The organism is Pseudomonas sp. NBRC 111127 (assembly GCF_001320345.1).
GTDB lineage: Bacteria > Pseudomonadota > Gammaproteobacteria > Pseudomonadales > Pseudomonadaceae > Aquipseudomonas > Aquipseudomonas juntendi.
Genome location: NZ_BCBD01000018.1, coordinates 1 through 51003 on the forward strand (window position 1 = coordinate 1; position 51003 = coordinate 51003).

At 64.5% G+C, this 51003-nt stretch carries 44 protein-coding genes, 2 tRNA genes and 2 riboswitches; of the genes, 25 read left to right on the forward strand and 21 right to left on the reverse strand.

Annotated elements, in window-relative coordinates; all coding sequences use genetic code 11:
* Positions 1–336 precede the first annotated feature (336 nt).
* Complete coding sequence (locus APH30_RS05525) at positions 337–990, reverse strand: oxygen-insensitive NAD(P)H-dependent nitroreductase NfsB (protein WP_054911903.1); 654 nt, start codon at positions 988–990, stop codon at positions 337–339.
* A gap of 104 nt (positions 991–1094) precedes the next feature.
* On the opposite strand from APH30_RS05525, the gene APH30_RS05530 reads away from it, so the two are divergent.
* Genes APH30_RS05530 through APH30_RS05540 form a run of 3 tightly spaced genes read left to right on the forward strand, consistent with a single transcriptional unit; the run spans position 1095 to position 3531 of the window.
* Positions 1095–2018: a LysR family transcriptional regulator gene (locus tag APH30_RS05530; protein WP_009683964.1), complete on the forward strand. Its 924-nt coding sequence runs from the start codon at positions 1095–1097 to the stop codon at positions 2016–2018.
* A gap of 48 nt (positions 2019–2066) precedes the next feature.
* On the forward strand, positions 2067–2897 hold the full coding sequence (locus APH30_RS05535) for an AraC family transcriptional regulator (protein WP_009683965.1): 831 nt from the start codon (positions 2067–2069) through the stop codon (positions 2895–2897).
* Positions 2898–2946: 49 nt separating this feature from the next.
* Positions 2947–3531 (forward strand): LysE family translocator, encoded by a 585-nt coding sequence (locus APH30_RS05540; protein WP_009683966.1) that lies wholly within the window; start codon positions 2947–2949, stop codon positions 3529–3531.
* A gap of 52 nt (positions 3532–3583) precedes the next feature.
* On the opposite strand, the gene APH30_RS05545 is transcribed toward APH30_RS05540, so the two are convergent.
* The gene (locus tag APH30_RS05545; protein ID WP_054911904.1) at positions 3584–4783 is read right to left on the reverse strand and encodes a sugar transporter; all 1200 of its coding nucleotides are present in this window, start codon (positions 4781–4783) and stop codon (positions 3584–3586) included.
* Between the two features lie 202 nt (positions 4784–4985).
* On the opposite strand from APH30_RS05545, the gene APH30_RS05550 reads away from it, so the two are divergent.
* Complete coding sequence (locus APH30_RS05550; protein WP_054911905.1) at positions 4986–6302, forward strand: hypothetical protein; 1317 nt, start codon at positions 4986–4988, stop codon at positions 6300–6302.
* Positions 6303–6369: 67 nt separating this feature from the next.
* Here the strand turns inward: APH30_RS05550 and calA are convergent, their stop codons facing one another.
* A complete protein-coding gene (gene calA / locus APH30_RS05555) occupies positions 6370–7422 on the reverse strand; it encodes a vanillin reductase (protein WP_054911906.1) in 1053 nt (350 codons plus the stop codon).
* 180 nt (positions 7423–7602) lie between these two features.
* On the opposite strand from calA, the gene APH30_RS05560 reads away from it, so the two are divergent.
* On the forward strand, positions 7603–8508 hold the full coding sequence (locus APH30_RS05560; protein WP_029884985.1) for an AraC family transcriptional regulator: 906 nt from the start codon (positions 7603–7605) through the stop codon (positions 8506–8508).
* On the opposite strand, the gene thpR is transcribed toward APH30_RS05560, so the two are convergent.
* Positions 8487–9089: an RNA 2',3'-cyclic phosphodiesterase gene (thpR, locus tag APH30_RS05565; protein WP_054911907.1), complete on the reverse strand. Its 603-nt coding sequence runs from the start codon at positions 9087–9089 to the stop codon at positions 8487–8489. The genes APH30_RS05560 and thpR overlap by 22 nt on opposite strands.
* A 159-nt stretch (positions 9090–9248) precedes the next feature.
* On the opposite strand from thpR, the gene lpxO reads away from it, so the two are divergent.
* The 8 genes from lpxO (at position 9249) to APH30_RS05605 (ending at position 18223) form a co-directional block, all read left to right on the forward strand.
* Complete coding sequence (gene lpxO / locus APH30_RS05570; RefSeq protein WP_029884983.1) at positions 9249–10148, forward strand: lipid A hydroxylase LpxO; 900 nt, start codon at positions 9249–9251, stop codon at positions 10146–10148.
* A gap of 137 nt (positions 10149–10285) precedes the next feature.
* The gene (locus tag APH30_RS05575; protein ID WP_029884982.1) at positions 10286–10630 is read left to right on the forward strand and encodes a carboxymuconolactone decarboxylase family protein; all 345 of its coding nucleotides are present in this window, start codon (positions 10286–10288) and stop codon (positions 10628–10630) included.
* A gap of 75 nt (positions 10631–10705) precedes the next feature.
* Entirely contained in the window at positions 10706–11275 is a 570-nt protein-coding gene (locus APH30_RS05580) for a GNAT family N-acetyltransferase (protein ID WP_054911908.1), read from the forward strand.
* Between the two features lie 44 nt (positions 11276–11319).
* A riboswitch (cobalamin riboswitch) is annotated at positions 11320–11528 on the forward strand.
* 110 nt (positions 11529–11638) lie between these two features.
* The gene (locus APH30_RS05585) at positions 11639–13765 is read left to right on the forward strand and encodes a TonB-dependent siderophore receptor (RefSeq protein ID WP_054911923.1); all 2127 of its coding nucleotides are present in this window, start codon (positions 11639–11641) and stop codon (positions 13763–13765) included.
* 137 nt (positions 13766–13902) lie between these two features.
* Complete coding sequence (locus tag APH30_RS05590) at positions 13903–15075, forward strand: DUF1624 domain-containing protein (RefSeq protein WP_054911909.1); 1173 nt, start codon at positions 13903–13905, stop codon at positions 15073–15075.
* Between the two features lie 28 nt (positions 15076–15103).
* Positions 15104–15302, forward strand: a riboswitch (cobalamin riboswitch).
* A 109-nt stretch (positions 15303–15411) separates the two neighbouring features.
* Entirely contained in the window at positions 15412–16422 is a 1011-nt protein-coding gene (locus APH30_RS05595; RefSeq protein WP_054911910.1) for an ABC transporter substrate-binding protein, read from the forward strand.
* A complete protein-coding gene (locus APH30_RS05600; protein ID WP_029884977.1) occupies positions 16422–17438 on the forward strand; it encodes an iron ABC transporter permease in 1017 nt (338 codons plus the stop codon). Before APH30_RS05595 ends, APH30_RS05600 begins: the two co-directional genes overlap by 1 nt.
* Entirely contained in the window at positions 17435–18223 is a 789-nt protein-coding gene (locus tag APH30_RS05605; RefSeq protein ID WP_054905220.1) for an ABC transporter ATP-binding protein, read from the forward strand. The genes APH30_RS05600 and APH30_RS05605 overlap by 4 nt, the downstream gene beginning before the upstream one ends.
* Before the next feature lie 41 nt (positions 18224–18264).
* Here APH30_RS05605 and APH30_RS05610 read toward each other — a convergent pair whose 3' ends face one another.
* Positions 18265–18762: a GNAT family N-acetyltransferase gene (locus tag APH30_RS05610; RefSeq protein ID WP_009683983.1), complete on the reverse strand. Its 498-nt coding sequence runs from the start codon at positions 18760–18762 to the stop codon at positions 18265–18267.
* A gap of 130 nt (positions 18763–18892) precedes the next feature.
* Here APH30_RS05610 and APH30_RS05615 point away from each other — a divergent pair, with 130 nt between their 5' ends.
* The 3 genes from APH30_RS05615 (at position 18893) to APH30_RS05625 (ending at position 22526) form a co-directional block, all read left to right on the forward strand.
* Entirely contained in the window at positions 18893–19372 is a 480-nt protein-coding gene (locus tag APH30_RS05615) for a hypothetical protein (protein WP_054911911.1), read from the forward strand.
* 58 nt (positions 19373–19430) lie between these two features.
* Positions 19431–21002, forward strand: coding sequence for a sensor domain-containing diguanylate cyclase (locus APH30_RS05620; RefSeq protein ID WP_054911912.1), 1572 nt, complete (start codon positions 19431–19433; stop codon positions 21000–21002).
* Positions 21003–21188: 186 nt separating this feature from the next.
* Complete coding sequence (locus APH30_RS05625) at positions 21189–22526, forward strand: MFS transporter (RefSeq protein WP_054911913.1); 1338 nt, start codon at positions 21189–21191, stop codon at positions 22524–22526.
* Positions 22527–23402: 876 nt separating this feature from the next.
* On the opposite strand, the gene APH30_RS05630 is transcribed toward APH30_RS05625, so the two are convergent.
* The 3 genes from APH30_RS05630 to APH30_RS05640 are packed head-to-tail and all read right to left on the reverse strand — an operon-like array spanning position 23403 to position 29011.
* Complete coding sequence (locus APH30_RS05630) at positions 23403–26549, reverse strand: efflux RND transporter permease subunit (protein WP_054911914.1); 3147 nt, start codon at positions 26547–26549, stop codon at positions 23403–23405.
* Between the two features lie 16 nt (positions 26550–26565).
* On the reverse strand, positions 26566–27765 hold the full coding sequence (locus APH30_RS05635; RefSeq protein ID WP_054911915.1) for an efflux RND transporter periplasmic adaptor subunit: 1200 nt from the start codon (positions 27763–27765) through the stop codon (positions 26566–26568).
* Positions 27758–29011, reverse strand: coding sequence for a TolC family protein (locus APH30_RS05640; RefSeq protein WP_054911916.1), 1254 nt, complete (start codon positions 29009–29011; stop codon positions 27758–27760). The genes APH30_RS05635 and APH30_RS05640 overlap by 8 nt, the downstream gene beginning before the upstream one ends.
* Positions 29012–29248: 237 nt before the next feature.
* Here APH30_RS05640 and aroQ point away from each other — a divergent pair, with 237 nt between their 5' ends.
* Together aroQ and APH30_RS05650 are read left to right on the forward strand one after the other, a co-directional pair.
* Positions 29249–29698, forward strand: coding sequence for a type II 3-dehydroquinate dehydratase (aroQ, locus tag APH30_RS05645; protein WP_054911917.1), 450 nt, complete (start codon positions 29249–29251; stop codon positions 29696–29698).
* A complete protein-coding gene (locus tag APH30_RS05650; protein ID WP_054911918.1) occupies positions 29695–30543 on the forward strand; it encodes a shikimate dehydrogenase in 849 nt (282 codons plus the stop codon). The genes aroQ and APH30_RS05650 overlap by 4 nt, the downstream gene beginning before the upstream one ends.
* 54 nt (positions 30544–30597) lie before the next feature.
* On the opposite strand, the gene APH30_RS05655 is transcribed toward APH30_RS05650, so the two are convergent.
* The 4 genes from APH30_RS05655 to APH30_RS05670 all read right to left on the reverse strand — a co-directional run bounded on the left by APH30_RS05655 (position 30598) and on the right by APH30_RS05670 (position 40437).
* Positions 30598–31149, reverse strand: a complete 552-nt coding sequence (locus APH30_RS05655) for a DUF4174 domain-containing protein (RefSeq protein ID WP_009682785.1) — start codon at positions 31147–31149, stop codon at positions 30598–30600.
* 206 nt (positions 31150–31355) lie between these two features.
* Positions 31356–35783 carry an NEL-type E3 ubiquitin ligase domain-containing protein gene (locus APH30_RS05660; RefSeq protein ID WP_054911919.1) on the reverse strand — a complete coding sequence of 1476 codons (4428 nt, stop codon included), beginning with the start codon at positions 35781–35783 and terminating at the stop codon, positions 31356–31358.
* Positions 35784–35861: 78 nt separating this feature from the next.
* On the reverse strand, positions 35862–38222 hold the full coding sequence (locus tag APH30_RS05665; protein ID WP_054911920.1) for a DNA polymerase II: 2361 nt from the start codon (positions 38220–38222) through the stop codon (positions 35862–35864).
* Between the two features lie 106 nt (positions 38223–38328).
* Positions 38329–40437: a TonB-dependent receptor gene (locus APH30_RS05670; RefSeq protein WP_082416113.1), complete on the reverse strand. Its 2109-nt coding sequence runs from the start codon at positions 40435–40437 to the stop codon at positions 38329–38331.
* A gap of 152 nt (positions 40438–40589) precedes the next feature.
* Between APH30_RS05670 and APH30_RS05675 the strand changes: the two genes are divergently transcribed.
* A complete protein-coding gene (locus tag APH30_RS05675) occupies positions 40590–40832 on the forward strand; it encodes a DUF1654 domain-containing protein (RefSeq protein ID WP_009682781.1) in 243 nt (80 codons plus the stop codon).
* A 6-nt stretch (positions 40833–40838) separates the two neighbouring features.
* A complete protein-coding gene (locus APH30_RS05680; RefSeq protein ID WP_054911921.1) occupies positions 40839–41537 on the forward strand; it encodes an endonuclease in 699 nt (232 codons plus the stop codon).
* Position 41538: 1 nt separating this feature from the next.
* On the opposite strand, the gene APH30_RS05685 is transcribed toward APH30_RS05680, so the two are convergent.
* The 4 genes from APH30_RS05685 to APH30_RS05700 all read right to left on the reverse strand — a co-directional run bounded on the left by APH30_RS05685 (position 41539) and on the right by APH30_RS05700 (position 43072).
* Positions 41539–41964, reverse strand: coding sequence for a hypothetical protein (locus tag APH30_RS05685; protein ID WP_009682779.1), 426 nt, complete (start codon positions 41962–41964; stop codon positions 41539–41541).
* Between the two features lie 97 nt (positions 41965–42061).
* Positions 42062–42631, reverse strand: a complete 570-nt coding sequence (locus APH30_RS05690; RefSeq protein ID WP_029884966.1) for an SPOR domain-containing protein — start codon at positions 42629–42631, stop codon at positions 42062–42064.
* 132 nt (positions 42632–42763) lie between these two features.
* Positions 42764–42840: transfer RNA gene (locus tag APH30_RS05695), tRNA-Val, on the reverse strand.
* A 155-nt stretch (positions 42841–42995) separates the two neighbouring features.
* A tRNA-Val gene (locus APH30_RS05700) sits at positions 42996–43072 on the reverse strand.
* Between the two features lie 201 nt (positions 43073–43273).
* On the opposite strand from APH30_RS05700, the gene APH30_RS05705 reads away from it, so the two are divergent.
* Positions 43274–44557 (forward strand): FAD-binding oxidoreductase, encoded by a 1284-nt coding sequence (locus APH30_RS05705; RefSeq protein ID WP_003250557.1) that lies wholly within the window; start codon positions 43274–43276, stop codon positions 44555–44557.
* A gap of 108 nt (positions 44558–44665) precedes the next feature.
* Here the strand turns inward: APH30_RS05705 and APH30_RS05710 are convergent, their stop codons facing one another.
* Positions 44666–45397: a peptidase C39 family protein gene (locus tag APH30_RS05710; protein ID WP_054911922.1), complete on the reverse strand. Its 732-nt coding sequence runs from the start codon at positions 45395–45397 to the stop codon at positions 44666–44668.
* Positions 45398–45563: 166 nt separating this feature from the next.
* Here APH30_RS05710 and APH30_RS05715 point away from each other — a divergent pair, with 166 nt between their 5' ends.
* Positions 45564–45743: a hypothetical protein gene (locus tag APH30_RS05715; RefSeq protein WP_009682774.1), complete on the forward strand. Its 180-nt coding sequence runs from the start codon at positions 45564–45566 to the stop codon at positions 45741–45743.
* Between the two features lie 52 nt (positions 45744–45795).
* On the opposite strand, the gene APH30_RS05720 is transcribed toward APH30_RS05715, so the two are convergent.
* Together APH30_RS05720 and APH30_RS05725 are read right to left on the reverse strand one after the other, a co-directional pair.
* A complete protein-coding gene (locus tag APH30_RS05720) occupies positions 45796–46548 on the reverse strand; it encodes a TerC family protein (RefSeq protein WP_009682773.1) in 753 nt (250 codons plus the stop codon).
* A 28-nt stretch (positions 46549–46576) separates the two neighbouring features.
* Positions 46577–46816, reverse strand: a complete 240-nt coding sequence (locus tag APH30_RS05725; protein ID WP_054905235.1) for a hypothetical protein — start codon at positions 46814–46816, stop codon at positions 46577–46579.
* 133 nt (positions 46817–46949) lie between these two features.
* Between APH30_RS05725 and nhaR the strand changes: the two genes are divergently transcribed.
* The 3 genes from nhaR to APH30_RS05740 all read left to right on the forward strand — a co-directional run bounded on the left by nhaR (position 46950) and on the right by APH30_RS05740 (position 49947).
* The gene (nhaR, locus tag APH30_RS05730) at positions 46950–47843 is read left to right on the forward strand and encodes a transcriptional activator NhaR (protein ID WP_009682771.1); all 894 of its coding nucleotides are present in this window, start codon (positions 46950–46952) and stop codon (positions 47841–47843) included.
* 129 nt (positions 47844–47972) lie between these two features.
* Positions 47973–49184, forward strand: coding sequence for a serine/threonine transporter SstT (gene sstT, locus APH30_RS05735; protein ID WP_009682770.1), 1212 nt, complete (start codon positions 47973–47975; stop codon positions 49182–49184).
* 115 nt (positions 49185–49299) lie between these two features.
* Positions 49300–49947 (forward strand): YceH family protein, encoded by a 648-nt coding sequence (locus APH30_RS05740; protein WP_029886311.1) that lies wholly within the window; start codon positions 49300–49302, stop codon positions 49945–49947.
* A 4-nt stretch (positions 49948–49951) separates the two neighbouring features.
* On the opposite strand, the gene APH30_RS05745 is transcribed toward APH30_RS05740, so the two are convergent.
* Positions 49952–50140, reverse strand: a complete 189-nt coding sequence (locus APH30_RS05745) for a hypothetical protein (protein ID WP_029886312.1) — start codon at positions 50138–50140, stop codon at positions 49952–49954.
* Positions 50141–50429: 289 nt separating this feature from the next.
* Positions 50430–51003, reverse strand: a 574-nt coding sequence (locus APH30_RS05750) for an FAD-dependent oxidoreductase (RefSeq protein ID WP_177333709.1), incomplete at its 5' end; no start/stop codon positions are given.

Below are 51003 nucleotides of genomic sequence, written 5' to 3' on the forward strand. Positions count from 1 at the left end.
GTACTGGCTGCGGCATCGGCAGCCTTGTGGTAACCCGTCTGTTGCGCGGTCCCTGTGGGAGATCACACAGCCCTACGGGCTGCGCTGTCGCACAGAGAACTCGATTCGTAACCGCGACGCGGCCTGTGTGGGAGCGGGCGTGCCCGCGAAGCAGGCGACGCGGTGGCAGGCACCGGCTACGCCGGTGTTCGCGGGCACGCCCGCTCCCACAAAGCCCCCGCTAAATCAATAAGTTATGTACTGTTCTATGAGAGCTGGCTTGCCGGCGATGGGCTGCAAAGCAGCCCAATGGCTGCCACCAGGGCTTGACTGACGGGCATTACCCGGCTGCCGCGCTTACAGGAAGGTGAATACCTGCGCTGCCGGCAAGCGCGACTTGCCCAGGCCGGCATTGAAGTCGGCCTCACTGCGATAGCCCAGGCAGAGCATCACCACGCTGGTGAACCCCCGCTCGCGCAAGCCCAGTTCGGCATCCAGCAGCTTGCTGTCGAAACCTTCAATGGGCGTGGCATCCAGCCCCAGCGCCGCAGCACCCAGCAACGCCGTGCCCAGGGCCAGGTAGGTCTGTTTCTCCATCCAGTGCTGCACGTCCTTCAGATCGAAGCGGTGCAGGTCAACGTAGTGACGGCGGCTCTGGTTTTGCGCCGCGCGCGCCTGGTCGTCCCGGAAGCGCCCGTCGGCGGCCTCCTGGTCCAGCACGCTGTCCAGGTGCGCTTCCGTCATTTCGGTACGGGTGCAGAACACGATCACGTGCGAAGCATCGAGCAGCTTCGGTGTGTTGTAGGCGAAGCCCTGTGAGGTGCTCTTGGCCAGGCGGGCCTTGCCTTCGGCGCCGTCGGCGACGATGAAGTGCCAGGGCTGGGAATTGACCGAGGACGGGCTGTGGCGCAGTTGCTCGAGCAAGGCATCGACCGTGGCCTGGGGAATACGGCGTGAGGCATCGTAGGCTTTGGTGGTGTAACGGCGCTTGGCCAACGAGACGGTATCCATGCAACGACTCCAGGTATGAGCAGTGAATTTGCCGCTCATCTTATCTTTCCTGCAGAAAAGAAAAACCGGCACAATGCAGCAACACTTTCGGCCCTGGAGTGAAAATGCTGCGCATCGCAGACCTTGAGCTGTTCGCCCGTAGCAGCGTGCTGGGCAGCTTCACCGCCGCTGCCCACGAAGCGGGCTTGCTGCCTGGCCAGGTGGCTGCGGCCATCAAGCGCCTGGAGCGCGACCTGGACGTGCGTCTGTTCGCCCGCACTACCCGCAGCCTGCGCCTGACCGCAGAGGGCGAGCGCTACCTGCCGACCGCACTGAATGTGCTGGAGAGCCTGCGCCAGGGCCACGAAGACCTGCATGGCAACCCTGACACCCTGCGCGGTACGCTGCAGGTGTCGGCGCCCTCCGACATGGGCCGCAACATGCTGTTGCCATGGCTCAGCGCCTTCCGCCGCGAGCACCCGGCGTTGCAGGTGCGCTTCTTTCTCTCTGACCAGATCGCCGACCTCAACCGTGACCCGGTAGACGTGGCCATCCGCTATGGCCACAACCAGGACGCCAACTACATCGCCCTGCCGCTGGCTGCCTGGAACCGCCGGGTGCTGGTCGCCTCGCCCGACTACCTGGCCCGGCACGGCCGCCCACTCACCCCCGATGCGCTGCAGCAGCATGCATGCCTGTTGTACATGCAGCACAACCGGGTGTACGACAAATGGCAACTGGGCAACCGCACCGTGCAGGTGCGCGGACCGCTGGTCAGCGACGACGCCGACGTCATCCGCCGTTTGGCCGTACAGGGTGAAGGTATCGTGTACAAGTCGTGGCTGGACGTCAGCGCCAACATTGCCACCGGCGAACTGGAGGTCGTTCTCCCCGGACTGCTCGGCGAATCGACCCCGGTCACGCTGGTTTGCCCGCATCGCAAACAGCTCACCCCGGCGGTAACCCAACTGCACCTGTGGCTACGCGAGCGCTTCGAGGCGCTGCGTGAACCGGCACTGGCCAGCGGCTGCACAATTGTTCCAGACTGAACTCAACCGTTACGCTAGGTTGGCGTTTTGAATCGGCGGCATGCCCCCATGAGCAACTGGATAGACTTCAAGCAGGACGCCGACACCGGCATCGAGTCGGTGCGGGCGCATTTTGTCGGGCATGCCTACGACCCGCACTGGCACGACAGCTTTCTGGTGGGCGTCACCGAACAGGGGGTGCAGCAGTTCAATTGCCGTCGGGTGCGCCACCGCAGCACACCCGGGCAGGTGTTCTTGCTCGAGCCTGGCGATATCCACGATGGCCTGGCCCCCACCGAGGAAGGCTTCACCTACTCCACGTTGTACCTGGACCCGCTCTGGCTCGACCAGCAATTGCGGTCGCTGTTCGAGCACGCGCCGGGCGGCAGCCTGCCGAGCTTTGCCGACACCCTTTGCCATGACCAACGTTTGGCAAGCGCTACCGCCCTCGCCTTCCGCGCGGTTCACGACCAGGACTTGCGCATCGTCCGGCAAACCGCCACCGACGAACTGCTTGCCCGCCTGACCTGCCACCTGCACTGGCGCCGGCGCATCAACCCCGACCCGCGCCTGCCGCTGAGCGCGCAGCGCGCGCGGGACTACCTGCATGCCAACCTGGAACGTGACATCGGCCTCGACGACCTGGCCCAGGCCTGCGGCATCGACCGTTTTCGCCTCACCCGGGCGTTCAAGGCCGCCTTCGGCATTGCCCCGCATGCCTACCTCATCCAGCTGCGCCTGACCCGGGCGCGGCGGCTGCTCGCCCAAGGCCAGAGCTCGGCGCAAGTGGCCGTGGCCTTGGGCTTTGCCGACCAGAGCCATTTGGGCCGCTGGTTTCGCCGTGCCTACCAGCTGACGCCGGCCGACTACCGCAGGCGCTGCTCAAACCTTCCAGACTGAACCGCTTGGCAACAGCGAGCATGGGGCTTTGATGCTCTGGAGCGTTCCCATGTCTCAGTCGATGCTGCCCTTCATCCTGTTTGCTTTGGTCGCCAGCCTCAGCCCGGGGCCAACCAACCTGTTGATCCTGGCGCACGGCGCCCGCCTGGGCGTACGGGCCAGCCTGTTGCCGATCCTGGCGGCCTGCTGCACGGCAGCGACGATTGTGCTGCTGGTGGGCCTGGGGCTGGGCGAGCTGTTGCTGCGCCACCCACTGGCACAGCAACTGATGAGCTGGGCCGGAGCGCTGTGGTTGAGCGGGCTGGCGTGGAAAATGCTGCGCAGTGCCGGAGCACCGCTGCACGCGGGTACGGCGCAAGGCTTCAGCGCCCTCAGCGCCGCCTTGCTGCAGGCGGTCAACCCTAAAGTGTGGTTGATGGCCGTGGCGGTGGTGGGGGTGTTTGCCGCCCCCAGGTTACCGGTATGGCAGCTGGCGTTGGTGTTCTGCCTGGTTGCCCTGCCGTGCATGGGGGCATGGGCGGTACTGGGGGCAGGCAGCGCCCGCTGGTTGCAGGCGCCGCAGCGGTTACGGGTGTTCAACCAACTGTTGGCGGGGCTTTTGCTGATTTCAGCATGGGCGGCTGTGCTGGCCTGACGCCCTCCCACCGGTTTGGGCTGCCGCGCAGCCCATCGCAGGGCCTGACCGGTCAGTGCGGTAATGCCTCTCGCAAGCGCCGGGCGCTGGCCACGGCCAGCAACAACCCGACCACCGCCACACTGCCACCCACCAGGCCGATGTACGCCACATCCAGCCGGCTGCTGACAATGCTGCCCAGCAGGGCCCCACCCCCGATGCCGATGTTGTAGATACCCGAGAACAGCGCCATGGCCACGTCGGTCGCATCAGACGCCAGCTTCAAGGTCCTGGACTGCAACGCCAGGCTGAAGCTGAGGATCGCTACCCCCCACAACATGCTCAGCACCGCGAACACGTAAAAGTTGCCTGACAGTGGTAATAGCAACAGCAGGCACGCCGCCAACACCCCCATCGAGCCCAACAGGAAACCCTGCGGGAAGCGGTCGCTGTAGCGGCTGAACAACACTGAACCCAGTACCCCTGCCCCCCCGAACAGCAACAGCAACAGCGTGGTGCGCTCGCCGCCGATCTGCGCCACGTGCAGAGCGAATGGCTCGATATAGCTGTACGCGGTGAATTGCGCAGTAATCACCAGGGTCACCAGCAGGTAGGTGATGACCAGCGCCGGGCGCCTGAACAGGACCGGCAGGCTGCGTAACGACCCGGAGTTCTGACTGGGCAGCAGCGGCAATGACTTCATCAGGCACACCATGGTCGCCAGCGCTACCACGGCAATGCTGAGGAAGGTGATGCGCCAGCCCAGTGCCTCGCCCACCACACGCCCGAGCGGGATGCCAAGCACCATGGCCAGGGTGGTGCCGGTGGCCAGCAGGCCCAACGCCTTGGCCTGCTGCCCGGGCGGCGCCACGCGCACCGCCAGCGAAGCGGTAATGGCCCAGAACACTGCATGCGCCAGGGCAATGCCGATGCGACTGACCAGCAGCATGGCGAAGCTTTGCGACAGCCAGGACAACAAGTGGCTGACGATGAACACCATGAACACCAACAACAGCAAGCGCCGCCGTTCGATGTTGCGGGTCAGCAGCATCATCGGCAGAGACGCCAGCGCAACCACCCAGGCATAGATGGTCAGCATCAGGCCGACCTGGGCAGTGCTCATGTCGAAGCTGCCGCCAATGTCACTGAGCAGCGCCACCGGAACGAATTCGGTGGTATTGAAAATGAAGGCCGCCAGGGCCAAGGCGATGACGCTAAGCCAACTGCCGCTGCCCGTGCCGGGTGGCAGGTGGCTGGGTACAGGTCCGTTCATTGTAGAAAGAGAGTCTCCGTGAAAAAGCAACAGGTCGCGCGCCAGGGCCCCCGTTTACGGGGTTGCCGACGTACGCATTGTCATGAATAGGAATGCCGGCATGGTACGCGTCACACCCGGGGCCAACAACCGCAAGTCGGGCATAAGGAGTACCATGCCCACTTGAAGTGAAACACGTTGCAGCAAGGAGCCCGATCCACTCATGGACAAGCAGTACCCCCAGCAGCAATGGCAGCAGGCGGTCATCGCCTATGCCCAGGCCGTCAACGACTACGTCGCACAAGGCCGCGCCCAAGGCTGGGACAATCTTCAAGAGCCACAAGTGCCCGCGACCGACCACCTGCTCGACGCCTGGCTGGCAGCCTTACAGGCAGCCAACCGCCCGGGCTGCAGTGAGCAGCAACGCCAAGCCTTCCGCCAAGCCTGGCCGCCTGCCCACCAACCGCTGGTGCCGTTGCTCGATGAGCATGGCCAGGGCATCAGCAATGTCCTGCTGCTGGGCGACGGTAGCCTGCTGGCGCGCATCGGCATGCCGCACGAAAAAGGCCAGGTGCTGCGTATCGATCACCATGGGGTCACCCCGGTGATCGGCGTCGAGTACTTCGGCCGCTGCCCGGCCCGTCGCTACTTTGCCCTGGGCAATGCCGAAGGCGTCCGGGTGACCGCTGGCTGGGGCGGCCCACAGGTACAGCGCCTGGCCTGGCCGACCGGCCTGGAAGGGTTGCCGGCCGGCTACCCGTTCGAGCCGTTCGACCTGCCACCCGCGCCCACCGCATTGATCCCTTTCCCGGACGGCCAACGCGTGCTGCTGGTCAGTGCCGATGGCACCTTCGTGTTGGCCAGCGACGGCGCAACCCGCCTGCTGCCCCACCAGGCGCGGGTACTCGACGCCCTGGCCGAAGGCACCGAGCCGGAGGACATCAGCCTCGGGCTGAGCATGGAGCACGGCGCGGTGTCGGCCGATGGCCGCTGGGTCGTGGTGGGTGAGCAAAGCAGCCGGCACCTGGTGCTGGACGACCGGCTCAGGTTGGTGGCCGAGATTGGTCCCGGCAGCGAATACCCGCATTTCGCGCTGTTCAACCAGCGGGGTGACCAGTTGCTCCTCAACGCCTGTCACTTCTACAGCGGTGCCACGCTGGCGGTACGGGTAGCCGACCTGCCGGGGCTGCGCACCGATTACTACAGCCAGGACCCGCGCACCCCACTGGTGCAGGATGGCGCGCGTGTCTATGCCGGGGTGGCTCGCGCTGGCGAATACATCATCGGTGATGCCTACGGCTACCTGCGGGCCTTTGGCGAAGATGGCCAGGAGCATTGGCAGCACTACCTGGGCTCGACCATCAGCGCCATGGACATCAGCGCCGACGGGCGTACCCTGGTGGCCGCCAGCCATGCCGGGATTGTGGCGGAGATTGCCCTCGACAGCGGCCGGCCGGCGTGGCAGATCGGTACCGGCGCGCATGGGGAGGTGCGCCGGTGGCTGTTCTGGAAGGGCTGGGACAAACCGCTGGCCTGGTAGCCGAGCCTGCCCCGGCCAGCGCCGGCCCTTCGCGGCTTGCCCGCCCAGCGGCCGACGCAGGCCCCGATCAGGCCTGCAGCGTGGCCATGTCGATCACGAACCGGTATTTCACGTCACCGGCGATCATGCGCTCGTACGCCTGGTTGATATTGCGGATGTCCAGCATCTCGATATCGCAACGGATATCGTGTTCGGCGCAGAAGTCCAGCACTTCCTGGGTCTCGGCGATACCACCAATCAACGACCCCGCCAGCACCCGACGCTTCATGACCAGGTTGGCCGCATGCACGGCCGGGTCGATCGGCTCGATCAGGCCGACCAGAATGTGCACCCCGTCGAACTTCAGCGTTTCCAGGTACGGGTTCAGGTCGTGCTGCACCGGAATGGTATCGAGCAGGAAATCGAAACGGTCGGCCGCAGCGCGCATCTGCTCGGCATCGGTGGACACGATCACATGGTCGGCGCCCTGGCGCCGCGCTTCTTCGGCCTTGGCCTGGGAGCGGGTGAACAAGGTCACTTCTGCGCCCAGCGCCTTGGCCAGCTTGATGCCCATGTGGCCCAGCCCGCCCATGCCCAGGATGCCGACCTTGTGCCCTGGGCCGACACCGTGGTGCTTGAGCGGCGAATAGGTGGTGATACCGGCGCACAGGATCGGCGCGGCGCTGGACAGGTCCATGCCGGCCGGAATGCGCAGCACGAAGTGCTCGCTGACCACGATGCTGCTGGAGTAGCCGCCCATGGTGTTGCTGCCGTCGACCCGGTCCGGGGTGGCGTAGGTCATGGTCGGGCCCTGCTGGCAGTATTGCTCCAGGTCCTTGGCGCACGCCTCGCAGTGGCGGCAGGAGTCGACCATGCAACCCACGCCTACCAGGTCACCTACCTTGTAGGCGGTGACCTGTTCGCCCGTGGCGGTGACGCGGCCGATGATTTCGTGGCCAGGCATCAGCGGGTAGACGGCAATGCCCCATTCGTTGCGCGCCTGGTGGATGTCGGAGTGGCACACGCCACAGTACAGGATCTCGATGGCGACATCGTCCGGGCGCGGGCTGCGGCGCTCGAAGGTCATGGGCGCCAGGGGGCTGGTAGGGGTTTGGGCGGCGTAACCGATGGCGGTATACATGCTGGACCTCGCTGTAGAATGAAACGATTCAGTGGGGCAATTGTGCCCACCATTCGCCCTCGCGCCCACGGCTGATTCTCCGGCATGCATGCCTGATTCTCCGAACCTGCCTTTGTGCTACTGGCGCGATACCGTCAATCTGCGATCATTAGGCTGTCTGATCCTCTGCCCTGGTTCATCATGCAACTGACCCGCCACGTCGATGCCAATGCGCCCCTCTGCGCCCTGATCCGCTGCCTGGCCACGCGCCCGGGCTTCGTGCCTACGCACCTGCCACAGGTGCAAGTACTGAGCTGGGACCACTATGTCGCCAGCAGCCCGCAGATCTACGAGCCCAGCCTGATGATCCTGGCCCAGGGCAGCAAGCTGGCGCGCCTGGGTCCACGCACCCTTGAGTACGGTGCCGGCCACTACCTGGTGCAGGCGTTGTCGGTGCCCTTCATGTGTGAAACCTTCGCCACCCGCGAGGCGCCGTTGTTGGGCGTGGCGGTGGACATCGACCGTGGCGTGTTGGGTGAACTGGTACAAAGCATGGACCTGGCGCCAGACCCTGCCGTGCAGGCGCAAACACCGCAATCGATGACTTCCGCAGCACTGGATGCGCCCATGCGCGACAGTGTGGAGCGCCTGCTGCAGTGCCTGCAGGACCCACTGGATGCCAAAGTTCTGGGCCCGGCGAGGGTGCGTGAAGTACTCTACACCGCGCTGCGCGGCCCGCAGGCTGGGGTGTTGCGGGCGCTGGTGGAACAACAAGGGCACTTTGCCCGTATCGGCGCCGCCCTCGCCCACTTGCGCGAGCACTATAGCGAGCCCCTGAGCGTGGAGGCGCTCGCGGCGCGGGCCAACATGAGTGTTTCGACCTTTCACGAACACTTCAAGCGCTGCACCGACATGGCGCCCATGCAATACCTCAAACGCCTGCGGTTGCTCAAGGCCCAGCAAATGCTGATCGGCGAAGGCCTGGGTGTAGCCCAGACGGCGCACCGGGTGGGCTACCAGAGCACGTCGCAGTTCAGCCGCGAATACAAGCGCCAGTTCGAACGCAGCCCAGGGGATGAACTGCCTTACCAGAGCTTGCCGGTTTGACTGAAGGGCGGCGGGCAGTCACCAGGCGTGGCACTTGAGGGCGCCAGTGGCCATTGCGCCAACGGCCAGTAGGCGCCCTTGCGCGATTCATACAACGTGAAGTGCGGGGCGCCGAGGAAAAACGCCGGCGCACTGCCGGCCTCTGGCAAATCGCCGCGATAATCCCTGGCAAGCGTCAGGTGCGGGCGGTAGTCGCGCTTGTCAGCTTGCCCGGCAAAAGGCAGCAGCGCCTGCTGCAGGCCGTACACCAGGCGCATCAGCGCTGCTGGTACCTGCTGCGCCTCCAGTACCAGGGCGCTGGAGCGCTGCCACACCTGCAAGCGGTCAAGTGTCAACCGGGGTACCCTGCCCGGCAGCGCCAGTTGATCGACCGCCGCACAGATCGCCGGCACCAGGGCGGCATCCACATCGCCCAGGAACAGCAACGTGACATGAAAGTTGGCGGCCGGCACCGGTTTGCCGCTGCGCAGGTTCAGGCCGCGACGGAACTGGGCCAGAGCGCGGCGCTGGACATCGCTGACCGGCAAGGCGAAAAACAGCCGTTTGAACGGGCTGCCGCTGGGGCGTACATCATGGACCATGGTGACTCCTGGGCATGAAACGTTTGCGCACGACTGTAGGGCATTACACCAATGTCGGCCCACGGTTTCGTAACAATAAGTACAAACTGCCCACATGATTGTTTATGCTGGCGGGCTTATGCCATGGCGCATGGCCTTATTTTCGACAAGTAACCGTCCATGAAAATTGCACTCGTCCTCCTCTTCGTTCTCTCGATCGCGTACGTTCACCTGCGCGGTCGGGTCCGTCACAAGCTGACCCGCCAACTGGGCGATCACTCCAGCTTTCTGGCCCCGATCAACAGTTTTCTGTACCTGTTTTCAAAACACCCGGCCAAACCGTACCTGCCCGTCGAGGCCTTTCCCGAACTGAAACCGCTGCAGGAGCACTGGCAGGAAATTCGCGAAGAAGGCCGGCAACTGCTGCAGGTAGGCGAAATCAAGAAGTCCGACAACTACGACGACGTGGGCTTCAACTCGTTCTTCAAAACCGGCTGGAAGCGCTTTTACCTGAAGTGGTACGGCGAAAGCCACCCGTCGGCGATGGCCCTGTGCCCACGCACCACCGAACTGCTGCAAGGCATCGGCACGGTCAAGGCGGCCATGTTCGCCACCCTGCCACCGGGGGCCAAGCTGGTGCGCCACCGTGACCCGTATGCCGGCTCCTACCGCTACCACCTGGGCCTGGACACACCGAACGACGACGCCTGCTACATCGATGTAGACGGCGAGAAATACTCTTGGCGCGACGGTGAAGGGGTAGTTTTCGATGAAACCTACATCCACTACGCGGCCAACAATACCGAGCACAACCGCATCATTCTGTTCTGCGATGTCGAACGCCCGCTCAAGTACCGCTGGGCCAGCGCGTTCAACCGCTGGTTCAGCCGCAATGTCATGGCGGCTGCCGCAGCCCCCAACACCGCCGGAGACAAGACCGGCGGCATCAACCGGCTGTTCACCCGGATCTACAAGATCCGGGAACGCGGCAAGGCGCTGAAAAAGCGCAATCGCACGCGCTACTACCTGGAGAAGTGGGCGGTGGTGGCAGCGTTGCTGCTGGTGTTCATCTACATCTGAGCCCGTGTGTTGCCAGCGGCCTGTGCAGATGGTGCAGCCAAAGGCATGACTGGGCATGCACCAAAGTACAAGCCGCACGTTCGCCACGCTTCGACTAGCCTGAAAGCTCCATTCGCAACCACCCCAAGGTGACGACGATGAGCATGATGGACTGGGATGCCTACCGAAAGCAGTTGATGGCCGGCATCGGCGATCTGAAGCAACTTTCCCCCGACACCGTGGCCGGCTACATGACCGCCAGCGGCGCCGGGGCCAAAACCGGTCATCTGGACGCCAAGACCCGCGAACTGATCTCCCTGGCCGTGGCGGTAACCACCCGTTGCGACGGCTGTATCGCCGTGCATTCGCAGCAAGCGGTGAAGCATGGCGCCACCCGTGAGGAGATTGCCGAGGCGTTGGGTGTGGCGGTGGCGATGAACGCGGGTGCCGCGCTGGTCTACTCGGCCAGGGCCCTGGATGCAGTGGGCAAGGCCAACGGTTGAACCCGAACGGCGCCGCCCTTGCGCGACGGCGCCGTGCCCCGCAGACTGGGCGGCTCAACCCGCGCAGGAACCCGCATGATCCACATCCGCCCCATGACGGCCGAAGACTTCGAGCGCTTCTGGCCCACTTTCCAGGCCACTGTCCAGGCCTGCGAAACCTATGCCTACGACCCGGCCCTGAGCTTCGAACAGGCCCGCCACCTGTGGCTGGAGCTGCCTTTGCGCACCATGCTGGCCGAAGAAGAGGGTCAACTGCTGGGCTCGTACTACCTCAAGCCCAATGCGGCAGGACCCGGTGCGCATGTCGGCAATTGCGGCTACATGGTCTGCGCCCAAGCGCGCGGGCGCGGCGTGGCCAGATTGATGTGCGAGCACTCGCAGAAACTGGCGCGCCAGGAAGGCTTTCTGGCCCTGCAGTTCAACTCGGTGGTGGCCACCAATGAAGTGGCAGTCGCCCTGTGGCACAAGCTGGGGTTCGAAACGGTTGGCCGGCTGCCCAAGGCCTATCGCCATGCCCGGCTGGGGCTGGTGGACTGCCTGGTGATGTACAAGTGGCTGGCCGATGAGCCAGTGGCAGAGAAGCCGCCGCTGCTGATCGGGCGCAAGAATATCGAAGCCCGGGTTTCGCGGCGGCGTGGGCGCTGATCGTTCTTCACGATCTGCCTTGACGAAGGCACCGCCAGGTGCTCAGATGCGCGCCAGTTTCAGGTGCCCTACGCCGCCGCGCGCAGGGTGAAACGGGAAGCCGGTGCGTCGTGTTGATCACGACAAGTCCGGCGCTGCCCCCGCAACGGTAAGTGAGCGAACCCTTCGAGATACCACTGTGCTCAGGCATGGGAAGGTGAAGGTTTCATGCCCCTCGCAAGCCCGGAGACCGGCCTGAGGCTTCACTTGGCACCCCGCGGTGGGCGGGCGCAGGCCGGTATCCGTGCGCGCGCCTGCCTGTACGGAGCCCTCCTTTGCGTGTTTTCCACCGGGATCCATTCATTCCTGCAGCAGTGGAACGACATGTCCCGTATGTTCAAGCTTCACCCCCTGGCGGCCTGCCTGGCCGTCACGCTCCCGGCCCTGGCCGATGACCGCGGCCCGCAGCCCCTGGCATTGCCCTCCACGGCCATCACCGACACCCTCGACAGCCATGCCAGCGACTTGGCCACGCCGACCCAGGCCGGCTCGCGCCTGGGGCTCAGCGCCCTGGAAACGCCAGCCAGTACCAGCAGCATCAGCGCCGAGCAGATCCAGCAGCGCAACAACCTGACCGTGCAGGATGCCGTAACCCGCTCGCCAGGCATTACCTTCATCGGCTCCCCCGGCGACGGTGGCACCGGCCTGTCCGCCCGTGGCTTTGCCGGGCACGGCTCGGTCATGACCTTGTTCGATGGGGCCCGCCTGTTCACCGGAGCCGGCACCCAGACCTTCCCGGTCGACCCGTGGATGGTCGAACGTATCGATGTGCTTCGCGGCCCGGCATCGGTGCTCTACGGCGAAGGCGCCACCGGCGCGGTGGTCAACGTCATCCCGAAAAAACCGGTTGCCGGTACGGTGCGCAACCAGCTGCGGCTTGGGTATGGCAGCTGGGACCGCCAGCAACTCGGCCTGGACAGCGGTGGCATCCTCAGCGAGCGCCTGAGCTATCGCCTGACGCTGAACCAGCAAGCCGGCAATGGCTGGGTGGACCGCACCCTCTCACGCAGCCTGGCGCTCAGCGCGGCCCTGCGCTTCGATGCCAGTGACGACCTCAGCTTTACCCTGGCCCATGAGCGCGGTGCGGCGCAGCCTGCCAACTACTACGGGACGCCGCTGATCGACGGCCATTACCGCAGCAGCCTGCGCAAGAAAAACTACAACCTGCAGAACGACGTGCAGCGCTACCACGACCAGTGGACCCGCCTGACCACCGACTGGGCACTCAACGACCACCTCAGCGCCAGCAACCAGCTGTACTACATCAGTAGCCGCCGCCATTGGCGCAACGCCGAGCAGTATGAATGGGACGCCGGGCGCCAGCAGTTGCTGCGCGGCAGCTACCTGGAAATCAAGCACGACCAGGAGCAGTTCGGCGACCGCCAGACCTTCACCCTCGACCATTCGCTGTTCGGCCTGGCCAGCAGAACCGTGCTCGGCGCCGAGTACAACAAGGTGCGCTTCAACGTCGACAGCAACAGCCCCTACAACGACGTAGGCGGTGACTACATCGACCCGTGGCAGCCGCAGCCGGGCGTATTCCACAGCGGGTCGCCGCTGCGCCCGCAAAGCCTGTCCACCACCCATACCTTTGCCCTGTTCGGCGAAAACCGCCTGCAACTCACTGAGCGCCTCTCGCTGGTGACCGGGGTGCGCCGCGACCAGCACCACATCGACCGCGACAACCTGACCAATGCCAGCCGCAGCGACCGCAGCCTGCAAGGTGGCAACTGGCGTGCGGGGCTGGTGTATGCACTCAGTGACGCGCTGTCGCTGTATGGCCAGTACTCCACCAGCGAGGATGGAGTCAACAACCTGATAAGCCTCAGCCCCAACCAGATGCACTACGACCTCACCCAGGCGAAACAGACCGAGGTGGGCCTCAAGCAACGTTTCTGGGACGGGGATGGCGAATGGACCTTGGCGGCCTACCACATCGTCAAGCAGAAGCTGCTGGTAGACGACCCCCTCACGCACCAGCCCCAACAGGCTGGCCAGCAGACGTCGGATGGGCTGGAGGCAACCGTGGAACTGGCGCTGGCCCACCAGTGGCGGGTGTCTGCCAACGCAGCGCTGCTGCGCGCCCGGTATGACGCGTTTGACGAACAGGTGGGCGCAGCGGTGCAGGACCGTGCCGGCAACCGCCCGGCCAACGTGCCTCGGCGCACTGCCAACCTGTGGCTGAGCAAAGGTATTGGCCAGCAGATCGAGGTGGGGGTGGGCGCGCGCTATGTGGATGAACGTTACGCCGATAACGCCAATACCCAGAGCGCCCCAGGCTATACCGTGGTCGACGCCACGATCGGCTGGCAGGTTCTGCCGCAGGTGAAACTGGGGTTGCAGGTGAACAACCTGTTCGACCGCGAATATGTGCAGGCGGCGTTCAGCGGCCAGCAATGGCTGATGGGAACGCCACGCTCCTACTTTGCAACGCTGGACTACAGCTTCTGAAGTGAGCAGCCCGGGTTGGCGTAGCGCAGCTTCACCGCGACAAGCCAATCCGGCGCTGAGCAAAAAACCTACCCGTCCATGACCATATGGATATAACATAACATTTCATTCAGACTTTTTTTCACCAGCGACCCTCCATGACAAGCGCCAGCGCCAGCCCCACCCCCACCCAACTCAACCAGCGCCTGCAGAGCATCGACGCCCTGCGCGGTCTGGTAATCCTGTTCATGCTCCTGGACCACGTGCGCGAAACCTTCTTCCTGCACCGCCAGGTCAGCGACCCGATGGCCATCGATACCACCGAGCCGGCACTGTTCGCCAGCCGTACCCTGGCGCACCTGTGCGCGCCGGTGTTCGTGCTGCTGACCGGGCTCTCGGCCTGGCTGTATGGCGAAAAGCGCCAGGGCCGTGGCGATGTCGCGGCGTTCCTGTTCAAGCGCGGGCTGTTTCTGGTGGCGCTGGAGTTCACCCTGGTCAACTTTGCCTGGACGTTCCAGCTGCCGCCCACGGTGATCTACCTGCAGGTGATCTGGGCCATCGGCATCAGCATGCTCGCCCTGTCGTTGCTGGTGTGGCTGCCACGCCCGGCGCTGCTCGGCCTGAGTGCCGTCATCATTGCCGGGCATAACCTGCTCGACAGCCTGCACTTTGCCCCGGAGTCTGCCCTGCACGTGCCCTGGGCGATTCTGCATGACCGCGGCTGGCTGACGTTGTCCGACACGCTGCGGCTGCGCACGTCCTACCCGGTACTGCCGTGGATCGGGGTGATCGCCCTGGGCTACTGCCTTGGGCCATGGTTCGCCCGCGGCAGCCAGGCCGGGCCACGTCAGCGCTGCCTGCTGCTTGGCGGGCTGCTGGCGCTGCTGGGCTTTTTCGTGCTGCGCGTGTTCAACGGCTATGGCGAAGCCGCGTGGAGCAGCTACCCCACGTTCACACACACCCTGATGAGCTTCTTCAACCTCACCAAGTACCCGCCTTCGCTGTTGTTCCTGGCACTGACCCTGGGCTGCGGCCTGCTGTTGCTGCGCGCATTCGAGCGCGCCGGCCAGGCCCGCTGGATCAGCGCCCTGGCGGTGTTCGGTGCAGCGCCGATGTTCCTCTACCTGCTGCACCTGTATGTGCTGAAGCTGCTGTACCTGGCCTGCGTGGCGCTGTTCGGCAACAACCACGGCAGCTATTTCGGCTTCGACGGCGTCGCGGCGGTATGGTGCGTGGCGCTGTTGCTGGCGGCTTCGCTGTACCGGCCGGTGCACTGGTTCGCCCGGCTGAAACAGCGGCGGCGCGACATCCGCTGGCTGAAGTACTTCTGAAAAGCGTTTTCACCCGGCGGCGCGATGGTCTACCATGCGGGCCGCCGGTTTCCATCACGGAATCAATAGGGAATCCCCGGCCCGCCAACACGGGCCAAACGGAACTGCCCCCGCAACTGTAAGTGCCGAGCCTGCTCCATCGACGCCACTGGGTGTACTACCCGGGAAGGCCGGAGCCGGGCCGTGACGCACCAGTCAGGAGACCTGCCGGCCAACATTCACCAACCGGCGGGGTGCCCGGGATTGGCCATTGTGTTGCCTTTGCCGCTGGCAAGGGCGCGGCGATGTCTGTCCGTGCGTTCATTCCGTGAACTGTCCGATAGGAGATCGCCCAGCATGCTGCCCCGCTTCGCCACCCTGCTTGCCGGCCTCAGCCTCAGCGGCCTGGCCCAGGCCGCCGCCACCCAGTACCCGCTGACGGTGGACAATTGCGGTAAGCCGCAGACCTTTGCCCAGGCCCCGCAGCGCGCCGTGACCATCGGCCAGGCCGGCACCGAGATGCTCTATGCCCTGGGCCTGGGTGACAAGCTCGCGGCGAGCTCGCTGTGGTTCAACAATGTGTTGCCCGAATACCAGGCCGTGAACGCCACGGTACCGCGCCTGGCCGACAACGAACCCAGTTTCGAGGCGGTGGTTGGCCAACGCCCGCAACTGGTGGCCGTGCAGTTCGAGTGGATGGTCGGGCCGCAGGGTGTGGTCGGTACGCGCGAACAGTTCGCCGAACTGAACATCCCCACCTACCTGTTGCCCTCGGACTGTGAAGGCAAGGACAACCTGATCGGTGCCGACGGCACCCGCCTGCAGGCGTTCCAGGTCGACAGTATCTACAAGAGCGTCAGCCAGCTGGCGGAGATCTTCGATGTACAGGCGCGCGGCGTGGCCCTGAACGCCGAGCTCAAAGGCCGCCTGGACAGCGCCCGCGCGCAATTGGCCGGCAAGGACCTGTCGGGCACCTCGGCACTGTTCTGGTTCTCCAGCGCCAACCTGGTCATCGACCCTTACGTCGCGGGCCGCCAAGGCGTCGCCGACTTCATGCTGCGCACCCTGGGGGTGCGCAATGTGGTCGAGTCCAGCGAGGAGTGGCCCACCGTAGGTTGGGAAACCCTGGCCAGGGCCAACCCCACCTGGCTGATCATTGCCCGCATGGACCGCCGGCGTTTCCCCGCCGACGACTACCAGAAGAAACTGGCATTCCTGCGCAGCGACCCGGTAACGCGCAACATGGACGCGGTGAAGCACGACCGCATCATCATCCTCGACGCCGACGCCATGCAGGCGGGCATCCGCCTGTTCCGTGGTGTGCAGACGTTGGCGGCCGCTTTTGCCAGCGGTAAAGCCAGCCAGTGATCAGTCGACTGTCAGCCTGTATCGGCCTGGCCGTGGCCGCACTGCTGGCGGCCCTGCTCGCCGGCACAGCCATTGGCGAAACCGGCCTGGCACCGCGCGTGGTCGGCCAGGTGCTGGCCAACCAGCTGTGGCAAGCCGGTTATCCGGTCGACCCGATCGATGCCGGGATCATCTGGAACTATCGCCTGACCCGCACACTGGTTGCGGCGGCCTGCGGTGCCGGCCTGGCCACCTGCGGCGTGATCCTCCAGGCGCTGCTGCGCAATCCCCTGGCCGAGCCCTACCTGCTGGGGCTGTCCGCCGGCGCTTCGACCGGTGCCGTACTGGTTGGCCTGCTGGGCCTGGGCAGCCTGGCTTTGAGCATGTCGGCCGGCGCCTTCATCGGTGCCCTGGCGGCCTTTGCCCTGGTGCTGGTGCTGGCCCGCGCGGCAGGCCCTGGCAGCAATAACGCCCAGGTGATTCTGGCCGGTATCGCCGGGTCGCAACTGTTCAATGCCCTGACGGCATTCCTGATCACCAAGTCGGCCACCGCCGAGCAGGCACGGGGCATCCTGTTCTGGCTGCTGGGCAACCTCAGTGGCGTGCGCTGGCCCGCAGTATGGCTGGCCGTGCCAGTGGCACTGTTCGGCTTGCTGGTGTGCCTGTGGCATCGCCGCGCGCTGGATGCCTTCACCTTCGGCGCCGACTCGGCAGCTTCGCTGGGCATACCGGTGCGGCGCACCCAGTTACTGCTGATCAGTTGCGCGGCGCTGGTAACGGCCGTGATGGTGTCCATCGTCGGCGCCATCGGTTTCGTCGGGCTGGTCATTCCACACGCCCTGCGCCTGCTGCTCGGCCCCGGACACAGCCGCTTGCTGCCTGCCAGTGCATTGGGCGGGGCACTGTTTCTGATTGCCGCCGACATCCTCTCGCGCACGCTGATCAGCGGCCAGGTCATACCGGTGGGCGTGGTCACCGCGCTGCTTGGCGCGCCTGTCTTCGCGCTGATACTGGTCAGCCGCCGGGGGCGCCCATGACGGTCATGGCTGCATTCCAACTGGCGCCGCTGAGCTGCCAGGATCTCGGCCTGCAACTGGCCGGCAAACGGGTGCTGCACGACATCCACCTCAACCTGGTGGCGGGTGAAACACTCGCGATCGTCGGCCCCAACGGCTCAGGCAAGTCTTCGCTGCTGAAGGTGCTGGCCGGCCTGCGCCCGCCGGCCTGCGGCAGCGTGCAGTTGATGGGCGAGCCACTGGCAGGCATGCCTCGCCGGCGCGTGGCCCAATGCCTGGCACTGGTTGAACAGCAGGCCGACACCCTCGATGCAATCAATGTGTTCGACGCGGTCGCCTTGGGCCGCACGCCGTGGCTGTCAGCCATTGCGCCGTTCTCCAGTGCGGACCGGGCGATTGTCGAGCAGGCACTGGCCGACCTCGACGCCTTGCACCTGCGCGCTCGCCTTTGGGGTTCGTTGTCCGGTGGCGAGCGCCAGCGCGTGCATATCGCCCGCGCCCTGGCCCAACGGCCGCAGGTGCTGCTGCTCGACGAACCGACCAACCACCTGGACATCCAGCACCAACTGAGCCTGCTGCAACAGGTACAAGCCCTGCAGGTGACCACCCTGGTGGCCCTGCACGACCTCAACCAGGCGCTGACCTGCGACCGCGTTGCAGTGCTCGACAAAGGCCGGCTGGTCGCCCTCGGCACGCCGTTCGAGGTACTGACCCCCGAGTGCCTGCTGCACACCTTTGGTGTTCATGGCCATTACCTCACCGACCCCTGGGACGGCACACGCATCCTGCGCTTTCGCGCCCCCTGAGCTACCGGCAGAAGCCTGGGTAGCCCAGGCGCCTGGCCTGCTCAGCCCAAGCGCAGTTGCATGTGCGTGGTTTGCCAGACCGGGTCTGGCTCCACGTCCACGACAGCGAAGCCTTGCCGCTCCCAGAACGTGATGGCCCCCGGCAGGAATGGGTGGGTATGCAGGTAGAGGCAACCGATGCCAGCCTGCAGCGCCTGCTGGCGCAAGGCGCCGAACAACGCGGCGGCAAGCCCGCGCCTGCGGTACGCCGGCAGCACGAACAGGCGCACCACTTCAACTACCCGCTCGCCAGCATAATCAAGCTGGCTGAAACGGTGGTCGTAGGGCAGGTAGCCGATCACCCCGACCAGGCGCTCATCAACCCGGGCTTCCAGGAAGCAGCCCTCGCCTTCAAGGTAGGTTTCGCTGAAATGCGCCAGGTCCCGGGGCAACGGTGCATTGGCCAGCGCCGGAAACAGCTCGCGGCGCGCGCTGTCGACAAACGCCAGCACTTGGCCAATGGCATCGCGGGTAACAGGTTGCAACGTCCAGTTCGGCATAAGGTTCAAGCCTGAGTGTTGGGTGCACGGTTCTAACCCAGCCGGCCGTACAAGGCAAATCGCAGGGCTCGTCGCGGCAGGGCTGACCTCGCTATAATCGGCAGCCTTCACTGCCCGACCAGGCCACGCCATGCCTCGCATCCAGAAGTTGCTGTTGCCGCTGTTGCTGATTGCTGCCGTTACCGCCTGCGACCAGAAGCCCTCCCGTGAAGAGCAGATTCTTGCCCAGCTGCCGCTGCAGGATGCCTACGACCACAACATCGAACGCATGGCCGGGCTGCTGGCCCGTCAGCACCCACGGCTGGCGCGTGCCACCATTGAAGATGTGCTGCGCAAGCACCTGACGGTAGAAGACCAGCGCCAGGACCTGTTCCGCCTCTACAGCAAACAGCATTTCAGTGACGCCGAGTTCGCCACCATTGTCGCTGCCACCCAGGACCCGGCCAAGGCCCGTGCCCTGGAAGACACCGATGCTGGCCGGCAACTGAGCGACAAACTCACCGGCCTGATGCGTGAAACCGCCCGCGACCCCAAGGTGCAAGCATTGGCCGAGCAGCGCATGCAGCAGGTGCAAGACGAACTGAACGCCTTGGACAAGGCAGGTTCATGAGCGCGACCGGCACGGTCGCTTCCGTTTCGTAGCCCTATTCGAACACTCGAGGTCAGGATTGCCACACGCCAAGCACGGACTGCGCCTGGATCTACGCACACTCATTCTGGTGCTGTGCGCCCTTACTGCCGTGGTCATGCTGTGCGCCAGCTATTTCGCCAGCTACCGGGTGCAGCGCCAATTGCTGATCGACCACGCGCTGGAAGCCAACCGGGTGTATGCGGCCAAGCTGGCCAGCATCACCGATGCATTCATCGGTAGTGCCTTGCAGCAACTGGCGTTCAGCGCCAGCGAGCAAGGCCGGCAACTGGACGATCCCGCCGCCTTGCAGCGCGAAACCGACCGCGTGCTGGGCCAGAGCATGGCGTTCAATTCCACGTTCGTGATCGATGCCAATGGCGTGCTGCTGGCGATATCCCCCGCCCCGCTACGCCACATGGTCGGCACCCGGATGCAATCGCCCGGTGTGCAGGAGGCATTGCAGGAACGCCGCGCGCTGGTGTCGACACCCTACCTGTCGGCGGCCAACAACCTGGTGGTGGCGCTGACGCAACCGGTCGTCGACGCCAACGGCCGCTACCTGGGGTATGTCGGTGGCAGCCTTTACCTGCGGGAACGCAACATCCTCAACCGCCTGCTCGGCGAGCACTTCTACAAGGACGGTTCGTACCTGTATGTGGTCGACCGCAATCGCCGGTTGCTCTACCACCCCGACAGCCAGCGGGTGGGTACCGTCGTGCAGGGCAATGAGCTGATCGACCAACTGACCACCCTGGGCAACGGCACCCGCCAGCTGACCAACAGCCAAGGTGTGGAGATGGTCGCCGGCTTCGCCACCGTGCCCAGCGCCGGCTGGGGCGTGGTGGCACAGCAGCCACTGGCACAAACCATGATGCCGCTCAGCCGCCTGGTGCTGAACGTGGTCGGTACTTCCGCGCCGCTGGCCCTGATAGGCTGCTTGCTGCTGTGGTGGCTGGCCCTGACCATCGCCCGCCCACTGTGGCAACTGGCTGCAGGTGCCCGCTCGATGGACCGCCCCGGCACCGCTGAGCGCTTGCATCGCGTGCGGGCCTGGTACTTCGAGGCCGCAGAGCTCAAGCGCGCCTTGCTGTTCGGCTTGAACTTGCTGCAGGCGCGCATCGGCAGGCTCAACCGCGATGCCCAGACCGACCCCCTGACAGGCCTGGGCAACCGCCGCAGCCTGGAGCTCAACCTGTCGCTGCTGGAAGCCGAAGGCCGGGCATTTGCAGCCATCGTGCTGGATATCGACCACTTCAAGCAGGTCAACGACAAGCATGGGCATGTGGTCGGTGACCAGGTGCTGCAGCGGCTGGCCGAGCTGATGCGCCGCTGTTGCCGCGAGGGTGACCTGCTTTGCCGCACCGGCGGTGAAGAGTTTCTCATGCTGCTGCCTGGGGCCAGCCTGGAGGTGGCCGCCGCGGTCGCTGAGCGCCTGCGGGTGACGGTGCAGGAAACGCCGATCCAGCCGGTGGGCGCGGTGACCCTGTCACTGGGGGTGGCCCACTGGAGCGGCGAGCCGGGGCGCGAGCCGGAAACCGTGCTGAGCGAGGCTGACCTGGCGCTGTACCGGGCCAAGCAGGAAGGGCGCAATCGCGTCGCTGTCGCCTGATTGCCTGGCGCCCGCTGCGCTGCCGGGCACACGCCGTGTCGATGGCGGTTGATTCAGGTATCCCGAGGTCGTCCTCGACAAAGCGCCTTGCGCTGCCCGGTTATCTACTGGCAGGCATAACAATGATGGCGCGGCCAGACCGCATCACGTTCATCATGCCTGCCAATGGAATCGGAGAGCACCCGCATGTCCGCACCTCATGAGGTATCCCCCGCCACCCTGCGCAGGGTGATCGCCGCCTCGGCCATCGGCAACTTCGTCGAATGGTTCGACTTTGCCGTGTACGGCTTTCTCGCCACGCTGATCGCCAGCCAGTTCTTTGCCAGCGAAGATTCCAGCGTCGCCTTGCTCAAGACCTTTGCCGTGTTCGCGGTGGCCTTCGCCTTGCGCCCCCTGGGCGGTATCGTGTTCGGCGCCCTCGGCGATCGGCTGGGGCGCAAGCGCATCCTCTCGCTGACCATCTTGCTGATGGCCGGCTCCACCACCCTGATCGGCCTGCTGCCGACCTACGCCAGCATCGGCCTGGCCGCGCCGGTATTGCTGACCTTGGCGCGCTGCCTGCAGGGGTTTTCTGCCGGTGGCGAATACGCCGGGGCCTGCGCCTACCTGATGGAACACGCGCCCAACGACAAGCGGGCTTTCTACGGCAGCTTCGTACCGGTTTCGACCTTTTCCGCGTTCGCCTGTGCGGCGGTGGTCGCCTATAGCCTGGAAGCCAGCCTGTCCAGCGAAGCCATGGCTGCCTGGGGCTGGCGCATTCCGTTCCTGATCGCCGCGCCACTGGGCCTGGTCGGCCTGTACCTGCGCTGGCGCATGGAAGAAACCCCGGCATTCCGGGAAGCCGTGGCCCAGGGCAAGGAGCACGAGCATTCGCCACTCAAGGAAACCCTGCGCCACCACGGCCGGGCCATTCGCAACCTGGGGGCGTTCATTTCGCTGACGGCGTTGTCGTTCTACATGTTCACCACCTACTTCGCCACCTACCTGCAACTGGTCGGCAACCTGACCCGGGCGCAGTCGCTGCTGGTCACCACCGTAGCCCTGCTGTTCGCCGCCATCGGCTGCCCGCTGGCGGGGGCGCTGTCGGACCGGTTCGGGCGGCGCAAGACCATCGGCTTCACCTGCCTGTGGGTGATGCTGTGCGTGTTCCCGGCCTACTGGCTGGCCAGCTCCGGCTCGATGCCGGGGGCCCTGCTGGGGGTGATTCTGCTGGCGGTCGGGGCGCTGTGCAGCGGGGTGGTGACAGCGGCATTGCTGTCGGAGAGCTTCCCGACCCGGACCCGCTACACCGCTTCGGCCATTACCTACAACGTGGCCTATACGCTGTTCGGTGGCACCGCGCCGCTGGTCGCGACCTGGCTGATCGGGCAGACCGGCAGCAGCCTGGCGCCGGCGTTCTACCTGGTGGTGATTGCGTTGGTGGCTTTGCTCGGCGGGCTGGCGTTGCCGGAAACGTCCCGGATATCGCTGCATGATGAACCCAACGCCGAGGGTGTAGGCCAAGGCGTTCAAGGCTCGGTTTGAGATCCTGGGGCTGCCGTGCAGCCCATCGCGACACAAAGCCGCGTGTGTCTTGAGAGGGGATTAGAGTCTGGAGTGAGAGCGGCGAATGACAAGCTGGATGCCGCAGGTGCCTAGAGCCCGCTCCCACAACGAATCGCGCAGGCTGTCGCGCAAGCTTCAAACCCAGTGCAGTACCTGTGGGAGCGGGCATGCCCGCGAACACCGGCGCAGCCGGTGCCAGATACCGCGTTGCCTGCTTGGCGGGCAAGCCCGCTCCTACAACGAATCGCGCAGGCTTTTCAAAATTTGAGAAAGACAGCTGCTCCTGCAAGTACGGCGGCAACTCCAAGCCAGCGCAGGCCCTGTGGGAGCGGGCGTGCCCGCGAACACCGGCGCAGCCGGTGCCAGACACCGCGTCGCCTGCTTCGCGGGCTTGCCCGCTCCCACAGGTTGAATCGCGCAGGCTTCAAATTTTGAGAAAGACAGTTGCTCCTGCAAGTACGGCGGCAACTCCAAGCCAGCGCACCTCACCCTGTGGGAGCGGGCATGCCCGCGAACACCGGCGCAGCCGGTGCCAGACACCGCGTTGCCTGCTTCGCGGGCAAGCCCGCTCCTACAACGAATCGCGCATGCTTTTCAAAATTTGAGAAAGACAGCTGCTCCTGCAAGTACGGCGGCAACTCCAAGCCAGCGCACCTCACCCTGTGGGAGCGGGCGTGCCCGCGAACACCGGCAAAGCCGGTGCCAGACACCGCGTCGCCTGCTTCGCGGGCTTGCCCGCTCCCACAGGTGAATCGCGCAGGCTTTTCAAATTTTGAGAAAGACAGTTACTCCCACCAGGCACACCCTGCAGGGTGGAGGTGTGCCGCGATGGGCCGCCCCAGCGGCCCCAGGGCTTTACCCCTCCTGCGCCTCTTCGCGTCGATAAGCCCATTGGTACAACGCCGGCAATACCAGCAAGGTCAAGGCGGTCGAAGACAGAATTCCGCCAATCACCACGGTCGCCAATGGCCGCTGCACCTCAGCCCCGGTGCCCGTCGCCAAGGCCATGGGAATGAAGCCCAGTGACGCCACCAGCGCCGTCATCAGTACCGGGCGCAAACGGGTCAGCGCGCCCTCCTCGACCGCCGCCCGCAGCGTTCGCCCCTGCTCACGCAAGCCGCGGATGAAGGCAATCATCACCAGGCCATTGAGCACGGCCACCCCCGACAGGGCAATGAAGCCCACGCCAGCGGAAATCGACAAGGGAATGTCGCGCAACCACAGGGCCAGGACGCCCCCTGTGAGGGCGAACGGAATTCCAGTGAACACCAGCAGGCCATCCCTGAGGTTGTTGAACATCATCAACAGCAACGCCATGACCAGCAGCAAGGCCACTGGCACCACCACTTGCAGGCGCTCGGCCGCCGATTGCAGCTGTTCGAACTGGCCACCCCAGCGTGTCCAGTACCCAGGCGGTATCGGCACCTGGCCGCGCAATACCTGCTCGGCCTCCTGCACGAACGAGCCCAGGTCGCGCCCCCGCACGTTGGCGCTGACCACCACCACCCGCTTGCCGTCTTCGCGGCTGACCTGGTTCGGCCCCAGTTGCAGGTCAAGGGTGGCCACCTGCGACAGCGGGATGAAGCCGATCTGCCCGGTGCCCGCAGCCCCACTGGCCGGCACCGGGATCAGCAGGCTGGCCAGCCCATCCACGTCGGTACGCAAGGTTTCCGACAGGCGCACCACCATATCGAACCGCCGGTCACCTTCATACAAGGTACCCGCCTTGCGGCCGCCCACCGCGGTGGCGATGGCATCCTGCACATCGCCCACGTTCAGGCCATGGCGGGCGGCCTTGTCGCGGTCGATGTCGATGGTCAGCACCGGCAGGCCCGTGGTCTGCTCGACCTTCACCTCGGACGCACCGGGTACGCCCTGCAGGCTGCCGGCGATCTGTGCGGCAGTACGGTTGAGCACCTGCATGTCGTCACCGAACAGCTTCACCGCCACATCACTGCGAACACCGGAAATCAGCTCGTTGAAACGCAACTGGATCGGCTGAGACAACTCATAATTGCTGCCGGGAACACTGGCGGCGGCACGTTGCACGTCGGCGATCAGCGCCTCGCGTGACTTACCGGGGTCGACCCATTGCTCGCGCGGGCGCAGCATCACATAGGCATCGGAAATATTCGGCGGCATCGGGTCGGCAGCGATCTCGGCGGTACCGGTACGGGCAAACACCCGCTCCACCTCGGGCACCTGGGCGATGATGGCCTGCTCCAGGCGCTGCTGCATGTCCACCGATTGCGACAGGCTGGTGCCCGGCACACGCAGGGCCTGCAGGGCAAAATCACCCTCGCTGAGGCTGGGGATGAATTCACTGCCCATGCGGCTGGCCATTACCCCGGACAACAGCACCAAGGCCGCTGCCCCGGCAAAAGCACGCCGGCGCCGGCCCAGCACCCAGGCCAGCACCGGCGCATAACGCTGCCGCGCCGTGCGCATTACCAGGCCCTCTTCTTCCTTGACCTTGCCGGTGACGAACAGGGCGATCGCAGCGGGTACGAAGGTCACCGAAAGGAGCATCGCGCCAAGCAGGGCGATGACCACGGTGAAGGCCATGGGGTGGAACATCTTGCCTTCGACCCCGGTCAGGGCGAAGATCGGCAGGTACACCACCATGATGATCAACTGCCCGTAGATCAGTGGCCGCCGTGCTTCGCGGGCGGCGGCAAACACCTCGTGCAAGCGCTCGCTGCGCGTCAGCATGCGGCCATGCCGTTGCTGGGCATGCGCCAGTCGGCGGATGGCGTTTTCCACGATCACCACCGCGCCGTCGACAATGATGCCGAAATCCAGCGCGCCCAGGCTCATCAGGTTGGCGCTGACCTTGTTGGCGAACATGCCCGTGAAGGTGAACAGCATCGACAACGGAATGACCATGGCGGTGATCAGTGCCGCGCGAATGTTCCCCAGGAACAGGAACAGCACGGCGATCACCAGAATGGCCCCCTCGATCAGGTTCTTCTTCACCGTGGCGATGGCCTTTTCCACCAGGTTGGTGCGGTCGTACACGGTCACCGCCGACACCCCTTCGGGCAGGCTGCGGTTGATCTCCACCAGCTTGGCAGCCACTGCCTGGGATACCGTGCGGCTGTTTTCGCCGATCAACATGAATACCGTGCCCAGCACCACCTCGCGACCGTTTTCGGTCGCCGCCCCCGAGCGTAACGCTTCGCCAAGGCCTACCTGGGCAACGTGGCTGACGCGGATCGGGGTGCCGTCCACGCTGGAGATGACGATGTTGGCGATATCATCGGCCGAGGCCACCTGCCCAGGCGCGCGGATCAGCAACTGCTCGCCGTTACGTTCGATGTAACCCGCGCCGACGTTGGCGTTGTTACGCTCCAGCGCCGCGACCAGGTCGTTGAGGGTGAGCTTGTAGGCCGCCAGGCGCTTGGGGTCCGGCGCAATCAGGTACTGCTTGGCGTGCCCGCCAATGCTGTTGACCTCTGCCACCCCGGGCACGTTGCGCAACTGCGGCTTGATGATCCAGTCCTGGATCACGCGCAGGTCGGTTGCGCTGTAGGGGGTGCCGTCTTCCTTCAGGGCCCCCTCTTCGGCTTCCACCGTCCACAGAAAAATCTCCCCCAGCCCGGTGGAGATCGGCCCCATGCCAGCCTCGATGCCCTCGGGCAGTTGCTCGCGCGCCACTTGCAGGCGCTCGTTGACCAACTGGCGGGCGAAGAACAGGTCGGTGCCGTCCTCGAAGATCACCGTGACCTGTGACAACCCCGAGCGCGACAGCGAGCGCGTCTGCTTGAGCCCGGGCAGGCCGGCCATGGCGGTTTCGATGGCGAAGGTGATGCGCTGCTCGGTCTCCAGAGGCGAGTAACCGGGTGCGGCCGTGTTGATTTGCACCTGGACGTTGGTGATATCCGGTACGGCGTCGATCGGCAACTGCCGGTAGCTGTGAATGCCCACCGCGGCCATCAGGACCACAGCCAGCATCACCACCAGGCGCTGCTCGATGGCAAATTGGATCAGGCGTTCGAACATGCAGGCGTACCCCTGGTCAATGGCTGTGCTCGGCCGAGCCTTTGCCCAGCTCCGACTTGAGAACGAAGCTGCCGGCGGCAGCCACCTGGGTTCCGGCGGCCAGGCCGCTGGTGATTTCCACCTGCCCGGCATCGCGACGGCCGGTGGTTACGGGTCGGGCCTCGAAGCCCTGCTCGGTACGGGCAAATACCACGGTCTGCGCGTCCAGGCTTTGCAGGGCGATTTCAGGCACCACTACCGCAGCCTCGAAACGTTCGATGCTGACCGCAACATTGACGAACAAACCGGGGCGCCAGGCGCCGTCAGGGTTGGCCAGGCTGGCACGGACGGTGGCGGCACGGTTCTGCTCGCCGAGCAGGCTGCCAACGTAATTGACCTTGCCTTCGACCTGGGCCCCCAGGTCTGGCGCGCTGACCATGACCGTACGGCCGGTGCGTACCTTGTCCAACTCACGCGGTGCCACGGCAAAAGTCGCCCACACCCGGCTCAGGTCAGACAGGGTGAAGGCGTTGCTGGTCGCGTCGACCACCTCACCCACGCTCAGGTGTTTCTCCACGACCACGGCGTCGAACGGTGCGCGCAGTTCATAGCGGTTGCCGGCACCTGCCGGCCCTACCGCCGCGACCTTCTGCCGGGCATTGGCCAAGGCGATTTCGGCCTCCTGCAGCGCCTGGCGCGCCTGCAGGTAATCCTGCTCGGCGCTGATGCGCTCCTGCCACAGCTGTTGTTCGCGGCGCAAGGTCAGGCGCGCCAGCTCAAGGCGGCGTTGGGCAGCCTGCTGCTCGCTGCGCAGGTCAGATATCTGCTGGCTGGCGATTACCGCCAGCACCTGCCCGCGCTTGACCGCCTGGCCCAATTCGGCCTGGACTGCCTCGACCACACCCGGCACCCGCGGTACCACGTGGGCGGTGCGGTCCTCGTCAAAACGGATTTCACCGGGGAAGTTTATGGCTGTACCCAGCGCGCGCGGCCCGGCAGCAACCAACTGCACCCCGGCAGCTTCGATCTGGGCGATGGACAGGTGCACCTGCCCTTGTTCATCGTCGTGCTCTGTTTCTGCATGGCCTTCGGCGGCGTCCGCCTCGCCATGCTCATGGCTGTCTTCAGCTGGCTGGGCAGTGGCTGCCTGGCCGAGCGTACCGGTCCAGGCCAGGCCACCGAGGCCTAACGCGGCCAGGGTGGCTGCCAGTAGGGCCAACTTACGTGGGTTAGTCATTGCTGCTCCTGCTGATCATTGGGTTGCCCAGGTCATCGAGGTCGCCGTAGATACGCTCGACCCGCGCGCGTGCATCGGCCGCCGTGGCCAGGGCCTCGAGGTACAGGCCACGGGCCTCGATCAGCGTGCGCTGGGCATCGAGTACATCGAGAAAAGCGAACTTGCCCATTTCGAAACCACGGGTGGCGGTGTCCACGGCTTGCTGTGCAGCCGGCAGGATGGTGCGGTCGTAGGCCGCCACCTCCTGCATGGCCGTGGCCCATTGGTCGACGGCGCTGCGGGTTTCGCTGCGCAAGCGCAGGGCCACGGCATTGCGCAAGTCACGCGCCTGGTCGGCACGGCGCGCAGCCGCCAGCACGTTGCCCTGGTTACGGTCGAACAACGGCAGCGGCATGGACAGGCCAACCACGTTCACCCGCTCGCGCTCTTCGCGGCTGTACTGGCTGCCAAGGCTGACGGTGAGGTTGGGAATGCGCTGAGCCTTTTCCGTGCCCAACGCCGCATCGCCACGCTCGACCTGGGCGGCGGCCAGGCGCCACTCGACCGTTTGCTCGACGCGGGCGAGCAAGGTGTCAGTACTGGGCGCGGCCCCAGGCGAAAGGTTGGCCGCCTGCAAGCTGTCGAAGCTGGCCAGCGGGCTGCCAGTCAAACGCGCCAGGGCCTGGTAGGCCACGCTACGCTGGGTTTGCGCGCGGCGCAGTTGGGCCTCGGCCTGGGCCAGTTGCACCTGGGCGCGGGTGGCCTCCACGGGCGATGACTGGCCGGCAGTGACCCGCCCCTGCACCACCCGCAAGCCGCGGGCGGTCAAGGCCTGGGATTGCTGCGCCAGCTCCAGCGCGGTCTGTGCCCGCAAGGCGGCATGGAACGCCTGGACCACATCGGCACGCAGGCCATTGCGCTGGCGTTCCAGGTCAAGCTGGGCGATCGCCTGACCGACGCCGGCCGCGGCGATGCGTGCAGCGCGCTTGCCGCCCAGTTCCAGCGGCTGGCTGAGGGTGATGGTGGTGGTGCTGGTGTCCCGGCGCGTGTCCTCCACCTCCCACGCCAGCTCGGGGTTGGGCAGTAACCCGGCCTGGCGCCGCTCGCCGTCGGCAATGCCGATTTCGCGGCTGGTGGCAGCCAGTTCCGGGTTCTGGGCAAAAGCGGCGGCCAGCGCCTGGGGCAAGCTCAAGCGCTGGCTGGCGTGGGCGCTCGTGGCGCCAACCAGCAGCAGGCAGAGCAAGGCGAACTTGCGGGGGATGAGCACGGAACAGGTCCTCGTCGACGAAGGGTGGCGAGGGACTGTAGAGAGGGCTGGTTATCGGGGTGGTGGCATGAAAATTACAATTCTGTAAGGCGTGCAGCCTGTACACCAGCGCGCCTTGGCGGCGAACGCGGTTCGATAATCGCCCACTTTCCCAGCACGGCGGCTCCCCTCAATTGACGGAACTAACCAGTCAGTACAAAACTAGGCAGATCCAACAACAACAAAGCGAAGCCCGTCATGACGCCCCTCATTCTCGTGCTCAACGGCCCCAACCTGAACATGCTGGGCACCCGAGAGCCGGCCCAGTATGGTTACGAAACCCTTGCCGACCTTGGCCAACACTGCGCCGACACTGCCAATGCCCACGGCCTGGAAGTCGAATTCCGGCAAACCAACCATGAAGGTGAACTGATCGACTGGATCCACGCCGCGCGCAATCGCTGCGCCGGTATCGTGATCAATCCAGGTGCCTGGACCCACACCTCGGTAGCCATTCGCGATGCGCTGGTGGCCAGCGAAGTACCGGTCATCGAAGTGCACCTGTCCAACGTGCACAAACGTGAACCGTTCCGCCACGTGTCGTTCGTTTCGTCGATCGCGGTCGGCGTCATCTGCGGCCTGGGAAGCCACGGCTACCGCATGGCCATCAGCCACTTCGCCGAACTGCTCGAGGAGCGTGCAGCATGAGCCAGCCTGCCATCCTTGCCGGCCTGATCGGCCGGGGTATCCAACTGTCGCGCACCCCGGCCCTGCACGAGCACGAAGGCGATGCCCAGGCCCTGCGCTATCTTTACCGGCTGATCGACGCCGACCAGTTGCAACTGGACGACAGCGCCCTGCCCGGCCTGCTCGACGCTGCGCAGCACACGGGTTTTACCGGCCTGAACATCACCTACCCGTTCAAGCAGGCGATCCTGCCGTTGCTCGACGAGCTGTCGGATGAAGCGCGCGGCATCGGCGCGGTCAACACCGTGGTACTCAAGGACGGCAAGCGGGTTGGCCACAACACCGATTGCCTGGGCTTTGCCGAAGGTTTGCGCCGCGGCCTGCCCGATGTGGCCCGCCGCAAGGTGGTGCAGATGGGGGCTGGCGGCGCGGGCTCGGCGGTGGCGCATGCCTTGCTGGGCGAAGGGGTTGAACAGCTGGTGTTGTTCGAAGTGGATACCGCCCGCGCTCAGGCACTGGTCGACAACCTGAATGCGCATTTCGGTGCGGGGCGGGCAGTGCTTGGCGGTGACTTGGCCACGGCACTGGCCGATGCGGACGGGCTGGTCAACACCACCCCGGTCGGCATGGCCAAGCTACCCGGCACGCCGCTGCCAGTGGCGCTGCTGCATGCACGGCTGTGGGTGGCGGAGATCATCTACTTCCCGCTGGAAACCGAACTGCTGCGCGCTGCACGGGCGCTGGGCTGCCGCACACTGGACGGTAGCAACATGGCGGTGTTCCAGGCTGTGAAAGCATTCGAACTGTTCAGCGGCCGGCAGGCTGACGCCGCGCGGATGCAGGCACATTTCGCCAGCTTCTCCTGACTGAGCCAGGCCTGCGTGGCAACGGCCCTGAGCAAGCTCAGGGCCGCCACGCGGTCAGTCTTCCAGCGGCTTGGGCGGGGCGGCAGGCTTGGCCGGTTTGGCAGGTTTGCTGTCCTTGGCCTTGGTTTGCGGTGCGGCCGCCACCGGCTCTGGTGCGGTTACCGCCTTCTCGCTCGCGGGCAGCGCATCGACTGCCTCGAAGATCACCTGGGGATCGAGGGCGGTGTTGTCCTCGTCATCCTTGAGCACATGCCGCTCACCATCCTTGCCCACCAGAATCACCTTGGTGCCTTTGCTCGCCCCCAGCTTCAGCTCGCGGATCAGCGCCATGGTGGTTTGCTGCTCGAGGTTCTTGTCCTCCCGTTTGCCCATCATTTGCGCCACGCTGTACAGCACCAGGCTGCGCTCCTTGAATTTTGCCTGGGTAGCCGGGTCTTCGAGCGCTTTGTTGAGCCCACGCAGGGTGGGGTCGGCGCTGCTCGGCGCAATGACCACCAATGGCCGCGCCTTGCCCAGTTCCTTGGCCAACGGTGCATCACTGTCAGCGGCATGCAAAGGGCCGGCAAGCGCGAGCAGGGTGGCGAGGGTCAGTGAGCGGACGAGCATGCATATCTCCTTATTCTCTCGATAAACCAAAGACTACAGATCATGGAGAAAGATCCGACGCGGGAGCCTAAACCAACCGCCCATGGCGTGCTTGCCACAAAGGTAACTTCCGATTTCCGTGACCGGGCGGCGAGGCCTGTGCAAACATCGCCGCCTGCTCTGAGCATAGCGCATAGCCACCGGCCGGCAGCGCTGCGCTGGCCGTTTTACCCCGTCGTGCTGTCGCCGGGCGCGTTTCTGTCCAGGGCTTCGAGGGTCAGTTGCAACAGCAGGGCATGCTCACGCTGCTGATTCCGAATCTGCAGCCGCTCGACCTGCGCTTCCTGGTTGCCCAGCACCATCAGCCGCTCCAGTTCATCATGCATGTCCTGCGGCACTTGCAGGCGATCGGGGAAACTGCCCCGCAGGTAGTCCTGCCAGAAGCGTTGCCTGGAAAGGTATTCAGCCATGCCGTCGCGGGTCTGCGCTGCCAGCACGAAGGCACGCGCCGAACGAAGGTCGGTGTCCTGCAGCCTGGCAATATCGGTATACAACATCTCCCCGGGCTGGGCGGGCAAATCCAGGGCCGTGCGCAAGGCAACACAGTAAGCCAGGGCGAATTCGAGTGACTCACTGCCGGCCCCCAACCGGCGGGCATGTTCTGCCGCGAACTGATCGAGCAACGCCAAGCGCCATAACTGCCCGCCGAGCCACAACAAGCCCTGCTCCGGGGGGCGCCCACCCTGCTGGCGGCGCGTACGCCATATCATCAAGCGCACTTCCAGGTCAGCGAAACGGGCAGTGGCGTTGTCCTGGCAATCCGTCGCCGCGGCGTGCCTGAACAGCTCCAGCCGCAGCGCAGTGTCTTCACTCATTGCTTCGAACATTTCCAGTACCCGGGCTGCCAGCGCGCAGGCGGTGGAGGAAAACTTGAATGCGCCGGAGGTGGTCAGTACGGACAACGTCTTGAAGAAGTCGTCCGATACCTCATCGGCTTCCAGATGAACCCACAGCGCGGCCATTTCATCGCGACGTTCTGCCGCCACCAGGTCCAGATAACGGAACCGATACGGCACGCGACTCGCCTCGAGCCAATGCCAGCTGGAAGACGCCTGCGATGCAGCCGCCAGCAGGTTGCCCGACAGTTCGACCCGGCCCGCGCGCCACAGGTGTGACTGATGCAGGTCGTCAGGCAGCACTGAAATACTGTTGCCACTGAGGTCCAGCGTGTGCAGTTGCGGCGCGTCCAGCGTGCCGTAGGGAAACTCCGGCAGTTGCGTGCGTGACAGGTGCAAGGCGTTGAGCTCGGTCATGGCGAACACGGAAAATGCCCGGCGCAACGGGTTGTCCGAAAGGTTCAGGTACACCAGGGAGCGGCAACCGGCCAGGACCAGCGCCTGGCTTTCGTCGAGCGCGATCTGATTGCCTGACAGGTCGAGCACCTCCAGCCTTTGTGCCAGCATCTGAGGCAGCGGCAGGCGCCTGAGCCGGCAATTGGTGATTTCCAGGTTGCGCAAGTTGGGAAACGCCTGCAGGAAATCGTCGGGCACCTGCTCCAGCCGCATGGCGCGCAAGGCCAGTATGGACACGTGCGCGAAACTCACTTGGGCCGGCAGGCCAGGCAGTTGGCGCAAACGGCTGCGGGTCTGGGTCAGCATGAAGCGCCCTCCCTGCACAGATGCCTGGTCCTGCAACTCTGGGATGAGCAAGCGCCAGCAGTCGATCAAGCCTTTTCTGAACTCACGCCGGGCAGTCAGTTCAGGTGTGGCAACCGCATTGATTACCCACCTGTCGAGGTGGCTGTTGAGCTGTCGGTATTGCGCCTCCAGGCCGTTCAACCTGGCCCGGGCATCGGCTGACGCCAACCATTGGCCAACCTGCTCGTCGCTGAAGGCCGGGTACAGGTCGCGCAGGCGTGCCTGCAGCGCCCGCGGCCTGAGCCGCCCGAACGCAGCCCATAACCTGCCGCCGGCCATGGGGTAGCCAATGCGGCCGTCAGCGAGCCGCAGCGGTGCCACGAAGGCGCCACGGCGCTGGCCCATGCCAAGGGCGGCCAGCACGGCTGGCCGCTGGTTGAAGGCAAGGTCTGCCAACGCCTGGCGCAGGGCGGGTGCGAACACAGCAGGCTGCCGGCTGGCCGCTCGTGCCTCGGCGTCATACGCCGCCGCCAGTGTTTCGAACAGCTCCCCGGCAGCACCGGCGTTGGCCTGGGCACGGGCGTGCAAGCGAAACACCCCATGCTGGTGCAGCAGATCGAAGGTTGGGCCCGCGCCTTCGATCGTCAGCAGCGGCTCGCTGGCCTCACCGTCGAACAATCGCCAGCCTGGCCCACCGGCCCCCGGCACCTGCCCCAGCAGGTTCAGCACAACCCGCGCCAGGTCCAGATTCTGTGGGGTATCGATGCGCAGCGCCTCAAAGACCCGCGCGGTTCGAATCCGCGTAACCTGCAGCCTGGCCGCCTCGGCCATGAACAGCGGCACGCGCCCGGTCTCTTGCAGGTGCTGCAGGTCGTCCTCGCTGGCATTGCGCATCACTTCCCTGGCCGCCAGGCGGTGCAGGCTGGCGAAGGCCCGTTGCAAAGGGCAAGGGGTTTGCGGGCCGGTGTTGTGCTCCTCGTACATGGCTTGCAGCAGCTCCCGGCGCCCGGCCCAGGCCACTTCGGCCAGCGCGCGCCCGTGCAGGCCTGCCGCCTGGGGAAGGCTCAGCACCCGCGCCAGCAATTGCTGATCGGCGGTGGCGGCACCTTCGCGCAGTTGACCGACCAACGTGTGGATCCGCCCAGCGAACAGCAGCCGCTGCACGGCGTCAGCCAGCGCTGCCTCAGGTGCTCGGCCATACACATGCCATGCCCGCAAGTGCTGGTCGTCCAGCCCGTGGATGGCCAGCGCCTGGTCGATCTGCAGGTCATCGAGGTCGCTGTAGGGCTTGCCCAGGCGGCGGAACAGCTGGCGCGCGTCTGCCCATTCGGCGGGCTGCTCGCACCACAGCCGCCACGCACCGGCGCCATTGTGGCGGAGCAAGGGGGCATAGCCCTGGTAAGGGAGCAACTGCCATTGTTCATCGTTCTTGCGCCACGCCACTTCATACCAGTGACCGTCCATGCTGATCCAGCAGCGCTCGGCCAGGCGATACACCCCCTGCTCGTCCCGCACCGCGGTAGCCGGCGGGGTGCCACAACGGTAGGGTTCCAGGTCGGTGTTCCACAGTTTTACCTCGCCACCTGGCAGCTGCGCCGGCACCAGTGGGTCTACCACGCTCCAGGCACGTCGCGCCGCCGCGACAACAGCAACGGTTGCACCGACGGTCAACAACCCTTTGCCCACATTCAGCAGGTGGGCCAGCGCAGCATTGCGTTCGTTCTGTTGCCAGTCACTGACCGCCTGGAAGCTTTGCTCAAGCAGTTCCCAGGCCATCACACCCAGCATCACCGCGCCAATTGCGGGCACGAAAAGCCCTGCGATGCCGAGCAGGGTTTGCCCTTCAGCCTGTAAACGGCGGGCATGCTCGGCCTGAGCCTGGCGATCGAGCATCGCCACTGGCGGGGCGATGATCGCCGCGTCATCCTTGACCTGGCCAATCCAGTCATCAGCCAGGGCATCGAACAGCGGTAAACCATAGGCATGCGTCTGTTCATCAAGGCTGCGGGTCGCCCAGTGGGTGACATCGTCGAGCCGCTCACCCACGGCAGAGAAAAACCGCTGGCTGTCGCGACGGCGCACGAAGCGGCTGAAGAAACGCCGGTAGTCGTTCTTGCGCAAACGCTTGCCAAGCACCCGGCGGGCGTAGTGTTCCAGGTCGTTGCACACGCTCCAGGGGCCTGCGGGGTCGCCAGGTACATACACCAGGACGTACTTGCTGGTGTTGTAGAACGTCCCCTCGGCAATGACATCCAGCACCACGATCTGCTGCATGCGGCAACCAAACAGTTCCAGCCGGCGGACGCTGACCGGCGATCCCGCGAGGGTGCCAAGCGTGTCATGCATGCACAGTTGCACCACCCAGTGCAGCTGGGCCGCGCTCAACACGCCCTGTGCGCTGGCTGCAAGCGCATCGGCCAGCATGCCATAGCGTTGGCGGCGAACCAGCAGCTCGCGCACGCTTGGCTGAAAAACACCCGCCAGGTGCGCCTGGTACTGCTGGCCAAGGTCCAGCGTGCGGCACAGCCTGACGAAAGCCGTTGCCGATAGCTCAGTACGCGTGGCGCCCAGCGCATCCACCAGGCAATTCTTGCGGGGCTGCTCATGCTGCTCGGCCTCGGTGAAGTTGCCCAGCGCTGCCTCCAGCAGCGGCGTATCGTAGTAATCGCTGTCGGCCACCGGCAGCCGACCGGTCACATAGCTGATGGTCGGCGACGTGAAGTAATACCATTGCCGCAGGCACACGCGGTCGACATCCAGGGTGCCAAACCGGGCCAGCGCCTGCTGCAGCAAAGGCCGGCTGAAATCATCCAGGTTGCGCACCTGTGCCAAGGCTTGCGTCAGCCCTTCCCGGCAAGCCAGCAACTGCGACAGTGCCTGGCTCAGCAGCCGGTAGTCGGCCACCGTCAGCTTCGCCATCCAGGCCGGCAGCCGCTGTGCAATGTAATGGTCCTGGCAGGCTTGCGCGATGGCAAGCGCGTCGACCGCATTCGAAGGTGAAGTGGATTTGCCCTGCATCGGTGCCTCCGCGATGGCGTTGAGGCTAGAGTTTGTGCAGGTTCAGGGCATGCCGACGGCTAGCTATCTACTACCCGTTCAGAACAGCAGCAGTTGATGGTCGATCAGCCGCGCGAAGTCGTCGCCGACAAAAGGCAGGATGGCATCAGCCACCGGCTGCAACTGCCGGCTGATGTAATGATCATGGTCGATGGGGGCTTGCAGGTTTTCCAGCGGCTCTGGGCCTGCGGTGGTGATCACATAGCTGATCCAGCCGCCGCGCTGGTATTGCAGCGGGCGGCCCAGGCGCTTGTTGTAGTCGTCGGCCAGGCGTGCGGCACGCACATGGGGCGGGACATTGCGCTGATAGTCGGCCAGTGGTCGCCGCAAGCGCTTGCGATAGACCAGCAGCTCGTCGTTCTCACCCGCCAGCGTGCGCTGTACATAGTCACACAGGTAATCACGGTACGGCTCACCACGAAACACGCGTGCGTAGAGTTCCTGCTGAAACTGCCGGGCCAGCGGTGACCAGTCGGTGCGCACCGATTCCAGGCCCTTGAACACCATTTCTTCTGTGCCATCAGCCCGCTGCCTGAGCCCGGCATAGCGTTTCTTGCTGCCCTCGTCGGTACCACGGATGGTGGGCATCAGGAAACGCCGGTAATGCACCTCGAACTGAAGCTCGAGGGCGCAGTCCAGGTTCATGCTTTCGCGCAGGTGCGTTTGCCACCACTGGTTGACCTCGGCCACCAGCTCGCGACCGATGCGCACCGCGTCTTCCTCGGCATGGGCACCCTTGAGCCAGACGAAGGTGGAGTCGGTATCGCCATAGATCACGTCGAAACCACGGGCCTCGATCAGCGCCCGGGTCTGGTGCATGATCTGGTGCCCACGCAAGGTGATGGACGAGGCCAGCCGGGGGTCGAAGAAGCGGCAACCGCTGGAACCCAGCACACCGTAGAAGGCGTTCATGATGATCTTCAGTGCCTGGGACAACGGCGAGTTACCCTCGCGTTTGGCCGCCTCCCTGCCCTGCCACACACGCTCGACGATGGCCGGCAGGCAATGCTGGCTGCGGGAAAAGCGCCCGCCACGGAAACCCTCCACCGAGTGCTCATCGTCAGGACGGTGCAAACCTTCCACCAGGCCCACCGGGTCGATCAGGAAGGTGCGAATGATCGAGGGATACAGGCTTTTGTAATCCAGGACCAGTACCGAGTCGTACAAACCTGGGCGCGAGTCCATGACGAAGCCGCCAGGGCTGGCTTCGTCCGGGCGGCTGCCCAAGTTGGGCGCCACGTACCCCAGGCGGTGCATATGCGGAATGTACAAGTGGCAAAACGCGGCGACCGACCCGCCGCTGCGGTCCACCGCCAGGCCGGTAACCGATGAGCGTTCCAGCAGGAACTCGAGCAGGCGAGTGTGGGCGAAGATCCGCGTCACCAGCTCACAGTCCTTCAGGTTGTACCGCGCCAGGGCCGGTTTGTCTTCGGCGAAGCGCCGGTTGATTTCGTCCATGCGCTGGTAGGGTGTGTCGATGGCTTTGCCTTCGCCGAGCAGCGTCTGGGCGACGTTTTCGAGGCTGAACGACGGGAAACTCCAGGTGGCCGAGCGCAGCGCCTCGATGCCATCGATCAACAAGCGCCCCGGGGCGTCGGCGAATACGTGGCCACCGCCGCCCTGGCTTCGCAAGGTCATGGCTGCGCCTCTGCGCCCCAAGGCCAGCGCTACCTGCAACGCCTTGGCGTGCTCATGCAGCACGCGCAGGTCGAACTGGATCAGGTTCCAGCCAATGATCGCGTCGGGGTCGTGCAGCGCCATCCACTGGTTCAGGCACACCAGCAGCTCGGCGCGGTCGGCGCAGTAGTGCAGATCGAAGTCCACCCCTGCCGGGTCGCCGTTGGGTTTGCCAAGCATGTACACCTGACGCTGGCCACAGCCCTCCAGGGCAATGCTGTACAACTCCCCACGTTCGCTGGTTTCGATGTCCAGCGACACCAGGCGCAGCGGTGGGCGGTAACCTGCCAGCGGCCTGAGCTGAGCTTCGCAGAGCACGCCCTGTGCATCAGGCTTGCCAGTGAACTGCACGGGGGCGGTGATGAAGCGCTCCATCAGGTAGCGTTCGGGCGGGCGAATGTCGGCTTCGAAAACGTCGATGCCGGCGTTGCGCAGGCGTTGCTCCAGTTGCATCAGCTGCCGGTGCTGGCGGCAATACAGCCCCATGACCGGGCGCTGCTCGAAGTCCTTCAACTGCAAGGGCTTGAGCTGTACACCTGGCTCTTTGGCCAACAACACCCGGGCATGTTCAGCCTGCGCCAGCGGGATGAAAGCCACCGAGTCCTGAGGGGCAAGGCGCAATTGCCGGGGCCCCTGATCGGTAGCCAGCCAGAATTCCACGCAGGTCCCTTCGGGCGTGTCATGCCAATGCCGGGTCAGGACGAAGCCCTGCTGCAATTCCACCGCATCTCCCTCTGAAGCGTATGATCAGGTGCTGATTCTACCGCTACCGGCACTGCCAGCGGTGGCTGGGCAGCCGCTGCAGGCGCCACCCGGCCCCTGTAGCCCGTCACTGGAACCGGTACGCCAAACCCGCCCCCGCATACCATGAGCGCCCAGGCGCGGCCTCGTAGTAACGCCCGTTGCTGTCGCCGACGATCACCGACCCTACATATTGCCGGTCGAACAGGTTGTCCAGGCGCACCAGCTGGTGGAATGTCCACGGGCCAACATACTGCTCGAAGCGCGTACGCCAATTGAACACGGCATAGGCCGGCGCCGCCTTGGCAGCGTTGCTGTCGTCGACATACACCTTGCTGCGGTACTGCCCTTCCAGGCCCATGCTGACCGCCGCCACCGGCTTCCACAGCACCTCGCCATACAGGTTGTCCTGGGGCACACCTGGCAGGCGGTTGCCACGTGCGATGGCCTGGCTGACGTTTTCGGCATAGCGCGCGTCGGTGCGGGTGTACACCACAGTGGCCTGCCACTGGTCGTTCCAATCCTGCTGCAGGCGGGCCTCGAAACCACGCCGAAGGGTACTCCCGGCATTGCGATAGCTGGTTCGGCCGTCCGTCGCACGGTCCACGACAATTTCGTCTTCGGTCTGGATCTCGTAAACGGCGGCGTCCAGCCGCGTGCGCTCGCTCAGCCGGTACTTCAGGCCCGTTTCATACTGCATGCTGGTGGCAGGCTCGAGCCCGAAGTTGAAGCGTTCGTCCGCTCCCGGTGCATAGGCCATCTCGGCCTGCGTGGGGGTTTCGAAGCCTTTGCCGACACTCACGTAACCACGCAAATCAGGGGTGAAGGCGTACATCACAGACAGCGAAGGGGTAGCTTGCTGATACCGTTTGGAGCCGCTGGCGTCACCGTTGGCCAGGTAATGGTCATCGACGCGCATGTTCATGCTGCTGTAGCGCAAGCCCAGCTCGCTGGTCCAGTTACCGATTTCCCAGTGCGCCTGCAGGTAAGGGTCCAGGCTGGTGGCGGTGTCCTGCTCGTCACGTCGCAACTCGCCCTTCACACCCAGCTGGTCAGCGCTGAAGTTCTGGTAGCCACGGCGGTCATCCTTGCTCTGGTCGTAATCGGCGCCAAGGGTCAGGGTGAGATTGCCGGGCACCTGGGCAACCGGCTGGATCCAGCGCAGCGTACCGCCCTGGAACTGCCGATCGAAGTCGACCACGCCACCCCCGCGCTGGCTGTTCGAGACCACCGTCTTGGGAATGGACAGGTACTGCACCACCCGGCGCTGCCCGGCGTACAGGTTCAGCTGCAACGTGGCGTCACCTATGTAGCGCTCATAGTTCATGCCCAACTGCTGGTGGTCGATGCTCTTGCGCGTGTCATAGGTTTGCGCCACTGCCGCGCTGGAGCGCGGGTCGTGCTTGTAGGCTTCCCAGGTCTGCCCCAGAGGGTCCTGGGTGCCGTTCTGTTCCAGGCTGCTGTAGATCAGCGCCAGGCGCGATTCGCTATCCGGCTTGAAATGGACCTTGGCGAAGGTCTGGTCACGGCGCGCCGCGCTGTGGTCACGGTAGCCGTCGGTGTCCATGCGCGACGCATCCAGCAGGAAACCGGCCGTGTCGTTACCGCCCTCGGCGCTCAGGTGGTTCTTGTTGAAACCGTCGCTGCCGAAGGTGGTTTCGGCACCCACCTGGGCAGGGCCCTGGCCGTCGCGGCTGAACATCTGGATAACCCCACCGGCGTTGCTGCCGTACAGGGTGGCGGCCGGGCCGCGCAACACCTCGATGCGCTCGGCCACATCCAGGTTGAGCGTGGCCGCTTGCCCTTGACCGTCGGGTGTACTGGCCGGGATCCCATCGCTGATCAGCTTGATGCCCCGCACCCCGAAGGCCGAGCGGGCGCCGTAGCCTCGCGAAGAAACCTGCAGGTCCTGGGCGTAGTTCTGGCGGTTCTGCACCACCAGCCCTGGCACCTTGCCCAGCACTTCCGACAGGTTGACGCCCAACTGGCCGTCAGTGCCACGGGACAAGTCGATGGTATCGACCGAGAACGGCAGGTCGAACGTACGGGTGGGCAGGTAGGCACCGCTCACCACCAGCGGCTCGATCACCACGGCAGTGGGGGCATCGGCCCAGGCATCGTCAAGCGCACCAAAGTCGCCTGCAATCAGCAGGACCAGGCCTGCAGAGGTAGGAAAACGAGAAAGAAATCGATACATGCGCAGCTTCCGAAAATGGCCGCCATTACACCAGACCCGCACCGACAGTGCGAACCCTCTGGCCAGCCTCGCCGGATTTTCCCTGACAAGCTGTTGCGAAATTGCTTACGCTGAAATACTGTACACACATACAGCACAACAAGGATATTCCTGTGTCCAGCACCGCCTCCGCCACCCCAAGCAGCTACGTTCAGCTGGGTGTTCGCATCCAGAAGATCATCAACAGCCCCACCGCCCAACGCAGCCGCGCGGCGCTGATCTTCCGCCTGGAACAGGAAAGCCCGGACGACTGGGAAACCCTGCTCGGGGAAATTGCCGAGAACGACAACGTCACCCTTGCCCACCGTGATGATGGCGGCGTGCAGATTTTCTGGACGGTGCCGAAGGAAGACTGACCAGGCATGAGCATTCCGCTTTTCGCTGCTACCGGCCTGCTCCTGCTGTGTGCCGCCCCTGTTGTCCAGGCCGAGGCCCCGCGCACTTTCCAGGAGGCCAAGAAGGTCGCCTGGAAGCTGTATGCACCGCAGTCCACAGAGTTCTACTGCGGGTGCAAATACAAAGGCAACAAGGTGGATCTGGCCTCCTGCGGTTATACCCCGCGCAAGAGTGCCCGGCGCGCTGCGCGCATCGAATGGGAGCACATCGTACCGGCCTGGCAGATCGGCCATCAGCGCCAGTGCTGGCAAAGCGGCGGGCGCAAGCAGTGCTCGCAGCATGATGAGGTCTACAAACGTGCGGAGGCCGACCTGCACAACTTGGTGCCAAGCATTGGCGAGGTCAACGGTGATCGCAGCAACTTCAGCTTCGGCTGGCTGCCCGAGCAGCGTGGTCAGTACGGCAGTTGCCTGACCCAGGTCGACTTCAAGACCAGAAAGGTGATGCCACGCCCGTCCATCCGCGGCATGATCGCGCGCACCTACTTCTACATGAGCAAACAGTACAACCTGCGCTTGTCGCGCCAGGACCGGCAGTTGTTCGAAGCCTGGAACAAAACCTACCCGCCACAACCCTGGGAGCTGCAACGCAACCAGCGGGTAGCTTGTGTAATGGGGCGCGGTAACGAGTTTGTCGGGCCGGTCAACCTCAAGGCTTGCGGCTGAGCTAACGAAGTGCCTGCAGGTAAGCGCTGGCCTCGCGATAGCGCGCCAGCCGCGCCAGGTCGGCAGGGCCTGGGCAGGGAATACGCGAAAGGTCACTGTTGTCGGCCAGGTCAGCCAGTTTGACCGTGCGCGCCAGCGGGTCGTCGCCCAGGCGCACGACAAAGTCCTGATAAGCTTCGCCTTCACGCCGGCTGAGCGCCAGCAGGGCTGCGAGAATCTTCAGCGCGAAGCCCTCCCGCGCCAGGTCGGAGAGGGTCAGCGGGGTATCCTCGATCACATCGTGAAGCACCGCAACAATGCGCTGTTCCGGTGTGGCAACCCGCAGCATCACACGTAAAGGGTGAAGGATATACGCCGCCCCACCCTTGTCGTATTGCCCTTCATGCGCCCTGGCGGCCACGGCTATGGCCCGCTCCAGTGTCGACATCAGGCGCCCCCCATTTCAGCCTCTCCCTACCCAAGCATAGCCAATGCTGGGCGCAAGGTGCCTATCATGCGCCTCGGAAGCGGGTTGGCCGCGCAGGTCAGCGCGCTGCGCCGTGCTGGATGACCACCGAGTCAGTGCCCAATTTGGCCATGACTTCGTCGCGGCGGGCCTGCGCCTCTTCGCGAGTAGGGAACGGCCCCATCAGCACCACCGGCTTGCCATCGCGGTATTCCACCGACGACGGGATGCCCTTTTCGATCAGGCGGGCCGTCATGTCGCTGAGTGCGCCCATGTTGGCGCCCTGCACCACCTCCACATCCCAGCCTTCGGGTGCCGGCTGGTCGGCCAGCGCTTCGGCGCGACGCTGCAGGTCGGCACCGCCGCACAGTTCGCGGATACGCAGGTTGTTGCCGGTTTCGTCCACGATGATGTCGTACTGGCCATCGCGCTTGAACGCCACGTAGCTGCGGTAGGCCTCGTACTGCCCGGCATCGTCCTTGCCACGGACCTGGCCGCAGATGGTGCCCTGGGTGTCGATCCGCACGTTGCCGAACTTGGCCGTCTTGGGGTTGTGCAAGTGTTCAGCCACCTGCTTGTGCACGCCCTCGACCTCGTTCTCACAGCCCGCCAGGGCGAGCACTGCCATTACCACAGCCAGTTTACGCACGCGTGTACCTCCAGTTTCGAAGGGGCGGATTCTAGCATGCTGCGCGCTGGCCGAAGCGTGACCAAAGGTTACAGGCTGCTTCACGCGCACATGCAAAAAGGGCGATCATTGCTGATCGCCCTTTCTGGAGTTTGGTAGGCACAATTGGACTCGAACCAACGACCCCCACCATGTCAAGGTGGTGCTCTAACCAACTGAGCTATGTGCCTGTCGTGTGGTGCGCATCTTAGTGATCAAGTGCGCACCTGTAAAGCGTTTTTTTCAGAAAAATCAAAAACTTTCGCAGTTTCCCGGTGTTGCAGCCAACCGCCGGAAAAACCAATGAAAAAAGGGGTGACCCTTGCGGATCACCCCTTCTTCGATTTGGTAGGCACAATTGGACTCGAACCAACGACCCCCACCATGTCAAGGTGGTGCTCTAACCAACTGAGCTATGTGCCTGTCGTGTGGTGCGCATTCTACGCAATTGGAAAAGCCTGTCAACACTTTTTTTCGCGCTAAGCTACTGAATCTAAACCTCTTTATAGAGAAGGGTCGCTTGCGACTGTGTGAGGGATTTTCAACAGACGACTAGCGGGTGTTTATTATTATTGATAGCATCGCTACATTCGTTAAAAATATAAAACACGAGGTTCCTGCAGCATGGCTAACACCCCCTACCCCCAGTCCTACTACGCCGCCTCGGCCAACCCGGTGCCGCCACGTCCGGCGCTGCAGGGTGAGGTGGAAACCGATGTATGCATCATCGGCGCCGGCTACACCGGCCTGTCCAGCGCCCTGTTCCTGCTGGAGAACGGCTTCAAGGTGAGCATCGTCGAAGCCGCCAAGGTCGGCTTCGGTGCCTCGGGCCGCAACGGTGGCCAGATCGTCAACAGCTACAGCCGCGACATCGACGTGATCGAACGCACTGTGGGCCCTAAACAGGCCCAGCTGCTGGGCCACATGGCCTTCGAAGGCGGGCGTATCATTCGCGAGCGCGTGGCCAAGTACAACATCCAGTGCGACCTGAAGGACGGCGGCGTTTTCGCCGCGCTCACCAGCAAGCAGATGGGCCACCTGGAATCGCAAAAGCGCCTGTGGGAGCGTTTCGGCCACAACCAGCTGGAGCTGATGGACCAGAAGCGCATCCGCGAGGTGGTGGCCTGCGACAGCTACATCGGCGGCATGCTCGACATGAGCGGCGGTCACATCCACCCGCTGAACCTGGCGCTGGGCGAAGCTGCAGCGGTCGAGTCGCTGGGCGGCATCATCTATGAGCAAACCCCGGCCGTGCGCATCGAGCGCGGCGCCAACCCTGTGGTGCATACCCCACAGGGCAAGGTCCGCGCCAAATTCATCATCGTCGCTGGCAACGCCTACCTGGGCAACCTGGTGCCAGAGCTGGCCGCCAAATCCATGCCATGCGGCACCCAGGTCATCACCACCGAACCCCTGGGCGAAGAGCTGGCGCGCACCCTGCTGCCGCAGGACTACTGCGTGGAAGATTGCAACTACCTGCTCGACTATTACCGCCTGACCAGCGACAAGCGCCTGATCTTCGGCGGTGGCGTAGTGTACGGCGCACGTGACCCGGCCAACATCGAAGCGATCATCCGCCCGAAGATGCTCAAGGCCTTCCCGCAACTGAAGAACGTGAAAATCGACTACGCCTGGACCGGGAACTTCCTGCTGACCCTGTCGCGCCTGCCACAGGTAGGTCGCATCGGCGACAACATCTATTACTCCCAGGGGTGCTCGGGCCACGGCGTGACCTATACCCACCTGGCGGGCAAGGTGCTGGCCGAAGCCCTGCGCGGCCAGGCCGAGCGTTTCGACGCCTTCGCCGGCCTGCCGCACTACCCGTTCCCAGGCGGCCAGATGCTGCGCGTGCCGTTCAGCGCTATCGGTGCCTGGTACTACAGCCTGCGCGACCGCCTGGGTTTCTGATGTAGCGGGCCTCCTCGGGGCGGGACCCGCTCCTCCATGGGGCTGTGCGGTGCGCACACGCTCTGTGGAGGGTCGGGTCTACCCGGGAAAAGGCCATGATGGGAACGATCATTTGTTCAGGCTGTTCACCGCCTGCTTCGCCGCGATTTCCTGCCCCGCCCGCGACAACTCTTCCGCCGCCTGCAACCAGCGTTGCCTATCCACTTCAGCCGGCAATTGCCGTGGCGGCTGCACCAGCACTGCCCAACTGCCCTGCTCGGCCCACGCCGAAGCGAACGCGTCGAATGCCATCATGTGCCGGCGGTGCATGCCCGAGCGCAGCAGTACCCGCTGCTTGTAGCGGTCATACCCGATCAGCACCGCATAGCGCGGCTCGCCCCACCAGGCGGAACCGTCTTCGTAGCGCAAGAGTACCGGGTTGCCCGCCGCCACTTGGGTCAACAGCGCATCCAGTTGCTTGTCCAGGCGGTACACCACCATGCCGTAATCCCGCGCCACGCTAGGGATGGCGGTACCCAGTGCGTCGGCACCCTGTGGCAGGTTCAGGGGCTTGTCCAGCAGCCCCGGGGTAATCGGTGCCCCCTGTTGCGACAACACTGCTGCCAGGGCCATGGCGCCGCTATGGTTGGCGTTGCCCCGGTAGAACGGCACGCTGCTGATTTCGACCCGTTGCGGCAGGCCTTTGAGATTGGCGGGCGGCGCACTGGCACAGCCCGCCAGGCTGGCTGCCACGATGAAGGCCGACAGCAGCCGCCGGGCGCTCTTGAAGGAAGATTGCTGCATGGACACTCGCTTGTTCCAACGCCGGGCAGGCAGCGCCCAGCTCTGGCCACTGATCATAGGTCCGACGACGGCGCGGGTATAGTCCGACAGCGGCTTGGAGCGAATCGGACTCAGAGATAGACCTTTGTTCGATGGAACGTCCCAGGCGAAAGGCTAGACTAAAGCAGTGTCTGGAACGCAAACGCCGGTCACTCTGGCGTTTGCCGCAGCGATGGAGGCACAGATGAGCCTGACCCTGGCAATCCTCATGCTGGTCGGCATGTGGCTGAGCGTCGCAGCCGCCATGCTATGGGGTGTATTACGTATTGTGCGGCGTCATGCACAGCCCAATCAACAACCGCCGCAGGTGCCGGCCAAAACCCGGCACGTACAGCGCGCACGGCGGCCTGCGGGGGTGCACTGACCGCGCAGCATTCAGCAGCCAAACGGGGCGCAAAGCGCCCCGCTGCCCACCGTCAATGCTCAGCTGCCTCACGCTTGAGCCGCGCCCTGCGTGCGAGAATGTTGAGTATCTCGATCGCGGTGGAGAACGCCATCGCAGCGTACACGTAGCCTTTAGGCACATGGGCACCAAACCCTTCGGCAATCAGCGTCATACCGATCATGATCAGGAAGCCCAGGGCCAGCATCACGACGGTCGGGTTGTCGTTGATGAAGTTGGCCAGTGGGTCGGCCGCGACCATCATCACGATCACGGCAGTGATGACGGCGATGATCATGATCGGCAAGTGCTCGGTCATGCCCACGGCGGTGATAATGCTGTCTACCGAGAACACGATATCCAGCAGCAGGATCTGGAAGATCGCCGCAGCGAAGCCCAAGGTCACCGTGGAGCCCACCTTGGCCTCTTCCTTGGCACCGTGCGGGTCGACGTTTTCGTGAATTTCTTTGGTAGCCTTCCACAACAGGAACAGGCCACCCGCAATCAGGATCATGTCTTTCCACGAGAACGCGTTGCCGAACACTTCGAACACCGGGTCGGTCAGCTGGACAATCCAGGCCACCGTGCTGAGCAACGCCAGGCGCATGATCAGGGCCATGCTGATGCCGATGCGCCGCGCCTTGGAACGGTACGCCACCGGCAACTTGTTGGTCAGGATCGAGATGAAGATCAGGTTGTCGATGCCCAGTACGATTTCCATGGCCACCAGCGTAGCCAGGGCAATCCAGGCGGTAGGGCTAGCGGCGAGTTCCAGCAGATATTCCATTGTTCACATCCTGCAACGGCGGTTGGGGTCAGATTTCCTGGCTTTTTTCGTTCTTTTCAGCTTGCACGGGCTTCTGCCCTTCACTGCCAATGGCTTCGCTCAGCGCCTGCTGGGCGGCCTTGTTGGTGTCGTCGATGGCCTGCTTGGCCGATTGAGCAGCTTGGTCGAGCATCTGCTGGGCGGACTTCTCGGCCTGGTCGCAACCAGCCAGGGCAAACAGCGCCAGGGCCAGTACCAGCGGCGTGCCGATGGATTTCAAGTGCAGCATGGGTTCCTCGCTTGTGGTGACTTCAGCAGCGCACGAGGCGCCTGATAACGAAGGATTCTAGACACGCCGATACATCAGGAAAATTCGTATTTTCAACGGTTATACTTCGGGTTTTACGAATCGGGAAAACAGCGTGCTCAACTACCGCCAGTTGCACTACTTCTGGGCAGTGGCCAGGACCGGCAGCATCGCCCGCGCCAGCGAACAGCTGAACCTGACCCCGCAAACCATCAGCGGGCAGATCAGCCTGTTCGAACACACCTACGGCCTGGAGTTGTTCCAGCGTGTGGGGCGGCAGCTGGAGCTGACCGAAACCGGCCGCCAGACGCTGGCTTATGCCGAACAGATGTTCCAGCTTGGTGGCGAACTGGAGGCCATGCTGCGCGCCGGGCCACAGGAGCAGATCCTGTTCCGCGTGGGCGTGGCCGATGTGGTACCCAAGTCCATCGTCTATCGCCTGCTGGCCCCGACCATGGAGCTGGACGACGTGCTGCGCATCAATTGCCGCGAAGACAAGCTCGAACGGCTGCTCGGCGACCTGGCCATCCAGCGCCTGGACCTGGTGATTTCCGACAGCCCCATGCCCAACAACCTGGATATCAAGGGCTACAGCCAGAAGCTTGGCGAATGCGGCCTGAGTTTTTTCGCCACCCCTGCATTGGCCAAGCGCTACCCGGGTGCCTTTCCTGCCTGCTTGCAGGACGCCCCCCTGCTGATTCCCGGCCAGGAAACCGTGGTGCGCAGCCGATTGCTGCGGTGGCTGGGCGAGCAGCAGGTACAGCCCCGCATTGTCGGCGAGTTCGATGACAGCGCATTGATGCAGGCCTTCGGCCAGTCGGGCAGCGGCATCTTCGTTGCACCCAGCGTGATTGCCGAGGAAGTGTGCCGACAGTACGGCGTGCAACTGATCGGGCAGACCGAGGCGGTGCATGAGTCGTTCTATGCCATTTCGGTGGAGCGCAAGGTCAAGCACCCAGGGATAGTGGCAATTACCGAGGGGGCGCGGCGAGAGTTGTTCCACTGGTGACCGGGCTGGTTCGCACGGTCTGTCCCGAGTTCGCTTGCGGGGCGGCAGTGGCCGCGAAGCGCGCCGGGCCGCCCGGCGAGGCTCTGTGCTAAAGTCCCGCCCTTTACAGAATCCGAGATAACGCTGCACATGACCTCTGTTTTCCGCCTCCTCAACCGTACCAGCCTGGTGACGCAGATCGTCATCGGCTTGCTCGCCGGTATCGCCCTGGCCCTGCTGGCCCCCAGCGTGGCCGGCGACCTGGCCTTCCTCGGCAAGGTCTTCGTCAGTGCCCTCAAGGCAGTGGCGCCTGTACTGGTGTTCATTCTGGTCATGGCTTCGATCGCCAATCACCGGCATGGCCAAGAAACCCACATTCGCCCGATCCTGTGGCTCTACCTGCTGGGCACCTTCGCCGCGGCATTGGTGGCCGTGATCGCCAGCACGCTGTTCCCCTCGTCATTGGTGCTCAGCACCGGCGAAGCCACGCTCAGCGCACCGGGCGGCATTACCGAGGTACTGCAGAACCTGTTGCTGAGCGCGGTCGACAACCCGATCAACGCCCTGCTCAACGCCAATTTCATCGGCGTGCTGACCTGGGCCGTGGGCCTGGGCGTGGCCTTGCGCCATGCGGGCGACACCACGCGCACCGTGGTCGAGGACCTGTCCAACGGTGTCACCCTGATCGTGCGTGTAGTCATCCGCTTTGCCCCGCTGGGCATCTTCGGCCTGGTCAGCGCGACCTTGGCTCAATCCGGCCTGAACGCCTTGCTCGGCTACCTGCACCTGCTGGCAGTGCTGATCGGCAGCATGCTGTTCGTAGCGCTGGTGATGAACCCGCTGATCGTGTACTGGAAAATCCGCCGCAACCCGTTCCCGCTGACCTTGCTGTGCCTGCGCGAAAGCGGCATCACCGCGTTCTTCACTCGTAGTTCGGCGGCCAATATCCCGGTCAACCTGGCACTGTCAGAGCGCCTTGGCTTGCATGAAGACACCTATTCGGTGTCGATCCCGCTGGGTGCCACCATCAACATGGCCGGTGCGGCGATCACCATCACCGTGCTGACGCTGGCCGCAGTGCATACCCTGGGTATCCCGGTCGACCTGCCGACAGCGTTGCTGCTCAGCGTGGTGGCAGCCGTCTGTGCCTGCGGTGCCTCCGGCGTGGCAGGGGGGTCGCTGCTGCTGATTCCGCTGGCGTGCAGCCTGTTCGGCATCCCCAGCGAAATTGCCATGCAGGTGGTTGCGGTGGGCTTCATCATCGGGGTGTTGCAGGATTCGGCGGAGACCGCGCTGAACTCCTCCACCGATGTGCTGTTCACGGCCGCGGCGTGCCTGGCTGAAGAGCGGCGTAGCGTCTGATCCTAATCGGGTTGCTGGCCGGAGCGGGTTCACCCGCTCTCACCAGCAGCCGCAATTGCCTTACACGATGGCATTACCTACCCTAGTGGCCTTTCCCCAGTAATGAGACAGGGCCATGTCAGAATACGAAACCGCCGGTGAAGGCCGCTTGAGCAGCACCGAGATCCGTGTCCTCGGCGCGTTGATCGAAAAGCAGGCCACCAGCCCGGAGAGCTACCCGCTGACCCTCAACGCCCTGGTCCTGGCCTGCAACCAGAAGACCAGCCGCGAGCCCGTCATGAACCTTACCCCGGGCCAGGTCGGCCAGGCCCTGCGCAACCTTGAAGCGCAGGGCATGACCCGCCTGCAGATGGGCAGCCGCGCCGATCGCTGGGAGCAGCGGGTGGACAAGGCCCTGGAGCTGGTACCGGCGCAACTGGTGCTGATGGGCCTGATGTTCCTGCGCGGCCCGCAGACCCTCAACGAACTGCTGACCCGCAGCAACCGCCTGCATGATTTCGACGACACCGAGCAGATCCAGCACCAGCTGGAGCGCCTGATCTCGCGCGACCTGGCCTTGCACCTGCCACGCCAGGCGGGCCAGCGCGAAGACCGTTATACCCATGCGTTGGGCGACCCGGCGGAGATCGAGGCGATTCTTGCAGCACGTCAGCAGGAGGGCGGCCAGCGCAGCAGTGGCAGCAGCGTGTCGGAGGAGCGTATCGAAGCGCTTGAAGCCCGCATCGCAGCGCTGGAAGCGCGCCTGGCAGACCTGGAAGGCTAGGCGGTCACGGCTCGGGGTCGGGGAAGTTGCGGCAGCTTTTGCGCTCGGCCAGCTCCCGGTCGCTGGGGCGCTGGTCGACGAATACGGTGCGACCGTCGGCGTAGATTTCCAGGTAACCCCAATGCAGGTCCTGCTCCGTCTGACCGGGCTTGGGCGGGACTAGCCACCAGGGTTCGCGGCTGATCAGCGTCATGATACGGCTTCCTGAGGGTGGATGCCGTAAGCATAGACAGCCTGGGTTTGATGCCTTGCGAGCGCTGGCCCTTTCGCGGCTAGAGCCGCTCCTGCAAGTACGGCGGCAACTCCAAGCCAACGCAGACCCCCTGTGGGAGCGGGCATGCCCGCGAACACCGGCGCAGCCGGTGCCAGATACCGCGTCGCCTGCTTCGCGGGCTTGCCCGCTCCCACAGGTGAATCGCGCAGGCTTTTCAAATTTTGAGAAAGACAGTTGCTCAGCCTTCGAAGGCAGGGCCAGCCCAGGCTTACGCCGGTGCCGAGGTCCGGATCAGGTGGTCGAAGGCCGCCAGCGAAGCCTTGGCCCCCTCACCCACCGCAATCACGATCTGCTTGTACGGCACGGTGGTCACGTCCCCCGCAGCGAACACCCCTGGAATGCTGGTCTGGCCCTTGGCATCGACAATGATCTCGCCGCGCGGTGACAGCTCGACGGTACCTTTGAGCCAGTCGGTGTTCGGCAACAGGCCAATCTGCACGAAGATGCCTTCCAGCGCGACTTCATGCTGCTCGTCCGTGGCGCGATCCTTGTAGCGCAGGCCAGTGACTTTTTCGCCGTTGCCAAGCACCTCGGTAGTCAGCGCACTGGTGATCACTTTCACGTTAGGCAAACTGTGCAGCTTGCGCTGCAACACCGCGTCGGCGCGCAGTTGGCTGTCGAATTCGATCAGCGTCACCTGGGCAACGATACCGGCCAGGTCAATGGCAGCCTCAACACCCGAGTTGCCACCACCAATCACCGCCACGCGCTTGCCTTTGAACAATGGGCCGTCGCAGTGCGGGCAGTAAGCCACGCCACGCGCGCGGTATTCCTGCTCACCC

Coding starts and splice junctions, on each gene's coding strand:
- APH30_RS05525 (WP_054911903.1), bottom strand. CDS start 990: ATGGATACCGTCTCGTTGGCCAAGCGCCGTTACACCACCAAAGCCTAC.
- APH30_RS05530 (WP_009683964.1), top strand. CDS start 1,095: ATGCTGCGCATCGCAGACCTTGAGCTGTTCGCCCGTAGCAGCGTGCTG.
- APH30_RS05535 (WP_009683965.1), top strand. CDS start 2,067: ATGAGCAACTGGATAGACTTCAAGCAGGACGCCGACACCGGCATCGAG.
- APH30_RS05540 (WP_009683966.1), top strand. CDS start 2,947: ATGTCTCAGTCGATGCTGCCCTTCATCCTGTTTGCTTTGGTCGCCAGC.
- APH30_RS05545 (WP_054911904.1), bottom strand. CDS start 4,783: ATGAACGGACCTGTACCCAGCCACCTGCCACCCGGCACGGGCAGCGGC.
- APH30_RS05550 (WP_054911905.1), top strand. CDS start 4,986: ATGGACAAGCAGTACCCCCAGCAGCAATGGCAGCAGGCGGTCATCGCC.
- calA (WP_054911906.1), bottom strand. CDS start 7,422: ATGTATACCGCCATCGGTTACGCCGCCCAAACCCCTACCAGCCCCCTG.
- APH30_RS05560 (WP_029884985.1), top strand. CDS start 7,603: ATGCAACTGACCCGCCACGTCGATGCCAATGCGCCCCTCTGCGCCCTG.
- thpR (WP_054911907.1), bottom strand. CDS start 9,089: ATGGTCCATGATGTACGCCCCAGCGGCAGCCCGTTCAAACGGCTGTTT.
- lpxO (WP_029884983.1), top strand. CDS start 9,249: ATGAAAATTGCACTCGTCCTCCTCTTCGTTCTCTCGATCGCGTACGTT.
- APH30_RS05575 (WP_029884982.1), top strand. CDS start 10,286: ATGAGCATGATGGACTGGGATGCCTACCGAAAGCAGTTGATGGCCGGC.
- APH30_RS05580 (WP_054911908.1), top strand. CDS start 10,706: ATGATCCACATCCGCCCCATGACGGCCGAAGACTTCGAGCGCTTCTGG.
- APH30_RS05585 (WP_054911923.1), top strand. CDS start 11,639: ATGTCCCGTATGTTCAAGCTTCACCCCCTGGCGGCCTGCCTGGCCGTC.
- APH30_RS05590 (WP_054911909.1), top strand. CDS start 13,903: ATGACAAGCGCCAGCGCCAGCCCCACCCCCACCCAACTCAACCAGCGC.
- APH30_RS05595 (WP_054911910.1), top strand. CDS start 15,412: ATGCTGCCCCGCTTCGCCACCCTGCTTGCCGGCCTCAGCCTCAGCGGC.
- APH30_RS05605 (WP_054905220.1), top strand. CDS start 17,435: ATGACGGTCATGGCTGCATTCCAACTGGCGCCGCTGAGCTGCCAGGAT.
- APH30_RS05610 (WP_009683983.1), bottom strand. CDS start 18,762: ATGCCGAACTGGACGTTGCAACCTGTTACCCGCGATGCCATTGGCCAA.
- APH30_RS05615 (WP_054911911.1), top strand. CDS start 18,893: ATGCCTCGCATCCAGAAGTTGCTGTTGCCGCTGTTGCTGATTGCTGCC.
- APH30_RS05625 (WP_054911913.1), top strand. CDS start 21,189: ATGTCCGCACCTCATGAGGTATCCCCCGCCACCCTGCGCAGGGTGATC.
- APH30_RS05630 (WP_054911914.1), bottom strand. CDS start 26,549: ATGTTCGAACGCCTGATCCAATTTGCCATCGAGCAGCGCCTGGTGGTG.
- APH30_RS05635 (WP_054911915.1), bottom strand. CDS start 27,765: ATGACTAACCCACGTAAGTTGGCCCTACTGGCAGCCACCCTGGCCGCG.
- aroQ (WP_054911917.1), top strand. CDS start 29,249: ATGACGCCCCTCATTCTCGTGCTCAACGGCCCCAACCTGAACATGCTG.
- APH30_RS05650 (WP_054911918.1), top strand. CDS start 29,695: ATGAGCCAGCCTGCCATCCTTGCCGGCCTGATCGGCCGGGGTATCCAA.
- APH30_RS05655 (WP_009682785.1), bottom strand. CDS start 31,149: ATGCTCGTCCGCTCACTGACCCTCGCCACCCTGCTCGCGCTTGCCGGC.
- APH30_RS05660 (WP_054911919.1), bottom strand. CDS start 35,783: ATGCAGGGCAAATCCACTTCACCTTCGAATGCGGTCGACGCGCTTGCC.
- APH30_RS05670 (WP_082416113.1), bottom strand. CDS start 40,437: ATGTATCGATTTCTTTCTCGTTTTCCTACCTCTGCAGGCCTGGTCCTG.
- APH30_RS05680 (WP_054911921.1), top strand. CDS start 40,839: ATGAGCATTCCGCTTTTCGCTGCTACCGGCCTGCTCCTGCTGTGTGCC.
- APH30_RS05685 (WP_009682779.1), bottom strand. CDS start 41,964: ATGTCGACACTGGAGCGGGCCATAGCCGTGGCCGCCAGGGCGCATGAA.
- APH30_RS05705 (WP_003250557.1), top strand. CDS start 43,274: ATGGCTAACACCCCCTACCCCCAGTCCTACTACGCCGCCTCGGCCAAC.
- APH30_RS05710 (WP_054911922.1), bottom strand. CDS start 45,397: ATGATCAGTGGCCAGAGCTGGGCGCTGCCTGCCCGGCGTTGGAACAAG.
- APH30_RS05715 (WP_009682774.1), top strand. CDS start 45,564: ATGAGCCTGACCCTGGCAATCCTCATGCTGGTCGGCATGTGGCTGAGC.
- APH30_RS05720 (WP_009682773.1), bottom strand. CDS start 46,548: ATGGAATATCTGCTGGAACTCGCCGCTAGCCCTACCGCCTGGATTGCC.
- APH30_RS05725 (WP_054905235.1), bottom strand. CDS start 46,816: ATGCTGCACTTGAAATCCATCGGCACGCCGCTGGTACTGGCCCTGGCG.
- sstT (WP_009682770.1), top strand. CDS start 47,973: ATGACCTCTGTTTTCCGCCTCCTCAACCGTACCAGCCTGGTGACGCAG.
- APH30_RS05740 (WP_029886311.1), top strand. CDS start 49,300: ATGTCAGAATACGAAACCGCCGGTGAAGGCCGCTTGAGCAGCACCGAG.
- APH30_RS05745 (WP_029886312.1), bottom strand. CDS start 50,140: ATGACGCTGATCAGCCGCGAACCCTGGTGGCTAGTCCCGCCCAAGCCC.